49 protein-coding genes and 2 pseudogenes are annotated in these 57,671 nt (G+C 41.6%); 37 read left to right on the forward strand and 14 right to left on the reverse strand.

Going from position 1 to position 57,671, the window contains the following annotated elements; translation table 11 throughout:
• The 3 genes from F7734_RS60870 to F7734_RS27875 all read left to right on the forward strand — a co-directional run.
• On the forward strand, positions 1–640 hold a 640-nt coding region (locus F7734_RS60870), incomplete at its 5' end, for a hypothetical protein (RefSeq protein WP_166482199.1).
• A gap of 11 nt (positions 641–651) precedes the next feature.
• Entirely contained in the window at positions 652–1,158 is a 507-nt protein-coding gene (locus tag F7734_RS27870) for a hypothetical protein (protein WP_155747854.1), read from the forward strand.
• On the forward strand, positions 1,155–1,577 hold the full coding sequence (locus tag F7734_RS27875; RefSeq protein WP_155747855.1) for a DNA-binding protein: 423 nt from the start codon (positions 1,155–1,157) through the stop codon (positions 1,575–1,577). The genes F7734_RS27870 and F7734_RS27875 overlap by 4 nt, the downstream gene beginning before the upstream one ends.
• Before the next feature lie 351 nt (positions 1,578–1,928).
• Here F7734_RS27875 and F7734_RS27880 read toward each other — a convergent pair whose 3' ends face one another.
• Positions 1,929–2,792: an NAD(P)-dependent oxidoreductase gene (locus F7734_RS27880; RefSeq protein WP_155747856.1), complete on the reverse strand. Its 864-nt coding sequence runs from the start codon at positions 2,790–2,792 to the stop codon at positions 1,929–1,931.
• A 360-nt stretch (positions 2,793–3,152) separates the two neighbouring features.
• Complete coding sequence (locus F7734_RS27885; RefSeq protein WP_155747857.1) at positions 3,153–4,343, reverse strand: class I SAM-dependent methyltransferase; 1,191 nt, start codon at positions 4,341–4,343, stop codon at positions 3,153–3,155.
• A gap of 74 nt (positions 4,344–4,417) precedes the next feature.
• Between F7734_RS27885 and F7734_RS27890 the strand changes: the two genes are divergently transcribed.
• From F7734_RS27890 to F7734_RS27920, 7 genes are all read left to right on the forward strand, one after another.
• Positions 4,418–4,843: an EamA family transporter gene (locus F7734_RS27890; RefSeq protein ID WP_155747858.1), complete on the forward strand. Its 426-nt coding sequence runs from the start codon at positions 4,418–4,420 to the stop codon at positions 4,841–4,843.
• Positions 4,844–5,010: 167 nt separating this feature from the next.
• Positions 5,011–5,508: a hypothetical protein gene (locus F7734_RS27895; RefSeq protein WP_155747859.1), complete on the forward strand. Its 498-nt coding sequence runs from the start codon at positions 5,011–5,013 to the stop codon at positions 5,506–5,508.
• A gap of 315 nt (positions 5,509–5,823) precedes the next feature.
• Positions 5,824–6,771, forward strand: a complete 948-nt coding sequence (locus F7734_RS27900; RefSeq protein ID WP_155747860.1) for a 5'-methylthioadenosine/S-adenosylhomocysteine nucleosidase — start codon at positions 5,824–5,826, stop codon at positions 6,769–6,771.
• Between the two features lie 7 nt (positions 6,772–6,778).
• Positions 6,779–7,708, forward strand: coding sequence for a hypothetical protein (locus F7734_RS27905; protein ID WP_155747861.1), 930 nt, complete (start codon positions 6,779–6,781; stop codon positions 7,706–7,708).
• A complete protein-coding gene (locus tag F7734_RS27910; protein ID WP_155747862.1) occupies positions 7,705–8,709 on the forward strand; it encodes a MoxR family ATPase in 1,005 nt (334 codons plus the stop codon). Before F7734_RS27905 ends, F7734_RS27910 begins: the two co-directional genes overlap by 4 nt.
• The gene (locus F7734_RS27915) at positions 8,693–11,521 is read left to right on the forward strand and encodes an SUMF1/EgtB/PvdO family nonheme iron enzyme (protein WP_166482200.1); all 2,829 of its coding nucleotides are present in this window, start codon (positions 8,693–8,695) and stop codon (positions 11,519–11,521) included. Before F7734_RS27910 ends, F7734_RS27915 begins: the two co-directional genes overlap by 17 nt.
• A 343-nt stretch (positions 11,522–11,864) precedes the next feature.
• Complete coding sequence (locus tag F7734_RS27920) at positions 11,865–12,032, forward strand: hypothetical protein (RefSeq protein WP_155747863.1); 168 nt, start codon at positions 11,865–11,867, stop codon at positions 12,030–12,032.
• 152 nt (positions 12,033–12,184) lie between these two features.
• Here the strand turns inward: F7734_RS27920 and F7734_RS27925 are convergent, their stop codons facing one another.
• Positions 12,185–13,369: an NAD(P)H-quinone oxidoreductase subunit H gene (locus F7734_RS27925; RefSeq protein WP_155747864.1), complete on the reverse strand. Its 1,185-nt coding sequence runs from the start codon at positions 13,367–13,369 to the stop codon at positions 12,185–12,187.
• A gap of 296 nt (positions 13,370–13,665) precedes the next feature.
• On the opposite strand from F7734_RS27925, the gene rsmH reads away from it, so the two are divergent.
• Both rsmH and F7734_RS27935 read left to right on the forward strand, forming a co-directional pair.
• Positions 13,666–14,565, forward strand: coding sequence for a 16S rRNA (cytosine(1402)-N(4))-methyltransferase RsmH (rsmH, locus tag F7734_RS27930; protein ID WP_155747865.1), 900 nt, complete (start codon positions 13,666–13,668; stop codon positions 14,563–14,565).
• Positions 14,566–15,001: 436 nt separating this feature from the next.
• Positions 15,002–16,696 carry an IS200/IS605 family accessory protein TnpB-related protein gene (locus tag F7734_RS27935; protein WP_155747866.1) on the forward strand — a complete coding sequence of 565 codons (1,695 nt, stop codon included), beginning with the start codon at positions 15,002–15,004 and terminating at the stop codon, positions 16,694–16,696.
• 42 nt (positions 16,697–16,738) lie between these two features.
• Here the strand turns inward: F7734_RS27935 and F7734_RS27940 are convergent, their stop codons facing one another.
• The 3 genes from F7734_RS27940 to F7734_RS27950 all read right to left on the reverse strand — a co-directional run bounded on the left by F7734_RS27940 (position 16,739) and on the right by F7734_RS27950 (position 22,769).
• The gene (locus tag F7734_RS27940; protein WP_155747867.1) at positions 16,739–19,342 is read right to left on the reverse strand and encodes an S-layer family protein; all 2,604 of its coding nucleotides are present in this window, start codon (positions 19,340–19,342) and stop codon (positions 16,739–16,741) included.
• 36 nt (positions 19,343–19,378) lie between these two features.
• Positions 19,379–20,572, reverse strand: coding sequence for a calcium-binding protein (locus tag F7734_RS27945; RefSeq protein WP_166482201.1), 1,194 nt, complete (start codon positions 20,570–20,572; stop codon positions 19,379–19,381).
• Between the two features lie 361 nt (positions 20,573–20,933).
• Positions 20,934–22,769: an ABC transporter ATP-binding protein gene (locus F7734_RS27950; protein ID WP_155747869.1), complete on the reverse strand. Its 1,836-nt coding sequence runs from the start codon at positions 22,767–22,769 to the stop codon at positions 20,934–20,936.
• 137 nt (positions 22,770–22,906) lie between these two features.
• Between F7734_RS27950 and F7734_RS27955 the strand changes: the two genes are divergently transcribed.
• Positions 22,907–23,044, forward strand: coding sequence for a hypothetical protein (locus F7734_RS27955; protein WP_243147126.1), 138 nt, complete (start codon positions 22,907–22,909; stop codon positions 23,042–23,044).
• A gap of 61 nt (positions 23,045–23,105) precedes the next feature.
• Here the strand turns inward: F7734_RS27955 and F7734_RS27960 are convergent, their stop codons facing one another.
• The 3 genes from F7734_RS27960 to F7734_RS27970 all read right to left on the reverse strand — a co-directional run bounded on the left by F7734_RS27960 (position 23,106) and on the right by F7734_RS27970 (position 25,685).
• Entirely contained in the window at positions 23,106–24,617 is a 1,512-nt protein-coding gene (locus F7734_RS27960; protein WP_155747870.1) for an amidohydrolase family protein, read from the reverse strand.
• Positions 24,618–24,648: 31 nt separating this feature from the next.
• Entirely contained in the window at positions 24,649–24,825 is a 177-nt protein-coding gene (locus tag F7734_RS27965) for an SDR family oxidoreductase (RefSeq protein ID WP_207714230.1), read from the reverse strand.
• Positions 24,826–24,953: 128 nt separating this feature from the next.
• Entirely contained in the window at positions 24,954–25,685 is a 732-nt protein-coding gene (locus F7734_RS27970; RefSeq protein ID WP_155747872.1) for a hypothetical protein, read from the reverse strand.
• A gap of 301 nt (positions 25,686–25,986) precedes the next feature.
• Here F7734_RS27970 and F7734_RS27975 point away from each other — a divergent pair, with 301 nt between their 5' ends.
• From F7734_RS27975 to F7734_RS28030, 13 genes and pseudogenes are all read left to right on the forward strand, one after another.
• Complete coding sequence (locus tag F7734_RS27975) at positions 25,987–26,826, forward strand: alpha/beta hydrolase (protein WP_155747895.1); 840 nt, start codon at positions 25,987–25,989, stop codon at positions 26,824–26,826.
• A 155-nt stretch (positions 26,827–26,981) separates the two neighbouring features.
• The gene (locus F7734_RS27980) at positions 26,982–28,715 is read left to right on the forward strand and encodes a serine/threonine-protein kinase (protein WP_155747873.1); all 1,734 of its coding nucleotides are present in this window, start codon (positions 26,982–26,984) and stop codon (positions 28,713–28,715) included.
• A gap of 123 nt (positions 28,716–28,838) precedes the next feature.
• Positions 28,839–28,964, forward strand: coding sequence for a hypothetical protein (locus F7734_RS66295; protein ID WP_347566296.1), 126 nt, complete (start codon positions 28,839–28,841; stop codon positions 28,962–28,964).
• 51 nt (positions 28,965–29,015) lie between these two features.
• Positions 29,016–29,087, forward strand: coding sequence for a DUF4351 domain-containing protein (locus tag F7734_RS66300; protein WP_347566297.1), 72 nt, complete (start codon positions 29,016–29,018; stop codon positions 29,085–29,087).
• A gap of 200 nt (positions 29,088–29,287) precedes the next feature.
• Positions 29,288–30,184, forward strand: coding sequence for a DUF4351 domain-containing protein (locus F7734_RS27990; RefSeq protein WP_155747874.1), 897 nt, complete (start codon positions 29,288–29,290; stop codon positions 30,182–30,184).
• A 445-nt stretch (positions 30,185–30,629) separates the two neighbouring features.
• Complete coding sequence (locus tag F7734_RS28000; protein WP_155747876.1) at positions 30,630–31,514, forward strand: formylglycine-generating enzyme family protein; 885 nt, start codon at positions 30,630–30,632, stop codon at positions 31,512–31,514.
• 233 nt (positions 31,515–31,747) lie between these two features.
• The gene (locus F7734_RS65530) at positions 31,748–31,864 is read left to right on the forward strand and encodes a DUF4351 domain-containing protein (protein WP_347566298.1); all 117 of its coding nucleotides are present in this window, start codon (positions 31,748–31,750) and stop codon (positions 31,862–31,864) included.
• 254 nt (positions 31,865–32,118) lie between these two features.
• Positions 32,119–32,859, forward strand: coding sequence for a 5'-methylthioadenosine/S-adenosylhomocysteine nucleosidase (locus tag F7734_RS63950; RefSeq protein ID WP_243147127.1), 741 nt, complete (start codon positions 32,119–32,121; stop codon positions 32,857–32,859).
• Positions 32,847–33,689, forward strand: coding sequence for a hypothetical protein (locus F7734_RS63955; protein ID WP_243147128.1), 843 nt, complete (start codon positions 32,847–32,849; stop codon positions 33,687–33,689). Before F7734_RS63950 ends, F7734_RS63955 begins: the two co-directional genes overlap by 13 nt.
• 15 nt (positions 33,690–33,704) lie before the next feature.
• Positions 33,705–34,034 (forward strand): annotated as a pseudogene (locus F7734_RS28015) (AAA family ATPase); the annotation flags it as partial.
• A 216-nt stretch (positions 34,035–34,250) separates the two neighbouring features.
• A complete protein-coding gene (locus F7734_RS28020; RefSeq protein WP_155747878.1) occupies positions 34,251–36,317 on the forward strand; it encodes an SUMF1/EgtB/PvdO family nonheme iron enzyme in 2,067 nt (688 codons plus the stop codon).
• 369 nt (positions 36,318–36,686) lie between these two features.
• Complete coding sequence (locus F7734_RS28025; protein ID WP_243147129.1) at positions 36,687–37,046, forward strand: hypothetical protein; 360 nt, start codon at positions 36,687–36,689, stop codon at positions 37,044–37,046.
• Positions 37,047–37,056: 10 nt separating this feature from the next.
• A complete protein-coding gene (locus F7734_RS28030; RefSeq protein WP_155747879.1) occupies positions 37,057–37,599 on the forward strand; it encodes a PIN domain-containing protein in 543 nt (180 codons plus the stop codon).
• A 68-nt stretch (positions 37,600–37,667) separates the two neighbouring features.
• Here the strand turns inward: F7734_RS28030 and F7734_RS28035 are convergent.
• Positions 37,668–38,033, reverse strand: a pseudogene (locus F7734_RS28035) (flagellar assembly protein H); the annotation flags it as partial.
• Between the two features lie 297 nt (positions 38,034–38,330).
• Here F7734_RS28035 and F7734_RS28040 point away from each other — a divergent pair.
• Complete coding sequence (locus tag F7734_RS28040; protein WP_155747880.1) at positions 38,331–39,275, forward strand: DUF4351 domain-containing protein; 945 nt, start codon at positions 38,331–38,333, stop codon at positions 39,273–39,275.
• A 199-nt stretch (positions 39,276–39,474) separates the two neighbouring features.
• Complete coding sequence (locus F7734_RS28045) at positions 39,475–40,395, forward strand: DUF4351 domain-containing protein (RefSeq protein ID WP_155747881.1); 921 nt, start codon at positions 39,475–39,477, stop codon at positions 40,393–40,395.
• Between the two features lie 572 nt (positions 40,396–40,967).
• Here the strand turns inward: F7734_RS28045 and F7734_RS28050 are convergent.
• Both F7734_RS28050 and F7734_RS28055 read right to left on the reverse strand, forming a co-directional pair.
• Positions 40,968–41,444: an OsmC family protein gene (locus F7734_RS28050; RefSeq protein WP_155747882.1), complete on the reverse strand. Its 477-nt coding sequence runs from the start codon at positions 41,442–41,444 to the stop codon at positions 40,968–40,970.
• A 69-nt stretch (positions 41,445–41,513) separates the two neighbouring features.
• On the reverse strand, positions 41,514–41,723 hold the full coding sequence (locus tag F7734_RS28055) for a hypothetical protein (RefSeq protein WP_243147130.1): 210 nt from the start codon (positions 41,721–41,723) through the stop codon (positions 41,514–41,516).
• A 552-nt stretch (positions 41,724–42,275) separates the two neighbouring features.
• On the opposite strand from F7734_RS28055, the gene F7734_RS28060 reads away from it, so the two are divergent.
• The 9 genes from F7734_RS28060 (at position 42,276) to F7734_RS28100 (ending at position 56,280) form a co-directional block, all read left to right on the forward strand.
• Positions 42,276–45,515 carry a ferritin-like domain-containing protein gene (locus F7734_RS28060; protein WP_243147131.1) on the forward strand — a complete coding sequence of 1,080 codons (3,240 nt, stop codon included), beginning with the start codon at positions 42,276–42,278 and terminating at the stop codon, positions 45,513–45,515.
• 109 nt (positions 45,516–45,624) lie between these two features.
• On the forward strand, positions 45,625–47,214 hold the full coding sequence (locus F7734_RS28065; protein WP_155747883.1) for an FAD-dependent monooxygenase: 1,590 nt from the start codon (positions 45,625–45,627) through the stop codon (positions 47,212–47,214).
• 83 nt (positions 47,215–47,297) lie between these two features.
• A complete protein-coding gene (locus F7734_RS28070) occupies positions 47,298–47,975 on the forward strand; it encodes a glutathione S-transferase family protein (RefSeq protein ID WP_155747884.1) in 678 nt (225 codons plus the stop codon).
• 180 nt (positions 47,976–48,155) lie between these two features.
• Complete coding sequence (locus tag F7734_RS28075; RefSeq protein ID WP_155747885.1) at positions 48,156–49,406, forward strand: cytochrome P450; 1,251 nt, start codon at positions 48,156–48,158, stop codon at positions 49,404–49,406.
• Between the two features lie 334 nt (positions 49,407–49,740).
• Positions 49,741–50,112 carry a VOC family protein gene (locus F7734_RS28080; protein WP_155747886.1) on the forward strand — a complete coding sequence of 124 codons (372 nt, stop codon included), beginning with the start codon at positions 49,741–49,743 and terminating at the stop codon, positions 50,110–50,112.
• A 151-nt stretch (positions 50,113–50,263) separates the two neighbouring features.
• A complete protein-coding gene (locus F7734_RS28085; RefSeq protein WP_155747887.1) occupies positions 50,264–51,658 on the forward strand; it encodes a cytochrome P450 in 1,395 nt (464 codons plus the stop codon).
• Between the two features lie 298 nt (positions 51,659–51,956).
• Positions 51,957–53,597 (forward strand): MFS transporter, encoded by a 1,641-nt coding sequence (locus tag F7734_RS28090; protein ID WP_207714231.1) that lies wholly within the window; start codon positions 51,957–51,959, stop codon positions 53,595–53,597.
• A 359-nt stretch (positions 53,598–53,956) separates the two neighbouring features.
• Positions 53,957–55,198 carry an MFS transporter gene (locus F7734_RS28095; RefSeq protein ID WP_155747888.1) on the forward strand — a complete coding sequence of 414 codons (1,242 nt, stop codon included), beginning with the start codon at positions 53,957–53,959 and terminating at the stop codon, positions 55,196–55,198.
• Positions 55,199–55,320: 122 nt separating this feature from the next.
• Positions 55,321–56,280 (forward strand): DUF3365 domain-containing protein, encoded by a 960-nt coding sequence (locus F7734_RS28100; protein WP_155747889.1) that lies wholly within the window; start codon positions 55,321–55,323, stop codon positions 56,278–56,280.
• A 214-nt stretch (positions 56,281–56,494) separates the two neighbouring features.
• Here F7734_RS28100 and F7734_RS28105 read toward each other — a convergent pair whose 3' ends face one another.
• Positions 56,495–57,478: an NAD-dependent epimerase/dehydratase family protein gene (locus F7734_RS28105; RefSeq protein WP_155747890.1), complete on the reverse strand. Its 984-nt coding sequence runs from the start codon at positions 57,476–57,478 to the stop codon at positions 56,495–56,497.
• Positions 57,462–57,662 (reverse strand): hypothetical protein, encoded by a 201-nt coding sequence (locus tag F7734_RS28110; RefSeq protein ID WP_155747891.1) that lies wholly within the window; start codon positions 57,660–57,662, stop codon positions 57,462–57,464. The genes F7734_RS28105 and F7734_RS28110 overlap by 17 nt, the downstream gene beginning before the upstream one ends.
• Positions 57,663–57,671 lie beyond the last annotated feature (9 nt).

Genomic DNA, 57,671 nt, shown 5'->3' on the forward strand with positions numbered 1-57,671 from the left:
AATTGGAACAATTGATAATAGTAACTTCGATGCTATATTAGATTTTTTAAAAGAAGTTTTGCCTTTTTCCAGTGTTACAAAAATAGTATCAGAACTATCATCTAAAGTAAATAATGTTACGCTGAATGACTTGCAAGAAATTATAACAGCTATATTTTCTCTTTATTCTCTTCGCGATCGGGAGAATGTTTCTAAAGAAGAAATAGTAGAGGGTATTGTTAATGCTGCATTGTTTAGTGATGAAATTCCAGAATTTTCTGGTGAAGAAATATCTCAATTTCAGAAACGACTAACTAGCCTTTTAGAAATTGAAGGCTCAATTAGCATTACTAATAAGGCTGAAACCTTATTACAGGAATATGAGCGCGTATATTCAAATTCTCGTGTTATTACTGATGTAAGACCTGTATTTAATGGCGAACCAGAAAAAGGTGTACTCGGTGTACTTATTACTCACACTCTAAAAATAGAATACAAAGATATAAATGGAACAAAGGAGATTTACATAAGTTTGGATTCGGAGGATTTAAAAAATTTGAGTAAGCAATTATCCAAAGCAGAAGAAAAATCGGAAGCTCTTCAGTCTATGTTAAATAAAGCAAATATTATTTATTTAGACCCTTACTCTAATTTAGACTAAAGGTGATGTGAATGATAACTATAGAATTGATAGACTTTCAAGCTAAAAAACACCCAAAACTTAAATACTTTGAATCTAGTAAAAGTTCTCGGAAAAAGACGATTGTAGCCGAGTGGGTTTCCAAAGAAAGAGGGACTAGTCAAGCAAAGTATTTAATAGATGAGAAATCCCAAAAAAATGAGATAAATTTTGCTATATTGCAACGAATTTCAAAAATATTTACTCTAGAAAATCCTTTACAAATAGTTAAATTTATTAACAAAAAGCCGGAGACCCTCTCTTGGCTACTTGAGGCTTCTCAAGAAATTAGAAAATATTTTCCCATAGAGAAGCTACGTCTATCTTATTCTACCGATCCTGAAATTCCTCAATGGGAAAAGCTTGTGCTTTATATCTTGGTAAATCCAGAGTTCTCAGAAGACGCCTTCAAAAAATTAGATGCTTTTGACGAAAACTGGTGGCTTGATGCTTCATCCAAAGCCGATGTAAATTTGTGTATTGATGTGGATTTTGAATGAAATTTGACTGGTCTACTTATTTAGATATTGCACAGAATCTTTTGGATGAGGTGAATAATTCTTTAGACCAGTCATCTACTCTAATCAACACTGAAGCTAAAATAAGGTGCTCAATTAGCAGAGCATATTATTCTGTTTTTTGCCTTGCAAGAAACTACTTAAGGGATGTTGAAGGAGACGTAAGTTTAATAAATTGGAAAGCTTACAATATTAACGTTCATCAATATGTAATAGAGGAGTTTAAAAAGAGTAAAAACAAAGATCAACAATTCATAGGAACGTGTTTAGAACGAATGCGTCTTGATAGGAATCAAGCTGATTACGATGATTCTGTCGATGCTAGAATCCTTTTACCTAAAGCAAAAAAAGCTTTAAATTCAGCTAAAAAAGTAGTTGATTTGTTAAATAAACTCAGCTAAACCAGCTTTTATGCTTTGAAAAACATGATGTCTATCAATAGCATTCCAAAAAAAGAAGTACGAGCGCTTTGATATTTAACCCCAAGCGATCGCATAACAATATAACATCAAAATCTCTGTTTTAAATAACACTCATATTTTTAGTTTCACGTCAAGTACTTCTACTGGTAATATCCTATTCAGATGAACGCATACACTACGTTTGGAGTCGCGGTGCATGCGCTCTCAGCGCTACTACGAACGAATTATTTTATAAGTCATTAGCCAAACATGATATAGGAGGGCTAGGCTGGCATTCTTCACCATTCAATGTTGTGCGGCATAGCCCTACCTACTAATATCTACTATCTACTAACCATCAGAATTAATTGTCGAAAATAGCGCAGAGTAATCCGCATTAGAAAATGACATTTTCATTGCTCTTTCTATAACTTCCCGCACACCTTCAAGGCTGGCAACATTTAACCCAGCTGATTTTGCCTCTGAAAGAAAAAGCTCCGTGTCCTTCATCAAATGTTTTGTGGGAAAGTTTGGATTGTCATAATTTCCCTCAAGCATTCGTTGCAATTGTTTATCAAATATGGGTGCATAAAGGGCACTTTCCCGTAAAATTTCCATAAACAAATCAACGTTAACCCCTTGTGTTTGAACAAAACCAAGGCTGAGGGCAAAAGCAGTTGTTAGAGAAGCAATTAATTGGTTAAGTGCTAATTTAAGTGCAGCCGCACTTCCTACGGAACCAACAAGTACAGGTTCCGGACCAAAGTTTTTTAATAGATCTAAATGGCGATTGTACTGTTGTTGAAGTGCGCCCACCATAACAATGAGTTTGCCAGCTTTTGCCTCTGGAATACTACCAAGAACGGGTGCTTCTATATATTCGCCACCTGCAGCAACGACTGCATCTCTAATTTCTCTACTTTCTGCGGGAGTAATAGTTCCCATCTGGATAACAGTGCGTCCTGCTACAGTTCGCCAAGATCTATCTGAAAGTAAAACACTGTATATAGCTGCAGCGTTACTCAACATTAAAATGACACTATCGGCAGAATTAATTGCTTGATAGGAGTGCGTTACAACTTGAGCACCTGCTGCTTTGAGTGGTTCTAACTTTTCTGGGGTACGGTTATAGGCAATTACCTGTATTCCTGCGTCTAGAAGCTTTTGAGCCATAGGGAGTCCCATCAATCCAGTCCCCAGAAATGCTACCTTCATTTTTTACCGTCCGTTATTAGTTAATTTAGTCGTTAGTTGTTAGTTGTTAGTTGTTAGTTGTTAGTTGTTAGTTGTTAGTTGTTAGTTGTTTTCCACCAACCACTAACCACTAACCACTAACAATTATCTACTAACCTCCCGCAGCAAATGTCACCATAATCATGACTGAAAGTAAAATACCGGGGGTTAGCAGTACAACTAGCATTAATAAATCGTGGGCAGACATAAATATTACCCTCCTAATGTTTTCTGTTGCTTATGCAATCACTGCTATGTTAGACCAACTATCACCAATACAGTGTTAATACAGTGGAATCTTCAGATTTGTATTTTTTCTGGTCATTTGTCATTGGTGACTGGTCACTGATTTTCTGGTAGCATCAATCCTTTCAACGGTTGTGCGGCTTCTGCTTCAGTCAATCCTTTGCTTTGAACTAAAACTCCAAAGCCACCCAATCCCAATGGATCTAACAGTTGATGGAGTGCATCTCGACGCTGTAGCAATTGTGATAGTGGTAGTTTTGTGTAGGAAAGATTGGCAATTCGGTCTCCCAATCCCAATGCCATTAAAAACAATGCTTGCTCTCTAAATCCAATTGTATCGAGTCCGCACTGTTCGCCCCACCTTTCTAAAGCAGTAAAATCTATGTGAGCTGTAATGTCTTGTTGCCCAATGTTGATATAAGGATTGTTGTGGCGGTGATGTTGATAATAGCACTGTAGCGTTCCTTGCGATCGCCTTGGGTTGTAATAACGGTTAGCCGGATAGCCATAGTCAATTGTTAAGACATATCCGTGTTGTAAGCGAGTTGCTACTGCACTCAGCCAATCTAAAGCAGCTAAGTTAACTTCACTGCGATACCCATCAGGATAGCCATTTTTGATATTTATACCGATTAATTCAAAATATTCCACCAGTTGCTGGGTTGAAGGTGTATCGGCGACTTCAATAAAGGGGATTGGGGGATTGGGGGAAGTAGAAACAGAGAAATTAGGAGTTGTAACATATACTTCTAACAATTGACCCTGTTCTAAAACAAACTGATAGACTGGGAAAGCATCTACCAATTCGTTAGAAAAGAAGCAGCCAGCGATAGAGTTGCTGGGTATTTCTTCTAGATTGCACCAACGTACTGAAAATTCTTGCAGGCGTTGCTGTTGTTGTTGCTTCAGGGTTGAAGATTTTTCAACAATGACGTAATCCAGTGCTTTGAAAAAGTCTGGATATTCCTGTTGAATGTACTTGAGAATATCTACTGCTAGCAGTCCTTGACCCGCACCCATTTCTACTAAAGAAAATGATACTGGTTGCTGTAAAATTTCCCACATTTGAACAAATTGAACCGCAAGCAGTTCGCCAAAATCAGCCCCTAGGTGAACGTTGGTGAAAAAATCTCCTTGTTTTCCAATATCGATCGCCTTTTTTGTATAGTAGCCATGGGTGGGGTGATAGAGCGCTAAGTCCATATACTCAGCGAAAGTTATGCGGTTTTGAGGGCTTGTCGCGATTTGTTGTGCGATCGCATCACATAAAGCAGTATTAGAATGCATAAAATAATAAAATAATGTTTAATTCCAGTCACATTCGGTTGAAAATATCATAAATTTGTGCTATCCAATCACCCATGTTTCAAATAAATAGTTGGCTCATCTATACTTTACTTGCTCTTTTGTTATATGGTTTGTGGGGGTTTTTTAGTAAGTTAGCGACTAACTACATTGACCCAAAGAGCGCTCTCATTTATGAGGTTTTAGGTGCTCTTATAGTCAGTTTAGTATTGTTTGGCAATAATGGCTTCAGAGTCAGGGTAGATAGTCTCGGTATTTTTTATGCTGTTTTAGTTGGTGTTTCTGGAACCTTGGCAACATTTCTTTTCTTTATTGCTATTACTCAAGGAGCGAGTTCTATTATTTTACCTCTAACTTCGTTATATCCCGTCATTACGATTCTACTGTCGGTTTTTCTTCTTAAGGAATCTCTGTCTTTCAAGCAGAGTCTTGGTATTTTACTAGCTGTGGTTGCGATCGTACTGTGTTCTATGACAGATTAGGGGTGTAGCCTGAAGGCTATAATCCTATTTGAGATCCAAACAAGGGAGACAAGGAAGACAAGGAGGACACGGAAGAGGTGTTTGTAAATCATTTAGGACTGCTGTATAACAACAAAATTTTATTGAGATGCGATCGTAAACCTCTTGCATAAAGAATATTTTTTCTCATGCAAAGCCGCAAAGCCGCTAAGAAAAGAAAAAGTATGCGTAAAAATTTTTGGCTGGTTTTAGTATTGGTAATACTTTCTGCATTGTTTATTGGATGTTTTAACTTTGGCAATAACTACAATAATGAAGATGGGCAAAAGCCTCCATTAAAAGAAATAGGAAATTGGTTGGGTTTACCTCTACCTAATAATTATTCGGATTTAAAATATAAAATTATTGCCGATACTCCCGATCCAAATGTTGAAATTGCTGTAAAGGTTCCAGAAGATTTTTTCCAAAGTCTAATTAAGAGTCAGAATTTAGTGAATTATGACAAATTTAAAGATAAGCTGTCTTACGATATAAAACCAAGAGAGTTATCAAATACTGATGCTTCTCACTCTATCATCAAAAAACCTCAGCCAAATACAACAATATGGATAACGCAAAATCAATATTATCCTAGATATCTATGGTATCAAGATTCAACTCTATATCTTGTATATTTTTCACAATAGAGCAATCCAAATGTGAACTCAAAAAGTAACTATTTTCCCTTTGCTAAGTCAGCGTAAATCACAATCTCAACACCTAAGACAAGCAGAAGTAAAAGTTCTACCACGCCCAGAAGATTTACAGCTAAAGGAGGCTTTGACACAAGTAACCAAAAGGCTATTAATGCAAATATACCAGAGCCAACAAAAGTGATGAGGTCAACAATTAATTGTTCGACTTTTTTGACGCTAACACATTTTACAATAGATAATGGTTGCCAAATACTTATAAAAGCGGCAAAATATAAAGAAAATCAGTGAAATTTAGAGATTTAAGCTATGGCTTTGCCTTGCGCCGTTATACTCACTGCTATTCGTGTGGAGTATAGAGCTGTTCGCGCCTATTTAAGCAACCTTCAAAGAGAAACACATCCTGATGGAACCATATACGAACGAGGAAACTTTTCATCTGATGGTAGTATATCCTGGCAAGTAGGAATTGTCGAAACTGGAGCTGGGAATACTGATGCTGCGGTGGAAACCAAACGGGCGATCGATTACTTCAAGCCGAATGTTGTATTTTTTGTCGGAGTCGCTGGAGGAATCAAGGATGTTACCTTGGGCGATGTAGTCGCAGCAACAAAGGTTTATGGGTACGAATCAGGGAAAGCGATCGAAGAAACCTTTTTGACTAGACCTAACGTCAGCTCGGTAAGTTACCGTTTGGAACAGTTAGCTAAGGCTGAGGCGAGAGAAGATGATTGGGTAAAGCGCATTAAAGGAGACTCCCCCACAAAAATGCCATCAGCTTATATTGGAGCAATAGCTGCAGGCGATAAAGTTTTAGCTTCAAAAGATTCTGAAGTTTACAAACTTCTCCGCTCACATTACAATGATGCTTTAGCAGTAGAGATGGAAAGCCACGGTGTTCTCAAAGCAGTTCGTGCGAATCCAGAAATTGACGTATTGATCGTTCGTGGTATCTCTGATTTGATTAAGGATAAGGAAAAAGATGATGAGACCGGCTCTCAGGAAACTGCAGCACGCCACGCTAGTGCTTTTGCTTTTGAGATTTTGGCAAAGCTAGAACTAAATGAGTTGAATTCTTCACTCAGTAGCGACACTCGCCCCATTATTGTTGAAGATGACGCTACTCTCCAACTTTTACAAGAAAAACTGGCTAAATTTCAGCGCGAGTACATCATTACTGCCGACCATAAACGCAAGTTTGAACTCGAACACGATATTAAAGAAATTAAACGCCAAATTCAAGAATTAAACAATTAAGTTTATTGTGTCAAATTTTCATTCAGACCCACTTGACGTATTACAGGAAAAGCTAGCTAAATTCCAGCACCAGTACATCAAGACTGCCGACCATAAACGCAAATTTGAACTCGAACATGATATTAACGAAATTAAAGAGCAAATCACTGAATTATCAAAAATTTATGAAGCATTACTAACGCTAAACTACAGTCAACAAAATGCTACATACAATGATTTTTGTGATAATTATTCTTCAAAAAAAATAGGTTGTTTCTTGGTTCATGGAAAAAACAGAAGCCTACCAAGATGGTTAGTTCATCGATTAGTACATTGTGTGTTTCCTGCTGAAACTACTCATAAAAAACTTAAGGTTAGTCTTCCTAAAGAGGAAAGTTATATTGATACATTATGGAAAATACTTGCTCATCAATTACAGATAAACCCAGATGCGCGTTCTGACGAAATAGTGGAACAAGTCTATCACTATTGGTGTACAAGCACAGTTATATTATTATTTGAAAATTTACATAACTTGTATCAACAAGATTGTAAAAAGCTTATAGATGAATTTTGGAAACCTTTAACAGAAATGGGAAAGTCACGTCTAGAGCGAGAAGGGTCTTATTATCTGTTAATGTTTTTAGTAGATAATACAGGTTGTTCTTCTACATGGGACATTGAGTTTAAGGAATTGAAAGACTGCGATCGCGCTCTTCCTCTACTTGAACCCATAAAGTTGCCGAAAATTGAAGAATTTACTTTGGAAGCAATTAAAATTTGGGTGACTAAAAACCATAAACTTCCCAATTTCCCATCTGATAACAATTACGAGCTTGATAAGTTAGCTAAAAACTTTCATACAAAAAATAAGGGAATTCCTGAGGATGTAATGGAGGCTATTTGTGAAAAGTGTGATTATAACTGGTCAGATTTTATGAAACGTATAGACTTATGAATAATAATATTTCCTCCCCGTACAATCTTGAGTATACAGGTACAATTAACCCTAAACCCGATGATATAGACTATCAACCTTACCTTCCCAGTGAGGAATTAAAAAAAAGTGTGGATTTAGCCATCAAACTCGAACGCCCTTTATTACTTATGGGTGAACCGGGTTCTGGAAAAACACAGTTAGCAAAAGCGATCGCCTATGAATTTACTGTAAAGTATCAAAACCTTTTAAAGTCTTTAAAACTTGATAGTTATCCCTACGAAGCATGGTATGTCAAATCCACCAGTCGTGCTAGAGATGGACTATATATATATGATGCGATCGCACGCTTGCGGGATGCTCAACTTGCGGGAGTAAATCAACTGGATGAAGAAGGTCGAAAACGTCTTAATGACTCAGAACAAAAAGGTTACATCAAATTTGGAGCCTTAGGGAAAGCTTTTCAAAATTCCCTAAGAACTATTGTTTTAATTGATGAAATTGATAAAGCTGATATTGATTTTCCTAACGACCTTCTTTTAGAACTTGACGAAAAACGGTTTTTCATAGAAGAAACTCAAAAGTGGGTTCCCGATCGCAATCCTCAGAAAAAAGCACCATCCCCCATCATCATTATTACCAGCAATAATGAAAAAGACTTACCCGATGCTTTCTTGCGACGCTGTATTTTCTACTACCTAGAATTTCCTGACAAAGATAAATTAATTGACATTGTTAAAGCTCATTTCAGGAAAAAGCTACCAGAATTCCTAACTGAAGAGCTTTTAGAAAAGATGGTTGACAGCTTTTTAAACGTTCGCCCGTATACAGATAGCAGTGGCAAAAAGGTGAGCACCAGCGAACTGATTGACTGGGTTGCAGCACTGGTAGAATACTATAAGACACCAGAGCAAATTCGAGAACAACTCAAGCCAGGAGAGTTACCCTTCTTAGGGTTGCTGCTAAAGACCAGGGACGCCCAAATCCGCTATAAGGGACAGCGCCGTGAAACCACTCAATGACCATCACCTGCTAGAACTGTTTCAGGGACTGCGGAAAGCTAGGTTGTCCCTGAGAATAGAAGATTACCAGTTGCTTTGCCAAGCTTGGGAGAAAGGTTTTCGTCCAAACAACATTCAAGAATTAGGCGAATTATGTCGGCGCTTGTGGGTAAAGTCCTTGAAAGAGCAACAGCTTTTTGATGGGTATTTTAAGAAATATCGTGACCAATGTTTAGAGCAACTGATACAGTCGGTATTCCAACCAGAAACGAACTCGTCTTCCGATGAAACTAACCCTTCGTCTTCCGATGAATCTTCTGGGGAAGGAAGAAAACTAACCAAAGGCTCATCAAGAGTTGCTCAACCCGATATACTTCAAGAGAATCTCCAACACAAAGGAGACGAAACATCACCACAAACAACGTCAACTGAGTCACCTCTACTTGAGACGGTAATTACAGAAGCGGCGCGAGTAGGTCAAGCAGTTCCCATACCCCGCTCAACAGACTTTACCCTGACAAAAGAATATTTTCCCGTACACAGACGACAGATGCAACAAAGCTGGCGAAAACTGCGCCTTCCACTGCGAGAGGGTATGGGAACGGAATTAGATATTCCCGCCACCATCAAACGCGTAAGCCAAAAGGGATTATTTCTCGATCCCGTGCTTATCCCCAGGCGCACCAATCAAACTGAATTGTTGCTATTACTCGACCAAAGTAATTCCATGATGCCTTTTGCGCCTCTAGCAGAGCAATTAGTTCAAACAGCTCGGAAGGACGGACGTTTGGGGGAAACAAAAACTTACTATTTTCGCAACACTCCAAAAGACTCTCTCTTCAGCGATCTCGACTTACTACAAAAGCAACCCCTAACCGACATCATTCCCCATTTACACAAAAACCGTACCGTTGTCCTTATCTTCAGTGATGGTGGTGCAGCACGTGGCGGTTACAATCAAGAGCGAGTGAAATTAACTGAGAAATTTCTCAAGCAGCTCAAACCAGAGGTGCGACAAGTAGTATGGTTGAATCCAATACCAAAATACCGTTGGTTTGGAACTACTGCTAGTCAGCTGTCGGAAAAAGTCTTCATGTACCCCTTTAGCGAACAAGGGTGGCGGGTGATGATTGATGTCCTGCGGGGAAAACAGGAACCGCCACCAGCAGAAGATTATGAGTATCTCATCGACTGGTCAGAGTTAGTCGCAAATCAGGAATCAGTTGAGCAGCTCTATAAACGTCTTGTGCGTTTGCAACCAGCTAACATTAAAAACAACCCAGATGAGTTGTATCGCTACGAAAACGCTTCTCTTTACATTGCTGATTTTGCCAGACGAGGTCAAGCATACCTAGATTTAGCCTGTCACGCGGCTTTTCCGCTTGCTATCACCCCAGATTTAGTTTACTACTTGCGGGAGAACTTTTCCTTCTTTGACCAAAAAGGGAAAAAGTTAAATATCCCTTGGATTGCTGTTCCAGACCTCTTGCTATCGAATCTTTGCTATCCCATAGGATATCAGCTGTATGAAATGGATAGCGCCGTGCGGCATTTGTTGCTAAAACTATTACAACAAGAAGAACGATTTGGCAACAAAAGGCTTGATGAACTGTCTGACTGCTTGCTTTACTACCTGCAACAAGGATTAAACAATCCAAACTTAAAGAACCAAGATTTTGGCGAAAATCCACAATGGATTGCGTTGGCTTACACTAAACCCACCGAAGTCGCTCGTCAACTGGCTCTCATGCTACGCCAAACTTATTCAGGAGACAAAGCCGAAAAAATCAAAAGTGTATCCCTAACCGCAACATTTACAGAACCCCTCGCTGAAGCTAACTTTCAACCCCTTCTCACTTTTGCTCGTGGTTGGGGACGTTTGGCTAGGGGGTATGAAGAAGACGCGAAAGAAGTATTTGAGCAATTGCCTAAAAAATCACCCCAACTGAATGTAGAAGGTGTTAAGCTCTGGATTCCAGGACGCAAACTCCTGCAATTTTCCTTTGATGTTGTGACACTCAACGCTTCAGGAGAAGTCATCAAACGAGAAACTCACCAAGCTAAGTACTTTCGGGAAGACCTTGGAAATCGCGTAACTCTGGACATGGTCTATATTCCTGGTGGTCGCTTCCTCATGGGTTCGCCAGAAACTGAAGAGGGACGTGATGAAGATGAGGGTCCCCAGCATGAAGTGACCGTTCAACCTTTTTTTATGGGTAAGTACCCCGTTACTCAAAAGCAGTGGCGAGTTGTTGCTGCTTTTCCCCAAGTCAACCGCGAACTCGATCCCGACCCATCAAATTTTAAAGGAGTTAATCGACCAGTTGAGCAAGTTTCATGGTATGATGCAATAGAGTTTTGCGATCGACTATCAAAGTACACGGGAAAAAACTACCGACTTCCAAGTGAAGCGGAGTGGGAGTATGCTTGCCGTGCAGGCACGACGACACCTTTCCACTTTGGCGAAACTATTACGCCAGAGTTTGTCAATTATGACGGCAACTACACTTACGCTTCTAGTACCAAGGGAAAGTCTCATGAAAAGACAACAACAGTAGGCAGCTTTAAAGTAGCCAACAAATTTGGCTTGTTTGATATGCATGGCAACATCCGGGAATGGTGTACCGATTGTTGGCATGAAAATTATGAAAGCGCACCTTCTGACGGCAGTCCTTGGTTTGATGAAAATGATAATCTTCGGCTGCTGCGTGGCGGTTCGTGGAACTACAATCCGAGGCATTGCCGTTCGGCGTATCGTAACTGCGACGACCCGGACAACGTGTACGACATCTTCGGTTTTCGAGTTGTAGTCTCCGGTGCGAGGACTCAATAATCCTTTACACTCTCCTCTCTAACCCTTTTCCTTCTTTCTTTTTTTGCTGCCTCTGGCAGCTCGATTTTTTTGAGATTTGCACGACTACCTATATTATCTATAAGCTCTCTAATCTTGTCAAGATCTGGCTTGAAGAATTAAGGAATTCTAGGAAATAGAATGTCCCATAGCATGGCACAGGCGGGGACTTCCGCACGACAAGAATTTTTCTATACTTTATCACAAGAAGTACGCGATCGCTTCACATAGAATCTATATTTTCTATAGAACCTAAATATTTTAAGGAAAATAAAATGGTCAAGACGCCCACGTTCTTGAAGCGGCGATCGCTGGTGGAGCAAAAGTGTTAGTCACAGGTAACTTTAAGGACTTTATATCAAACAACGATACTCAGATTGTTGAGACGGGTAGGCACGCCATTCATAGTACACCAACTCATATTCTTCATATTGCACATCCAGAAAAGATGATGAATTGGCTACGGGTGGGAGAAATTCCCGACACAAATTAGATCTACCCCCCTTAATCCCCCCTTATAAAGGGGGGAAACAAGAAATTCAGTGGCTTACCCCCCTTAATCCCCCCTTATAAAGGGGGGAAACAAGAAATCCAGTTCCCTCCCCTTTCCAAGGGGAGGGTTAGGGTGGGGTTAGTTGAAATATCTTAGCGGTCTACTGACCCCATAATGATATCAATACTACCCAGAATAACTACAACGTCTGCTACTTTCATACCTCTGAGCAAAGAAGGCAGAATTTGCAGGTTGTTGAAATCAGCAGCGCGAATCTTCCAGCGCCACGGGAAGACGTTATCATCTCCAATGAGGTAAATTCCCAATTCACCTTTTCCGCTTTCTACACGGCTGTAGATTTCGCCTTTGGGAATTTTGAAGGTGGGGGCGATTTTCTTACTAATGTATTGATAATCAAAGCCATCCCACTCTGATTTCTTACCAGCCGCCAAGCGTTTGGCTTCTAAATTCTCGTAGGGACCGCCAGGAAGTCCTTTGATAGCTTGCCTGAGAATTTTGACAGATTCGCGCATTTCTCGCATCCGTACCATGTAACGGGCTAAGCAATCACCTGCTGTTTCCCACTGTACGTCCCAGTCAAAGTCGTCGTAACACTCGTAGTGGTCAACTTTCCGCAAGTCCCACTTCACTCCTGAAGCGCGTAACATTGGACCGGAAAGTCCCCAGTTGATTGCTTCTTCACGAGTAATAGTGCCAATACCTTCAACACGACGGCGGAAAATGGGGTTATTGGTTACCAATCGCTCGTACTCATCAATTTTAGGTGTGAAGTAGTCGCAGAAGTCCAAGCACTTGTCTACCCAACCGTAAGGTAAATCTACAGCGACGCCACCAATCCGGAAGTAGTTGTTGTTGACCATCCGGTAACCAGTAGCAGCTTCCCACAAGTCGTAAATCAATTCTCGTTCCCGGAACTGGTAGAAGAAAGGAGTTTGAGCACCTACGTCAGCTAGGAAGGGACCGAACCACAGCAAGTGATTGGCAATGCGGTTCAACTCTAGCATGATAACGCGGATGTAGCTAGCGCGTTTGGGAACGGGAATATCTGCCAGTTTTTCTGGGGCGTTCACAGTAACGGCTTCGTTAAACATTCCCGCCGCATAGTCCCACCGACTGACATAGGGGACGTACATAATATTGGTGCGGTTCTCCGCAATTTTTTCCATTCCCCGGTGCAAGTAGCCAATGACTGGTTCACAATCAACGACGTCCTCGCCATCTAGAGTCACAATCAGTCGTAGTACCCCGTGCATTGAGGGGTGGTGGGGACCCATGTTTAGCACCATTGGTTCGGTGCGGGTTTCGATTCTTGCCATAGATTTGGTGTGTTCTCCGGTCTTGGAAAAATTTTAAAGAGAAGTCCGAGCAAGGATTTTAGCCTTTAGGGCGGAACTCAGAACTTTAGTTGAGCGCTCCACAAAGCTCGGTAGTTGGGGAGAGGTTGGCAGTAGGGGTTTTTACTTGATGTTTTATTTTGTTGCACTTCTTCATTAATTATATAAAGATGGGGCAAAAGGACGGGTTGTTGCAGGAATTTCTTTATCCATAAAATTGTGAATTTGTAGCATAGATAAAAATAATCCAATCTATATAATTAAGGGAAAATGTTATCATGAAAGACTGCGAACTACCGCTTGACATGGAAGAAAGTACATTCTCACACATTCCCGTCCTGAGTCGGGAAGTGGTTGAGGGTTTAGCAGTGCTTCCCAACGGTCATTATTTGGATGCGACTGTTGGCGGCGGAGGTCACAGTCGGCTCATTTTGGAATCTGCTCCTGATGTAAGATTAACAGCTCTTGACCAAGATGAAGATGCGCTAGCTGCAGCGAAAAAGGAATTAGCCGTGTTTGAGGGAAGGGTACAATTTATACACGGCAACTTTGCTGTCTGCGAATTTACTCAAAGCACTTTTCATGGTATACTTGCTGACTTGGGTGTTAGTTCTCACCATTTGGATACTCCAGAACGCGGTTTTAGTTTTCGTCGGGAGGCGCGTTTGGATATGCGAATGGATAGGAGACAATCTCTCACGGCGGCTGATGTGATTAACGATTGGGATGAAGCCGAATTAGCAAATATTTTCTTTAAGTATGGAGAGGAACGTCTATCGCGACGTATCGCCAGACGTATTGTTGAAAAACGACCCTTTCAAACGACGACAGAATTAGCTTCTGCGATCGCATCTTCTGTACCTGCTAAATACCGACATGGTAGAATTCACCCTGCAACCCGTGTATTTCAAGCTTTGCGAATTGCAGTGAATGATGAGTTAAGAGCCTTAGAAACTTTCTTAACAAAAGCGCCGAATGCTCTTGTACCTGGTGGTAGAATTGCCATTATTAGTTTTCACAGTTTGGAAGACCGGATAGTCAAGCACGGTTTGAGAGGGTCACCTTTGTTGCAGGTCTTAACGAAGAAGCCTATATTAGCACAAGAGAAGGAAATTAGCAATAACCCCCGTGCGCGATCGGCAAAATTAAGAATAGCAGAACGGAAAACAGGTGTATGAATCAGTTGTTCACACCAGCACCATGACTCGTTCAAACTACTCTCTATTTAAGAAATGAAATTGAAAATATCAGTTCTCTCTTTCTACCCTCTGTGTTCTCTGCGTCCTCTGCGGTTTAAAAAGAGGATTTACATTATAGAAAACAACATACGTAGATATAGCGATCGGGTGAGCACTGCACAAATAAAACTTAGGTTATTCTATGTATAATTAGGGAATTTTGAACTATGCCGAAAATTTCTAGACGGGAAGCGAGTCACATAAGTGGGAGTCTATGCAGACACGTTAAGACTAGGGTGAAGTCGGGTAAAATCGTTGCAGAACGGTGAGTCACTGGATAAAAGTGCGCTCAAAAATCTCGTCAACTTACGGAATTCACTCTCGAAAATAGCTGTATAATAACAGTAAGCTTAACAAGAAAGGAGGTAATTTAAGCTTGTCTATAATAACTATTCAAACCATAGCTCCCAATTCTCCTGACAATACAATAGCATTAGATTACTTGCGAGACTATGCTTTAGTTTTTGGACAAGCTACTCGCACAGCTTTTTCAAAACGGAATCGGATTGGTCAAAACAAGACTAAAGAATCGGAGATAGAGAAACAAATCTGTAAAGAGCTAGAAACACGCTTTGGTTTATCCAATTCGGAAGCGAAGAATGTTTACAATAAAGCATCTGCCGCTTATGCTTCTCAAGCCGAGTTAGTAGACACTTATATAGATGAAGCGTTTGACCGGATTAAGGGGATTAGCAAGACAATAAAGAAGTTAGAATTCAAGCTGAGTAAAGCTGTTGCCTCTGGACAAACTTCAACAGTTAAGAAATTTAAGAAGAAGATTCACTACAAACAGCAAAAAATCAACCAGCTTGAGGCCAAGATAGCACGTCTAAAAAAATCAAAATCTGATGGTACATTTAGCGTAACTTTTGGGTCATCCCAACTATTTGAAAAGCAGTACTCTTTAGAAAGAAACGGGTACAAATCTCATGAAGAATGGCTGGAAGATTGGCGTAATGCCCGTTCTAATCGTTCATTTTTCATAGGTTCAAAGAACTTTCTTTCTGGCAACCAGTTAGTTAGGTATGATGCTCTTCAACATACGTTAACTATCACTTGTACTCCCGGACTACGGGCAAAGTATGGTGATAGTGTTACCCTGCATGATATCAGCTTTGCTCGTGGTGAAGAGTGGTTATTAGCAGCAATAGAACCAGTACGTCGCACCTCTACTCGTAATGGGAAAAATGGCGAGAAGATTGAAACTTATAGGAATGGCAGTAACCTACCATGTACCTGGGAGATAGTCAACAGAGATGGCAAGTTTTATATTAATGCAACACTAGAAAGTCCCGACCCTCAGCTAAAGTCTTCGTTAGAAAATGGTGCATTAGGCATAGACTTTAATCCTGGTAGCATTGATTGGACATTAATAGACCGTCATGGCAATTTAAAACGCCACGGCTCTCTCAAGATAAATGTTCAGGATAAACGTTCCTTGCAGACTAAAGATATAATAGGTAAAGCTGTCGCATTACTAGTAAGAATTGCACTTGAGTATGGCGTTCCTATAGTTATTGAAGATTTAGATTTTGCCAAAACGAAAGCATCTATGAAAGAAAAGGGCGCTAAATACGCTCGGATGCTTTCTAATATGGCTTACTCTCAGTTCACCCAGATGATTAAGTCTAGATGCCTTAAAGAAGGTGTAGAATTGATAAAAGTTGATGCTGTCTATACTTCGGTAATTGGTACTACGAAATACATGGCAGTCTATGGGTTAAACTCTGGTTGCGCTGCTGCTTTGGTAATAGCTCGACGCGGTCAGGGTAGAACTGAAAAGCTTCCTAACTCTTTGCATACTTATTTCAAGAAACCAGAGGATTTCTCGAAATCAGGAGCATGGAAGAAGGTTGCTAGGAAGATAAACATTTGTGGAGGTTATAACCGCCATAAATTTTATCATCCTAGTCACAAAAAACAGGTAAAGACTAACAGTCTTTTGTACGGCAAGCTACGGCAAACAAAAGTCTCTAGTAGGCGTGATACTGTACAGGTTTTAGTAACCCCTTATATCCATCAAAAACCCCGCGCTGTCGGTTGTCCTGACCTTAAGGGCGTGAATCCTTAAGTTTGCCCAGGTTTTAATCAGCGCCAACAATAGCAGAAAGAATCAGCGAGGACAAGACACAGGGATGAACGAGGAGTTGTGAGCAGTGGATGCAGTCGCCACTAAGACAAGATCGCCCTGAGCATCTACCACCCAGTTGGAGGCTTCCACAATCTGAGTTGGCTGACTTGGCGTGGTAGTGCTCCAACTTTTCAACTCTCCACCTTTCAAGGAGCCGATTTCGGATGGAAGTACTACCCACTGAGCTAACACCGCATCATTCATTAATGGTTCAATGGGACTCTGAGCAACTCCTCCGCGTCCGATAGTCGTGAATGAACTACTTACTGAATTGCTGTTAGAATTGCAATCAGTAGCGATTTGCCCTGAAGCATCAATTGGATTGGCTGGCAGTTCTACCAACGCATTGTTGGGATCTACGTCTAACTCCCTCACTATGACTTCGCCATTAATTCCAAATTCCGAACTGGCTGTGATATCACTGCGTACCGTCTCGCGCAATTGAGGCTGAATGCCAAAAATCCCTTTGGTTGTAATGTCAACTCTACCTCCAGAACCCGTGAAAGCATTGGCGCTGATATTGCTATCTTCATGAAGTACACCAATGATAAAGGGAGAGTTTATAGTGATGTTGCCACCGTCTCCTCCTGCTTGTGCAGTACCAGCACTAGAGGAGATTTGACTGCCATAACGCATCAGTAGGAGGTCTGTGATTGATAGAGTGATGTCTCCCCCATTACCTGATGTTGTTTGCGAGGTGATATATCCTCGATTGAGACGGAGAGAACCTGCTAGCACTTTCACATCTCCTGCTCTTCCACCTCCGGTGCTGCTGCTGGTTATCTCTGCACCATCTTTAACGGTTAGCTGCCCGGTTTCAACTATCAAATTCCCACCGTCTCCTACCCCTGTAGTTTCCGTTGTCAAGACACTAGGCTTACCGTCCGGTGAGAAACCTGCAATCTCTGTAAAGTTAGAGGCATTGACCACAATGCTTCCTCCCTGTCCCTTGCCATCAGTACGGGCAGATACAATTGCTCCATCCAAGACTTGGAACTTTTGAGTTCTAACTGTCAATTCTCCGGCAGATCCAACACCTGCTGTTCCCACAAGCAAACTACTTCTAAAACCATCTGCCGATGTTCCTATCAATTGGACTGAATCAGTTGCATTTACGGTCAATGTCCCTCCCAAAGGTGCCTCACCTACATTGGAAGCTGTGATTCTTGCCCCATCCCTAACAGTTAACTGCTTTGTTTCAATCGTTAAGTCTCCAGGTTTGCCAGAGCTTTGAGACAAAGCAAACAGACCACTTGGTTTGGTTCCACCCACTGGTGTTGAGGTTCCAATCAGTTCCACGGAATCAGAGGCTTTGACTAACAAAGTACCTCCTTGTCCCGAACTAGTTGTAGAGGTTGAGATGCGTGCGCCACCTCGAACAATCAGTTTTCCCGTTTCAATCTTCACCGAGCCAGCATTTCCAGCGCCATCAGTCTGAGTAATTATACTACTGGGATTTTGACCATCGGCTGAGGTACCACTCAGTTCTACAAAATCAGAGGCTCGTACTGTCACGCTTCCTGCTTGACCGTTGTTAAAAGCACCAGCTGCTATGAGCGCACCATCTCGGACAATCAGTTTTCCTGTTTCAATAATTAAGTCGCCACCAGCGTTGGTACTGTAATTCTCAGCTAACAAACTACTTCCAATGACTTCTACTGACTCGGAAGCAGTCACGGTCAATGTCCCTGGTTTCAATCCTCGGGTATCAGCTACAACCTTAGAACCGTCGGTAAATGTGACACGCCTACCTGAAATCTGGATATTGCCACTGCCTTGTTGATAATTAACATCAACTGTAGCTCCATCAGTTAGGGATACCAAAGCTTGTTGCTCGTTCTGGGGAAAAGTTAGATTCAAGCTGTTTTCATTCATACTTAACGCCACTGTTCCAGATCCTGCCAATCCCCCCAACTCGATTCGACCACCAGGAACCAACAATCGCCCACCTTGTAAACTGATATCACCGCCTACTAACAGCAAACTCTGATTGGCAGGAAGTCGCAAACCAAGTGTAGATTGATTAATAATCGGCTGACTGGCAATTTGATTGAATAGAAATGCTGTGGGATTAACCGTTAGGAGCGTGGGAGAATTAGGAGTCGAAGCACTCCAAAAACCTCGATCGCCAAACTTGATGGCATTAGCTGTTGTTGCTACAAACGAACCTGCTATATTAAGTTGTGCATTTGGGCCAAAAACAATCCCATTGGGATTTAGGAAAAACAGGTTGGCAGTTCCTAAAACACCAAGCGTACCGAGAATTTCGGAGCGGCTGCTTCCCGTTACCCGACTGATAATGTTCTTAATACCAGGAGGGTTTATGAAAAAGGCTCGTTGTTGTGCGCTAACGTTGAACTTTTCAAAACTATGAAATAGATTGGCACCCTGTTGTAATCCGCCTTCTATCCTGTCAATAGGCGAGCGGGGAGAAGATAGGATAACAGAATTTTTATCACCAAGGGTATTGTCTGGTACGATCTGGGCGAGAGCACAATTGTTAGCTGAGGCGATCGCTCCAACAAAAACCAACAAGCCAGCCAACTCCAACCGCCACCACTGATAAAGTAAGTTTTGAAGGAACATGGAAAAAGTCGCCTCCTGAGTCGATATCAATATGCTTTAGACAAGATCGATGTGAAAATCGGGTATGAAATTAGGTTTGTTCTCAAGAGTTGCAAATTGAATCCCCTGGAAAAACAATGCACCAGTGAGATTGCTGTAGGAGAACTGATTGGTGGAAGTCGTACCAAACCCAGTTTTGGATATCTGAATTTTGTCATTCTCTTTAGGGTTGAAGTCCTTGATGGTGTCATTCCCATCAAATAGGAATTTGAAGACAAACAGATCGGCACCAGCACCGCCTGCAAGTATATCTTTACCAAATCCCCCATTTAAAACGTCGTTACCAGAGCCTCCTTCTAGAAAGTCATTATCCGTACCACCTTCGAGAGTATCGTTACCAGCCTCACCAGCCAAAATATCTTGGTTTCCATAGCCGTGCAAATGGTCGTTACCATTGCCACCAACCAAAAAGTTCTGACCGACATTACCCTCAATTCGATTGTCCAAGTCGTTGCCCAAACCATTGATATTCTTGCTACCAGTAAGAAGCAAGTTTTCTAGATTGTTACCCAGTTTGTGACTTACAGGAGACTGAACTGTATCTGTTCCTTGATTGAAGCCCTCAACAATGCGATCGCCTACAATGCCCTCAATGATAACAGCAAACTCATCCACAATATAAATATCGTTGCCAGTCCCACCGATGAGAAGATCGCTAAAGAACCCACTACCATCTAGGATGTCATCGCCTGCGTCGCCATACAGTTGGTTCGTTCCATCTCCTCCATGAAGATAATCATTGCCAAGACCACCATCAAGTATATCTCTGCCAAGACCGCCGTAAAGTTTGTCATTGCCTTCACCACCATACAACCTGTCGTTACTACCTTGACCGAAGACTACATCATTACCAGAAAAAACATACACGATATCATTTGCTGAAGTCCCAAGGATGATGTCAGAATCTGTAGTACCAAAAGTGTACTTAGTTATGTCTGAATCCGGTGAGTTTTCATTTGGGGAATTTTTACTTACGTATATCTCTATATGCGTAGAAGTTTGGAGTTGTGGGTCAATACTAATAATGCGGTCTTCTTGCAGATGGTAGTTTTTAATAATGTCAAAACCATCAGTACTGTAAACATATACTTCAATATATGAATCACTCGCAGTAGGGAAATAGAGAGGATTGCCAATTACGTTGTTGAAAACAAAGTCATCGTTACCCGGAGTACCATAGATAGTTGCCACGTCCAAAACTCCTTATCAAACTATAATTGAGTGCATGAATTCAGTTAAGAAAAAGTAAATCTAAACTCAGCACCAAGTAGAGCCAAGAGTGCTATTAGATACACGCATATTTCGCATGAAAGCGAACGAGCTCCGCTTAACTTATCCACAAGGAGCAAAAGCTTTACGCCAAAAAATATTTATTTTTTACAAAAGTTATTGTTGTTATTCTTCAAGTAATAAGTAAGTCGTTGCAAATATTAGAGATGCATGGGAAGACTATAGATTTATCCGCGATCGTCCGCTACAGGCTGCGGTTCCATAACTTTTTTATGTATTGCACCCAATTGAAAAGTTGGGTTTCGTTCCTCAACCCAACCTACTATTGATACCCCGCAGCCTGTAAAGAAAACAGAGTTGCGTAACGCCCGCCTAATTTTAACAACTCCTCGTGAGTTCCCTGTTCTACAATTTCCCCTGCTTCAACAACCATAATTTTGTCTGCCATCCGCACTGTCGAAAAACGGTGAGATATAAGAAAGACCATCTGATGAAGAGTGAGAGTGCGAAAGCGATTGAAAATCTCAAATTCGGCTTGAGGGTCTATGGCTGATGTTGGTTCATCTAAAACCAAAATATCCGCTTGAGTTCGCATAAAAGCACGAGAAAGGGCAATTTTTTGCCACTGACCTCCTGAAAGTTCGTATCCCTTCCTGAACCATTTACCCAGTTGAGTCTGAAAATTGTCAGGCAAATGTTCAATAAAAGGGAGTGACATACCTTTGTCTGCAGCCGTTATCCAGCGATCGCTATCTTCTATATTGTCCACATCTCCCACGCCAATATTCTCACCCACTGTAAACTGGTAGCGAACAAAGTTCTGAAAAATGACTCCAATCCGCCGCCGCAATACATCCACATTCCACTCTTGCAAATCCAAACCATCTAACAAAATGCGCCCGGAATTGGGAGTATAAAGTCGGGTAAGCAGTTTGATAAGTGTTGTCTTACCAGAACCATTTTCACCAACAATGGCTAGTTTTTCTCCTGGCTTGAGGTGAAAGGAAATATTTTTCAGCGTCGGTTGCAAATTTCCAGGATATGTAAACGATACGTTCTCAAAACGAATACCATCTTTAGATTTCAGCCCTTTGGTTGCTTTGCCATTGGATTCTGGTATTCCCTCTTCTAAAAATTCATAGAGATTGGAAAGATATAAGTTATCTTCGTACATTCCTCCGATAGAGGTGAGCGCACTAGAAAATGTTGATTGTCCTTGACGAAAAACGGTGAGATACATTGTCATATCTCCTAGAGAAATTCTGCCTACAACCGTTTCCACCACAATCCAGGCATAAGCTATATAAAAAGCAGAAGTACTCAACAAACTGAGCAGGTAACCCCACAATCCTCGCCGCAGTGTTAAGTCCCGATCTTCTCCAAAGAGTCGATTGAAGACACTGTGGTAACGTTCGAGCAACATATCTCCTAGTTGGTAAAGCTTCACCTCTTTGGCAAAGTCTTCCCTAGCAAGAAGTGTTTCTAAATAATGTTGCTGGCGAGCTTCTGGCGCACGCCAGCTAAAGAGGCGAAAGGCTTCTCCTGCAAATTTGGTTTCTGCAAAAAATGCTGGCATTGCGGCTACAACTAGCATTAGCAATGCCCAAACTGAGAATTTGATTAACAAAAGACCGTAAGTGACGAGTGATAGCGCACTTTGTACCAAGCCAAAGGTGCGAGTGACAAGAGAGAGGGGACGAACGGATGCTTCTCGTCTTGCATTGGTCATTTTGTCGTAGAATTCTGAATCCTCAAATTGAGTAAGTTCCAGTGAAAGTGCTTTTTCCAGGATAAGAACGTTTACTCGTTGACCGAGAAGCATTCTGAGTAGGGACTGGCAAACTGTTAGACCTCGTTGGCTTGCTGCTAGCAAAGCAACTGCAATTGCCTCCAGTCCCACATACATTAATGGATAATAAATGTTGACAAAATCGTTATTATGTGTATTTGCATAAGTGCGTGTTTCTATGACAGCATCGACAATTAACTTGCCGATATAGGCGACAGCAGCTGGTAAAAGACCTGCGATTAAAGTTAAACTCGCAAGAATAATGGTAAGAGAGCGGCTAGTCGTCCAGACTAAGCTTACTGCTCGCCCACTGTACCGAAAGACTGCAAGGGATTGGCGCAGAGCGTTGCGTTTTTTACGTATCTTCATTATTTCTTTATAGCGTAAAATTAGCTACGCCGACTGTACTTTGCAATCGCTTCTTTATCGCACCTAAACAATTGGTTACAGTCAGACCTTGACTTTAGTTCTGCAACGTTAAACTTCGCGAAGGAACTTTTGAGTGTTTGGAGTTACCAGGAGGCTCAGATGCCTTGTTAGGTGTTATTCCTTTAGAAGCTTTGGGATTGGAAATTGACTTGCAAAATCAAACTTTGAAGGTATTACCCATAAGCCCCTCAGAAACTTACCTAACAATTTTGTAAAACGCAAGCTGCACAACAAATGAAGATTAAACGAATACGATATCACACTTAAGCGTTTTGGCTAATCCCATGTCGCATAAAAATCCCTAAGATAATTCGACAAAGCCCAAGCAGTTGTCGATCGTGTTGTTGAAAATTCTTGATTTTGCTGTAGTGCCAATTCTTCTTGTATTGCCTTGACTATTGCTCGAACATCTAGCGTTTGGCTTTGAGCGTTCCATACAACCCAACGTCCGTTAACCATTACGTGTTTGACTTGACGGTATGTGGCTTGTCTCAGAACAACTTCAATTTTTGGTAAATTATCCCAATAAAAAGTAGGTAGAAAAGCTGAACAGTCAATCACAACCAAGTCCGCTAAATAACCAACTGCTAACTGACCAAGCGGTACATCCTTACGAAGCGTTATTGCTACTCCTGTTGTTGTTCCCATCTGCCAAATGGTTTGAGCGGTGATACTTGGAGAACTTGCGCCCGGTTGGTTGCCTAAAGTCCAAGCCAATCTCATCTCTCGCAGGAAATCTTGGTCATCTTCTAGGGAGTGACCGTCTAAACCAATGCCTACATTAACACCAGCTGCTAACATCTTAGCTGTAGGAGCAATACCACTACGCAAGCGCAAGTTACTGCTAGGGTTGTGGGCAATACCGACTCCTTTTTCTGCTAGCAAATATAAATCTGTTTCATCTACCCATACCATGTGAGCGCAGGTGAGCCATTCTCCCAATGCTCCTATTTCCTCTAAATGTCGTACAAAGCTTTTACCCCACTTTCTGTAAGCATACTGTTGTTGATACCGGGTTTCTAGTAGGTGCATTTGTACCTTAGTATTGTGACGACAGGCAAAATCTACAGCCTCAAGAATCAACTCATCGCTGCACCACTGACCGCCTGCAGGACTGACTTGGATGTGGCTGGTGAATTGTTTGGTATCGTGGTATTTACTTAATAAATCAGTACACAATCCAAAATAATCTTTCCTATCTAAAGGCACGGGTGTCATGAGTTCTCGTGCTGTGGATTGAAGGTCATTGGGTAAGATAGCAAACAGGCGATCGCGATCGTCATAGACGAGTGGGTTCTGGTCTACAATAGGTGGACTAAAGGCAACGCGGATACCAGCATCGCGATATCCGCGTATGGTGGCTGCCGTTTCACCCTCCATATTTTTCCAAGACCGGGGATTGTGGCTGTGAGCAACTGTCCCCACCCCAGAACGCAATAAATGCAGCCCATCACAAGCAGCTGCTAGATAGGGGTCAATGTTTGGTAAAGATGATAGTTGCAAAAGCCAAATTTCTAGAAGGTTATCAGGTACGCCAAGAGAAGCCGTACCCAAACCGCGTCCGTGGTCGTGACTGTTAACAAAAGCGGGCGTCAGTAGAAATTGTTCGCTGCCAACAACTCGAGCATTGGGATAGCAAAACTGCAACTCATCACGCGTACCCGTTGCAATAATGCGGTTGCCTTCTACACAAACACCAAAGTTGGATTTTGGTTTGATGTCAGTACTGACAATCGTGGTACCTGCCCAAATTATTTGTTTTGTATTGTTTGTGTTTTGGCAGTCCATATTTTGAACCTTTAGTCATAAAAATCTCAAATCAATACAGACCAGCCTGCTGACCGCCGTCTATGGTAAAGATTTGTCCGGTAATCATTTTGGCGGAATCAGAAGCCAAGTATACTGCCAAAGCTGCCACTTCTTCTGCTTGGATGACCCCAATACCAGAGCCACCACCTGTGATAACTGCTACTTTATCTTTGAGAGATAAATACACTTTTTTGCTTTCATACAACAACTCTACAAGGTTTTATCTTCTCAGAATATACTTCAGTTTGTCATTGCTAACTAGCTCTGTCTGGGTGGCAAAAAGTCGGGCAGTAGTGGTAATGCGATCGCTAGCTCTTATCGGTCTGGATTATCTTGGCTATTACCTTCAGGAGAAAGGCTGCTACTTGGTACTACAGTTTCATTTTCTACAGATGAAGTAGGTGTATTGGTATCGCTATTTGTTTCTGCTTCAGAAGTACTTGTGTTTGAGTTTGAGGGTGATGTGGGTGCAGTTTCTGTTGTGGGAGGAGCTTGTTTGGTTACACCTTCTTGAGGTGGAACAGTTATGTTGACATTAGGTGTAGTCTTGGGTGATGGCTTTTGTTCGGGTATAAAAACTGGAACTGGAACTTCCTTGGTTCTTTCAATCACTGTTGGAACTTCTCTGGTTCTTTCAATAATCGTTGTTCGGGTTTGAGTATTTTGAGTTCCTACAGGAGATGGACTTGGAGATGCACTGTTCGTTGTCGGAACTTCTGATGGTGTTGTAGTCTTCTCCACAGAAGAATCGCGTTGATTGAAATACCAAACAGCGCCTACTGTTAGCCCTGTTAGTAGGGTTAGTAATAAGCCTAAGATGATTCCACGTGCAGTATTATCATTGTCCCGTTGTGTCATCTGGTCTTGATAAATGCGTTCTGATGATTGACCTTGGAGATAACCATTTTGATAAGACTCAACATCTGTCCTACCGTTATTGACTGTTTCAGTAGTTCGTGTCACGTTCGTGTGAGTCTTTCCATTCCCATCGGTATAAATATCTTTGCGAATTTCCTCAGAGTTTTTGCGATCGTTTGAGTCGTTCATATGTGCTGTTTTTATTATGTTAATAAGTTGAAATGTGAAAAATTATTAGAGATTGACAAATAATTTTCTGAACGCTAATCCCTATTTTTTAATTGGAAACTTTATTGGTAGACTTACCTAATTTTACTGAAAAACTTTATTGAATGTAGTATTTAGAATACCCTGGAATCTTACAAAAAGATTTCTATCGAAAGAAGTGATATAAGCTTCTATCAAAGGAGTGATTATTTCCCTTTTACCAGATATAACAGAATATGAAGAAATGAAGAGAAATGCTGTCTCAAAGTGTGGTGAATTTGCCATGAAACCTGTACGTCAAACTTTGTCAACGCGAGATATCCAACTTTCTTACTTGGAATGGAACCAAGGTCAAGAACCATTACTGCTGTTACACGGTTTAGCCGACCATGCCTTAGTTTGGTCTAGCTTGGGGGATGACCTAGCAGCAGATTACCATATCATCGCGCCAGATATGCGCGGTCATGGGGAAAGTAGCAAACCAGAACTTGACTACAGTTTTGAGAGTGCGATCGCGGACTTAGAAGCACTCATGGATAAACTAGGATGGTCATCTGCTCATATTGTAGGTCATTCTTGGTCGGGAAAACTGGCTGTTATTTGGGCAAGACTGAATCCCCAACGTGTACGAAGCATAGTTTTAATAGACCCAATTTTTATTTGGAAAATCCCCAGTATTTTCAAAGTTACTTTCCCGCTTCTGTACAATTCTTTATCTTTCCTTAAAGGTATGGGACCGTTTGCGAGTTACGAAGAAGCAGAACAGAAAGCGCGTCAGTTGTATGAATTCCAAGGATGGAGTTCATTACAACAGCTGGTTTTTAAAGAAGGTATAGAACAAAAACCTGATGGTAGCTGGGGTAGTAAATTTACCATCGCCGCCCGTAATGGAATTTTTGAAGAAGTGATGCGAGTTCCTGGTTTTACAATGCCAATTCACACTCCTACCTTGTTTATACAACCAGAAAAAGGAGTTAACCGCAAAGATTGGCAGCTCAAACCCTACAAAACTTACCTGAAAAATTTACAGATAAGCACGGTTCCTGGCAATCATTGGCCTTTCTTGAGTCAGCCTGAGATATTTAATCAAACTGTAAAAGCGTTTTTACAGGGAGTTAGATAATTATCTCACGCAAAGGCGCTAAGACGCTAAGAAACACTTTGCGACTTTGCGCCTTTGCGTGAGACATTGCAACTTTAATTCCGTATATCTGTCATTAGTATTAGTAACTCCCAGTCGCTAGTATAAAGTACTGGTACGCTTATTCATTGTTTGCCATGAGCCTGTGCATAAATCCCACCTGTCCGAAACCAAACCATCCAGATAATGATGAAAACCGTTTTTGTCAAAGCTGTGGTTCCCTCATGGAATTGCAGGGACGCTATCGGGTGATGCGGCTTTTAAGCGATAAAACTGGTTTTGGGAAAATTTATGAGGCTTATGAACGGGATACGCCTAAAATTCTGAAGGTTCTTAAAGAGGAGTTATCAGGGGACGCTAAAGCAGTGGAACTTTTCCAGCAAGAGGTGTCTGTATTGGGACAACTGGAGCATTCTGGCATTCCCAATGAAGATAGCTACTTTCAGTATCAAACCAGACACGGTTTGAATTTACACTGTATTGTCATGGAAAAGATTGAGGGTCCTAACTTAGAACAGTGGTTGAGACAACAGCAAAATAGACCCATCTCTCAAGAGCAAGCTATTGCTTGGTTGAAACAATTGGCAGAAATTTTGGAACTCGTGCATGGAAAGCAGTATTTGCACCGAGATATTAAGCCATCTAATATTATGATTCGACCGGATGGGCAATTGGTACTCATCGATTTTGGCACTGCTAGGGAGGTGACGAGAACTTACTTAGCAAAACTACATGGTAGTGCGGGTGGTGTCACGGCAATTATGTCTTCCGGTTATAGCCCCCCAGAACAATTGCATGGATTGGCTGTACCTCAATCCGATTTTTTTGCTTTGGGACGTACTTTTGTATTTTTGCTGACAGGACAAAACCCAATAACATTGTGTGACGCTCATGACAATGTCTTGCACTGGCGCGATCGCACGGTTGGCATTTCACCACTCCTGTTAAATTGTATTGACTGGTTAATGGCAAGAGAAGTTGGTCAACGTCCAGCCAATGCTGAAGAAATCTTAAAACGCCTTGCTGCGATCGAACAACAGTTGGGTGGAAGCGCTGTAGCTACCGTCAATGCTGTGGGAAGTTTAGATACCCAACGCTTGTCACCACCAGATACGACAACGCTACCGCCACAACCCAATTACGTCCCACCACCACAAAAGCCATCCGAAAAAGTCCCATTACTTTCTTTGTTTGCAGCCCTGCTAGTGGTTTTGGGCTTTCTTGGTATAGTTGCATTAGCAACACGGTCTCCACAATTTGCTTCGATTCCCAATTACGGACAAGCACCAGAAAGAAAAGGAAAAGTTGACTATTTTCCTTATGAAGAAGGTAGAGATAGCCAAGGCAGAATTGCAGAATTTAACGTAGCAGTTCTTTCAGTAGAATATAAATGGCTGTTGGGAAGCGATTTCCAAGTCAAATACAATGACCAAATCATCAATCTAGATGCTTTAAAATCCAATTTAGAGCAAGAAGGTATACAGAGGATTATGGAAAATCCTACAGAGATTATTTCTGTAGGAACAGCTTCATGTGAAGGAGTCGTAGCAGTTGAAGAACGTAGAGCGCTTGAGCGTTCAAAGCAGATACAACTCTTAGCAAAAAAAATATTTAGTAACACAAATAGCGTCAAAGGATACCGCTTACTAAATTTAGGGCAATTTCGTCGAAACGACTGTCAGGCAAGCCAGGATCTAACTGCTTATCAAAGAAGTATTATTATCATTGGAGTCAGAAAACAATCAGAAGGCGTTATTTTAGATGAAGCCCTTAGAAATAGGTTAGAGAAAAAACCATTTGCTGACTTCAAATTAGAAGATTATTCTCTAGGTTCTCCAGACAAATTTAAAACAACACCCAGCAATTTATAGCTATACTCTTAAGCATAAAAAGTACGAAAACACGTAGGTTGGGTTGAGGAACGAAACCCAACATTTACTGCAAGAAAATTTGAGAGCGATCGAGATATCAGTAAAGACAACCGGGAGTTAATTATGCGATTAGAGCCACTTTATCAGCGCAATAGAGAACAAGCTAAAGAAGAAGGACGACTTGAAGGGCGACTTGAAGGAGAGCAACGTTTGATTATGCGTCTGCTAAATCGCCTGCTTTTAGTCTAAACTCCAGTAACTCAACAAATTAGAGAATTATCCCCCGAACAACTTGAAGCATTGGGAGAAGTTTTATTAGACTTTTCTGAAGTAGCTGATTTACAAGCTTGGTTAAATCAAACTCAAGCATAGAAACCCTCAGATACCCGCCTTCTTTAAAAAGTCGGGTATCTTTTTGTTCAATTAACTGCACCTGTAATCAATGTAGGCAGATAAAAGTAACTTATGTCATAAGTTTATTATCTTGAGAGTTTTCATTCTCAACTTTCTCTTGAAATAAAGTCTGATACAATAACCACTTAACAAATGCCAAAATCCCTGATTTAAATTCAATGACCCGCTTTATACATGATAAGTTTGCCAAAGATTACCTCGAAGAATTACTCAAAAACTATGGGGAGGTCAAAACCTCAGAAAAAGTTTCAGGAGAAATAAAAGAAATCGATGTTTTATTCATCCCCACTCAACCCCAAACTGTCAATCTACAAACATTAGGGTTGCTGGGGAGATTCGCCGAATTTCCGATGATATTAGAACCATTCCGTAATGCAGCATCCGAAGATGAAATCTGCGACTGCTTGCTAAAATTATTGGAAGTCAGAGCGGATATGAGACGAGAAGCAAAAGCCAACAAAACTAAACTTTCAAAAGCGAAAATTCCCAAACTGTGGATTCTCACACCCACCGCCTCTGTCAATAGATTATCGAGTTTTAACATTAACCAAAGACTGGGATGGTTACCAGGAATTTACTTTTTGGGAGGTGCATTGAGAGCAGCAATTGTTGTCATACATCAGCTACCACCAACACCAGAGACGTTATGGTTAAGACTGTTGGGTAGGGGAAGAGTGCAACAGCAAGCAATTGCTGAACTCCTAGACTTACCAGAGAATCACCCATATCAGAAAGCAACGCTAGAATTAGTGTACAATCTGCAAGAAAATTTGAGAATCAATCAAGATATTAGTAAAGATGACCGGGAGTTAATTATGCGATTAGAACCACTTTATCAGCGTAATAGAGAACAAGCTAAAGAAGAAGGACGGCTCGAAGGAGAGCAACGTCTGATTATGCGTCTGCTAAATCGTCTCTTTGGTGAAATCGATGCATCATTAGCTCAGCAAATTAGAGCATTATCCACCGAACAACTTGAAGCATTGGGAGAAGTTTTATTAGACTTTTCTGAGGTAGCTGATTTACAAGCTTGGTTAAATCAAACTCAAGCATAGAAAACTTAAGAAGGCCGACTGCTTCAAGAAGTCAGCCTTCTTTTTGTTCAATTAACCGCACCTGTAATCAATGTAGGTAGATAAAATAAACTTATGACATAAGTTGATTATCTTGAGAGTTTTCATGTTCAAGTTTCTCTTTAAATACAATCTGATCTAATGACCGTTTAACAAATGCCAAAATTCATGCTTCAAATTCAATGACCCGCTTTATATATGATAAGTTTGCTAAAGATTACCTCGAAGAATTACTCAAAAACTACGGGGTGGTCAAAACCTCAGAAAAAGTTTCAGGAGAGATTAAAGAAATCTATGCGATTAGTCAGTTTTTGATAACGTGTATAAACCTCTAGAACAATTGAAGGATTAGCTGTAGCTAAAGGAGGCTTTGATACAAGCAATTGCCTAAAAAATTACTATAACTTAATGTAGAAGGGGTTAAACTATGGATTCCAGGGCGCTCCCGCAATTTTCCTTTGATGTTGTGACACTCAACGTTACAGGAGAAGTCATCAAACGAGAAACCCACCAAGCTAAGTACTTTAAGGAAGACCTTGGCAATAGCGTGACTCTGGACATGGTCTCTATTCCTGGTGGTCGCTTCCTCATGGGTTCACCAGAAACTGAAGAGGGACGTGATGAAAATGAGGGTCCCCAGCACGAAGTTACCGTTCAACCTTTTTTTATGGGTAAGTACCCGGTCACTCAAAAGCAGTGGCGGGTTGTTGCTGCTTTGCCGCGAGTCAACCGCGAACTCAAACCCGATCCATCTTATTTTAAAGGTGACAATCGACCAGTTGAGCAAGTTTCATGGTATGAATGTCTAGAGTTTTGCGATCGACTATCAACCTACACAAAAAAAAACTACCGACTTCCAAGTGAAGCAGAGTGGGAGTATGCTTGCCGTGCAGGCACGAAGACACCTTTCCACTTTGGCAAGACTATCACGCCAGAGTTGGCAAATTATAACGGCGACGAAATTTACGCTTCTGGCTTCCAGGGAGAGTTTCGGGGCGAGACAACAACTGTAGGTAGCTTCAAAGTAGCTAATGCCTTCGGTTTATTTGATATGCACGGTAATGTCTGGGAATGGTGTGCAGATAGCTTGCATGGAAACTATGAGGTCGCACCTTCTGACGGTAGTGCTTGGATAAACATATCTCTTGGTAAAAAAGATAATGACAATCAACGCCTGTTTCGTTACCGTTTGTTTCGTGGCGGTTCTTGGCACGACAGTCCGAGCGGTTGCCGTTCGGCGTATCGTAACGGCATCCGTCCGGTCTCCAGGGACGGTCACCTCGGGTATCGGGTTGTGGTTTCCGGGACGTGAATTAATAATTCTTCACACTTTTCTCTCTAACCCTTTTCCCTCTTCCTTTTTTTCGCTACCTCTAGCAAGGTTTGCTAAGTAGAGTTGCGGAATTTCCGATGATAGTGGAACCATTTTGCAATGCAGCATCGGAAGATGAAATCTGTGACTGCTTGCTAAAATGATTGGAAGTTAGACGAGAAGCAAAAGCCAACAAAACTAAACTTCCAAAATAGAAAATTCCCAAACTTTGGATTCTTACTCCTGATGCATCATTAACTCAACAAATTAGAGAATTATCTACCGAACAACTTGAAGCATTGGGAGAAGTTTTATTAGACTTTTCTGAAGTAGCTGATTTGCAAACTTAGTTAAATCTAACTCAAGCATAGAAAGGCTCATAACTCCGACTTCTTTGAAAAGTCGGGCTTCTTTTTGTTTATAGGTATCTTAACTTTTTACGATCGCAACTTACTTCAAAAGTAATTTTTGCTCTAGTGGCATTTTTTTCAAGATATTTTTTCTCTAATTTGACGCTAACACATTCTACAATAAACACTGGTTGCCAAATACTCATAAAAGCGGCAAAATATAAAGAAAATCGGTGAAATGAAAGATTTAACCTATGAATTTGCCTTGCGCCGTTATACTCACTGCTATTCCTTTAGAATACAAGGCAGTTCGCGCCTATTTGAGTGAGCTTAAAGAAGAGGTGCATCCCCAAGGGACAGTTTATGAACGAGGACAATTTACCGATAATGGCAAATCATGGGAAGTCGGAATTGTTGAGATAGATACAGGAAATAAGGGCGCGGCTATGGAAACAGAACGAGCGATCGCCCACTTTCAACCCAACGTGATACTTTTTGTTGGAGTAGCAGGTGGAATCAAGGATGTCGCTAAGGGTGATGTGGTAGTCGCAACAGAAGTTTATGGTTATGAGTCGGGAAAGATAAAGCCTTCCTCCTTTGAACCCAGACCTGATGTTGGACAATCTGCATACAAACTGATTCAACGAGCTAGGGCTGAAGCAAGGAAAAAAGACTGGTTGCAAAGACTGAACCCCGCTCCCAATTCCTCACCCAAGGTCTTACTTAAACCCATTGCTGCAGGAGAAAAAGTCATTGCGTCAAAGCAGTCTAGTGTTTTTAAATTTCTCCAATCTCAATATAGTGATGCAGTCGCCGTGGAAATGGAGGGACGTGGTTTTCTCGAAGCCGCCCATGCTAATCAGGAAGTATTAGCGCTCATCATCCGTGGTATTTTAACCTCATTAGTGACAAAAGTCAAGCTGATAAAGCTGGTTTTCAGGAAATTGCTGCACGTCATGCGAGTGCTTTTGCTTTTGAAGTTTTGGCAAAGCTAGATTTTGCCGATTCAAACACTATAACTTTCTCAGAGAAAGATGAAAAAAAAGAAACTCAAATTTATCAAGCTTTGCTTTCTTTAAACTATCACCAACAGGTTCAAAAATTTGAGAATTTTTGGCGTTCTTCTCGAATTGGTTCTTTTGTAGTTCATGGCAAGGGAGGAAGATGTCAACGTTGGTTAGTAAATCGATTGATTCACAAAGAAAGTGAGTACTTCCCTGATGCGTCAAGAGCAAAAAAAATATCGATTGTTCTTCCTGAGGAGGGGGAAATTTTTATTAGCGAATTATGGCTGAAATTAAGTACAGTGCTTGGATTAAAATATGAAGCTTCACCTGAAGAACTAGCAAAGAAGATATTTGAAGAGTGGCGAACATCAACGGTCATTATGGTTTTTTATAACCTAAACGTAATGTATAAAAATGAACCCAAGAAGTTAATCGATTATTTCTGGCATCCTCTTATAAAAATGGTGGAGAATTGTGAGAAAAATGATGAATATAATTATCTTTTGATGATTTTAGTAGACAATGCTGGTGATGCTTATAATTGGGAGATCGCTTATTGCAGAAATTTAGAAGAATGGGAAAATCGAATTCCTTTTGATTTACAAGAAATTCAAACATTAAGTTTGATTGACATTAAGAGATGGATGGAGATTAAACGTCGCCAACTCCATTTTCCAGAAGATAATATGCAGCTTGCAAGATTAGCTGAAAACTGGTGGAGACAAAGCGATCGCGGAATACCTGAATTGGTGGTCAATCAAATTTGTAAGTATTGTAAATCTAGTTGGCCAAAAATTGAAAAGCTCCTAGACTATTAAGCAAGAACTAGACCTATGAATAATAGCAATTTTACATACAATCTAGAATATACAGGTCAAAATTTCCATCGAGAATCGCCATACATTCCGACTGAGGAATTAAAAGAGTCTGTGAGATTAGCGATCGCCCTCGAACGTCCCTTATTACTGATGGGCGCACCGGGATGTGGTAAAACTCGGCTAGCGAGTGCGATCGCCTATGAATTCACTGAAAAGAATCGTGAGATATTAAAAGGCGAGAGCTATCCTTACCAAACCTGGTACGTCAAATCCACCAGTCGCGCGAGAGATGGACTTTATATCTATGATGCTGTAGGTCGTTTGCGGGATGCACAACTAGCAGCAGCCAAGCAGTTGGACTCGCGAGGACTTGAAAATCTGGCTCTTGCGTACTTAGCGTGCTAAAATTGTAGAAAAATAAGCTTAAAACTATTGCTGGGCTTAGCTTACAGCTATTATTAGTTTCAAAATGTTACTCCTTGTTAAAATTGAAATTATAAGTGCCTGTAAGCCTTGTAAATACAAGCATACTTGTAGATTTTAATGAAAATTTAGCACGCTATGTACGAAAGAACCACAAAAACTTACTACTTTCGCAACGCCCCAGGAGATTTTCTCTTTTCCGACTTAGACTTGCTGCAAAAGCAACCTCTGACTGAGATTATCCCCCATCTCCATAAAAATCGAACGGTTGTTTTGATTTTCAGTGATGGAGGAGCGGCGCGTGGCGGTTTTAATCAAGGGCGAGTTGATTTTACCGCCCAATTTCTCAGTCAAATTAGACCTGTAGTCAAAAACATAGCATGGCTGAATCCGCTACCAGCAAACCGATGGCGCGGTACCACTGCAGCTGAGGTCGCAAAACACGTCTCCATGTACCCTTTTAGTAAACCGGATTGGCGGAGAATGATGAACGAACTGCGGGGACGCCAAATACCGCCAGCCGTGTTTGACTACTCAACAGATAATTCAGAGGTAGCTGTCGATTGGGAGTTTGTTGAAGAAGTGCAAGAGCGTCTCAATCGGCTACAACCCGTACACACGTTTTCAGATGACGATGAGTTTAGCCGCTATGAAAGTGCAGCCGATCGCATTGTTGATTTTGCTATGTATGGTCGGGTATACCTGGAATTTGCTTGTCATGCTGCCTTCCCCCTCGCCCTGACTCCCAATTTATTGTACTATCTACGAGAAAACTTTCCCTTTTTCAATCAGCAAGGCAAACGATTGGATTTAGATTGGCTTGTTGTTCCAGATCTCTTGCTGTCTAATCTTTGCCATCCTGCGGGGTATCAGCTATACGAAATGCCAAGTGCTGTGCGTCACCTGTTACTGAAACTGTTGCAATCTGACGAACGATTTGGCGATCGACAACTAGAAAAGCTGTCTGAGTGCTTGCTCTTTTACTTACAGCAGAAATTCAGAAATACACACTTAGATATCAAAGATTTTGGCGAAAACCCAGAATGGATTGCCCTTGCTTACACTAAACCCACCGAAGTCGCTCGTCAACTGGCTCTCATGCTACTTCAAACTTATTCAGGAGATAAAGCCGAAAAAATCAAAAGTGTATCCCTAATCGCAACATTTACAGAACCCCTCGCTGAAGCTAAATTTCAACCCCTTCTCACTTTTGCTCGTGGTTGGGGTCGTTTGGCTAGGGGGTATAACGAAGACGCGAAAGAAGTATTTGAGCAATTGCCTAAAAAATCACCCCAACTGAATGTAGAAGGAGTTAAACTCTGGATTCCAGGTCGCAAACTCCCGCAATTTTCCTTTAGTGTTGTAACTGTCAACGCTACAGGAGAAATCATCAAACGAGAAACTCACCAAGCTAAGTACTTTCGGGAAGACCTTGGCGATGGCGTGACTTTGGACATGGTCTATATTCCTGGTGGTAGCTTCCTCATGGGTTCGCCGGAAACTGAAGAGGGACGTTACAAAGATGAGAGTCCCCAACACGAAGTGACCGTTCAACCTTTTTTTATGGGTAAGTACCCTGTCACTCAAAAGCAGTGGCGAGTTGTTGCTGCTTTAGCGCCAGTCAACCGCGAACTCGATCCCAACCCATCCCATTTTAAAGGAGTCAATCGACCAGTAGAGTCAATATCATGGTATGATGCAGTAGAGTTTTGTGATAAACTATCAACATACACTGGAAAAAACTACCGACTTCCAAGTGAAGCGGAGTGGGAGTATGCTTGCCGCGCACGCACGACTACACCTTTCCACTTTGGCGAAACTATTACGTCAGAGTTGGCAAATTATGACAGCGACGAAACTTACGCTTCTGGTTCTCAAGGAAAGTCTCGTGGAAAGACAACAACGGTAGGTAGCTTTAAAATAGCTAATGCCTTTGGTCTATTTGATATGCATGGCAACATCTGGGAATGGTGTGCCGATAGTTTGCATGAAAACTATGAAAACGCACCTTCTGACGGCAATGCTTGGTTAAACAAATATTTAAAAGATAATGATAGTCGGATGCTTCGCGGCGGTTCCTGGAGCGCCTATCGGAGGCATTGCCGTTCGGCACGTCGCGACGACTTCCATCCGGACCTCAGGCTTAGCACTCTCGGGTTTCGGGTTGTGCTTTCCGGCGCGAGAATTGTACACTCTTCCCTCTAACCCTTTTCTTTTCTTCTATATTTTGCTGCCTCTGGCAACTCGTTTTTTTTTGAGATTTGCACGACTCACTATATTATCTCTATCCTTTTTAATCTTGTCAAGACCCGTTCTAATAAATGTAAATGGAGCGATCGCCGCCTTAAGTACAAAGAAGTTTGGGAAAAATATATGGTATACCACTATATATTAGCACGAATTCCAGAAAATTGGGCAACAAAGCAATTTGAGACTCAGTCTCATCTTGTTCAGACCTGAGTTTGAGAATTAGTAATCCACCACACGTGTTTATTGTATGCAGCAAAACACTTTATGTTTTCTTGCAGATACTCTTTATAGAATCTATAATTTCTATAGAACCTAAATGTTTTAATGAAAATTAAAGTTCATATGGCTGGAAAAACGATTTCTGCCTACATTGATGCGAAGACGGCTAGTCGCGTTGATTATATCTCCAAGCTCGAGCAGCGCCCTACCTCCCAAGTGGCTGGTATGGCATTGAAGTTTTTTGTTGGGCTTCCTTCAGAAGCACGAGCTGCTTTGCTGCAAATTGAGGCGCTTGGTTCTCCTGAGGATATGGAGGAAGTTAACCGAGAAATTACGCGTACTCTATTGCACATTCAATATAAAGTTGTACACCGACAAGTTATAGACCACATGAAGGTTGAAAATCTAGAACAGCTAGAAACTGAAGAGGATATCTTGTCTGCAGCCGTCGATCTAACTTGCTAAGGTTGCTTTTATGACTCCAGTGCTGCGGTTGTGTCTTGACCTTAATATTTGGTGTGCTGCTCTGCTTGCTGATAAGAAAGGTAGGCAGAATACAGCATCTCAATGTCTGGTTGAGATCGCCCGCCAAGGTAATTGTGTGCTTAGTCCGGTGCAACTTGTGATATCTTGGGGTATGCTGAACCGTCTCCATTTAGTTTTAGAAAGAAGTTTTCATATTCCTCAATTAGTTGCTGATGGCTACATTGATACGATTAGAAAATATGCTGAGCTTGGTCCATCTGGTGTGGGACCTCATTTGACTTTGGGCGGAACTGGTCTAGTTACGCTACGCGATGGTGAAGACGCCCACGTTCTTGAAGCTGCGATCGCTGGTCGAGCAAAAGTTTTAGTTACAGGTAACTTTAAAGACTTTATATCAAACAACGATACTCAGATTGTTGAGATGGGTAGGCACGCCATTCATACTACAGCAACCCATACTCTTCATATTGCACACCCAGAAAAGATGATGAATTGGCTGCGGATAAGAGAAATTCCCGATTTGCTTTTATAATTCAAAACTAATGGTATCAACCACGAGTTAGCAACTGCAACAGTTTCAGCAGAGTTGTCCATATTATCAAGCTCACGCTGAAAAACCTGCTCTTCTGACGCATTCAACTCTAAGTAAGTATCCACAAATCCAGAAATTAACTTTGTTCGAGCCGGATCGAGCCGTAAAGTTGCCAGTAATCGCAAACACTCTGCTTTCACCTTCGCCCTATCTTCAGGTGCAATTCGCATTTTTGCCATTAACGCTGCGGCTACCGGATTTTTGTGTTGTAAGAAATCTCGCCAATTCAGCTGATTCAGTTGGATTGCTGTAAAGTTAAACTCCAGTACCTTTAAATTTGGAAACTCGACTTGATACTGTTTCCGTTCTTGCCGTTTTGGTTCATCAAAAGAAAATACAACAACTGGATAAATAGGAAGCAAGTATTCTTGATGTCGCCAAGATTATCAGTCCAAGCGATCGCCACAGAATCACTGTAGACTTTTGTGAAGTCGCTGATTTACAAGCTTGGTTAAATCAAACTCAAGCATAGAAAACTCCAGACACCCGATTTTTTCAGAAGTCGGGTGTCTGTTTGTTCAATTCACTTTATCTGTAATAAATCTCAGCAAAGAAAATTGACTTGTGCAAATAGTCACCGCTCTCGATAGTTCTCAATCGCCAATTTCTCTTGCTAGAAAATCTGATACAATGACCGCTTAACAAATGCCCAAATTCACTCTTCAAATTTCATGACCCGCTTTCTACATGACCAGTTTGCCAAAGATTACCTCAAAGAATTACTGAAAAACTATGGTTCGGTCAACACCTCAGAAAAAGTCTCAACAGAGATTAAAGAAATCGATGTCTTATTCATTCCCACTCAACCTCCTCAGGCTGAGATACAAGTCTTAGGTTTATTGAGCAGATTCGCCGAATTCCCGATGATATTGGAACCCTTCCGCAATCCTGCATCCGAAGATGAAATCTGCGACTGCTTGCTAAAATTATTAGAAGTCAGAGCATCCATGCGCCGAGAAGCGAAAGCCAAGAAAAGGAAATTGCCAAAACATCAAATCCCGAAACTGTGGATTCTCACTCCCACCGCATCTTCTGACAAACTATCGAGTTTTAACATCAATCAAAAACCGGGATGGTTACCAAGAATTTACTTTTTAGGCGGTGCGTTGAGAGCCGCAATTGTCGTCATACACCAACTCCCAGCGACACCAGAGACATTATGGTTGAGACTTTTAGGTAGGGGACAAGTACAAGAGCAAGCAATTCTGGAGTTGGCTGGGTTACCCTCCGACCATCCCTATCAGCAAGCAACGCTAGAATTAGTTTACGACCTGCGGGAAAATTTGAGAGTCAATCGCGATATCAATAAAGACGACCGGGAGTTAATTATGCGATTAGAGCCACTGTATCAGCGTCATCGAGAACAAGCCAAAGAAGAGGGACGAATTGAAGGACGACAAGAGGGACGAATTGAAGGACGACAAGAGGGACGAATTGAAGGCGAGCAACGTCTGGTGATGCGTCAGCTTAATCGACTTTTTGGTGAAATCGATGCATCATTAACTCAGCAAATTCGAGAATTATCCCCCGAACAACTCGAAGCTTTGGGAGAAGTTTTATTAGACTTTTGTGAAGTCGCTGATTTACAAGCTTGGTTAAATCAAACTCAAGCATAGAAAACTCCAGACACCCGATTTTTTCAGAAGTCGGGTGTCTGTTTGTTCAATTCACTTTATCTGTAATAAATCTCAGCAAAGAAAATTGACTTGTGCAAATAGTCACCGCTCTCGATAGTTCTCAATCGCCAATTTCTCTTGCTAGAAAATCTGATACAATGACCGCTTAACAAATGCCCAAATTCACTCTTCAAATTTCATGACCCGCTTTCTACATGACCAGTTTGCCAAAGATTACCTCAAAGAATTACTGAAAAACTATGGTTCGGTCAACACCTCAGAAAAAGTCTCAACAGAGATTAAAGAAATCGATGTCTTATTCATTCCCACTCAACCTCCTCAGGCTGAGATACAAGTCTTAGGTTTATTGAGCAGATTCGCCGAATTCCCGATGATATTGGAACCCTTCCGCAATCCTGCATCCGAAGATGAAATCTGCGACTGCTTGCTAAAATTATTAGAAGTCAGAGCATCCATGCGCCGAGAAGCGAAAGCCAAGAAAAGGAAATTGCCAAAACATCAAATCCCGAAACTGTGGATTCTCACTCCCACCGCATCTTCTGACAAACTATCGAGTTTTAACATCAATCAAAAACCGGGATGGTTACCAAGAATTTACTTTTTAGGCGGTGCGTTGAGAGCCGCAATTGTCGTCATACACCAACTCCCAGCGACACCAGAGACATTATGGTTGAGACTTTTAGGTAGGGGACAAGTACAAGAGCAAGCAATTCTGGAGTTGGCTGGGTTACCCTCCGACCATCCCTATCAGCAAGCAACGCTAGAATTAGTTTACGACCTGCGGGAAAATTTGAGAGTCAATCGCGATATCAATAAAGACGACCGGGAGTTAATTATGCGATTAGAGCCACTGTATCAGCGTCATCGAGAACAAGCCAAAGAAGAGGGACGAATTGAAGGACGACAAGAGGGACGACTTGAAGGCGAGCAACGTCTGGTGATGCGTCAGCTTAATCGACTTTTTGGTGAAATCGATGCATCATTAACTCAGCAAATTCGAGAATTATCCCCCGAACAACTCGAAGCTTTGGGAGAAGTTTTATTAGACTTTTGTGAAGTCGCTGATTTACAAACTTGGTTAAATCAAACTCAAGCATAGAACACCTCAGCGGTCCGACAACTTCTGCGAAGTCGGGGATCTAACTAGCACAACGCTGTATGTTTTCTTGTCAATACACTTTATAGAATCCATAATTTCTCTATAATCTAGAGATTTTACAGCAGTTTTCACCTAAATGAACCACACCGTTTGTAGGGGCGCAATGCCTTGCGCCCCTACGATTGTGGTCTATTTACCTGAAAATGGCTGTAAGAAAAATCAAAGTTCATATGCTTGGAAAAACAATTTTTGCCTACACCGATGCGAAGACGGCTAGTCGCGATAAAAAACCACAGAGGCGCAGAGGGCGCAGAGGAAGAGAAAGAGAGAATGAGTATTTCCATAACTTGTTTCTCCTGCGACCCATACTATCAAGCTCACGCTGAAAAACCTTCTCTTCTGACGCATTCAACTCTATAGATAGTCATCCTAAATCATTTGTAAAATTCTCTCTTCTCTCTTTTCTCCCTTGCTCTTTGCGACGCCCGGAGCTTCAAGCTAGGAAACCCGTCCAACGCACTGACTCCAAAATGCGGTTAATAATTTTAGTTCTTCAGTACTCGATATGAAGACTAGTTAGCAACTGCAACAGTTTCAGCAGAGTGACGAATTGGGAAATTGACAGAGTTAGCAATAAAACACATTTTGTGAGCTTCCTCATGCAAACGGGTTGCTCTTTCGATATCTGCACTATTAGCGATCGCCACACGAGGTTTGAGTGTTACCTCAGTAAATCGTCCGCTTCCGTCACTTGTCTCTTCCATGACACCAACGGGATTATCGACGTAATCCGTCACGACAATTTTTGCACTTGCACACAGATGAAGATACCAGAGCATATGACAAGCAGAAATTGATCCTACCAGTAGTTCCTCAGGATTATACCGTGTTGGGTCACCACGAAAAGAGGGGTCGGACGAGCAATAAATAATGGGCTTGTCTTGACTTTGAATCTCGTGGTTCCGACTGTATGCTCGGTAATTTGCTGTTCCTTCCCCAAGATTACCAGTCCAAGCGATCGCAACAGAGTAAGTGTGAGATTTTACCATAAAGATTAAGTGTAAACAGAATTCATTCTTCCTTGAGTCAGTACTTCTTTACATTAACACGAGAGTTTTTTAGGCATGATTTTTTCTAGTCTCCAATTCTGCAATCTTTGCTCTTAGTATTTGTTCTGTTTTTTCGATACTTGCTAACTTATCCTGGAGTTCTTGCTTTTGCTTTAATACCTTAGCGAGATACTTCGCAAAGCAGCTACCATCAATAACAGATTGAAGTTGATGTTCATATTCTTCATCTGACATGGGTGTACCACACATTGCGGTCACTGGTCACTGGTCACTGGTCACTGGTCAGAAAAAGTCAGAAAAGGTGTGAAATAGTCTTAATCTCCTTGTAGTTGCTGCAACATTTACGGAATATGAGAAACAACGATTGATGACAAGTACAGAGACACAACGGTAACCAATTGACTGTAAGCAAACAGTAAATAATACCTTATCTAACAAAAGGAAATATTAATTTATGTTAATCAGTCAACACCACCTATTTTTCAAATCTAATTTTAAAATGACTAAAGCGATTAAAAACAAAATTTCTATAAAGAATACAACAAATAGTAACAATCTTGATGATTATATTAATAATTTGCCAAAATTTATCAAAATTCAAAATCTTTTAAATTTCAGCTTGAGCGGATTGGTAAGACAAACCAGGACATAAATATATTTCTTCCCTACCCCCTACCCCTTACCCCTAACCCCTTCAAAGAATATGAGCATCTTAGACTTTCCACGCCTGCACTTTCAAGGTTTGCTCGCACCCACGCCCCCACGGGACATAAAAACGGTTTGGTCGATCTAAGTACCAACACAGTTTATATGGAGGGCGAACGTTTTGACCACAGTCGTCCTTTATCGGAATACCACGAATATCTCCAAACCTTGGGACCTCGGTTTAATGCTCAAGGACAATGGGACGAAAGCGGTTCTTTCAGTATGGCAAAGGGTTGGGACTTTGGCGGAAACGGTCACTTTGCGATCGAAGCAAAAATTGTCAGTACTCAACGCGAACCAGGACAAGTTGACCAGCAAGACCCAGCAGTCGGACGCAGTATTGATATGTGGGGTCACTTCAATGATTACTTAGCCACAACTTTCAATCGCGCCCGTATCTTTGAGTGCGATCCTGCTTCCAATTGGACAACCACAATTATGGTCGGTCAACTGACTTTTGGAAGACAGGGTGTATCCCATGAAGTTCCATATATGCTCTCAGCTCCTGTTGAAGGGATGCAACCTGCTCGTTGGCAAAACTTTAACTACATCCGAGAATTACCAGAACATGCCCTCAACAATGAGTTCAAACGTGCAGCAGTCTATCAATTCGTCATACCTAAACACGCTAAAGATTTGCTCTGGGGCGAAGAGACAGCACTTTCACCAACCGTTTCTCTACTGCGTTCTGCAATGGAACGGGAAGATGTGTTGGGCGTGGTTGTACAGTTCAGTTTAAGCAATATGTCGGCTCCGTTACAACCGGACTCACCAGTGTTTTGGCATTTACATGGAACTATCGGTTTGTGGTGTGAAGGTGAACTGACGACTTACCCACAAGGTCGGTTGTTAACTCCCCGCCACGTCTTCCAAAATCCCGAAGACAGAACACTGTCTAACCTGACAGTTGAAATTACCCCTCAAGGTGCTAGCTTGAATATGGTAACAGCAGTTCCTTGCAAGGGACGCGCTACTCAAGCAGGACCGGGACCGACTCATGCGATCGCTTCCAAGCTTGACTTGGGTGACTTGGAACTGCGTACAGTTAACAGTCAGCGATTGGTAGCGCGAATTCCCAAGGAAGCATACCAACAACAAGCACATCAACTTACAAGTGGTATTGTAGACGTACCTTTGGCAGAACCTTTTGAGCATCTGTCTCATGAGATCGAACAACAGGGTTTGTGCATTGTTGGAACACTTAACGGTCAGCGACAGATTTTAGTTCGGGAAGAGGAAATTAACCTCCAAGTTAACGACGCCTGTTTGTTTGTAGAATTTCCAGATGAAAAGCGTGGGTTAGACTATGCCATAGAATTAGAGGTGCGGTCTTTTGTTCGAGGTCGTCCCGCACCAGTTGAAATCTACTTGCGCCAATTTTACAATCCCAAAGGTTTGCCCCAGTTGCGTTATGACTTCGATCGCAATCCAGAAAATGCCGATAAAACTTTCTACTTTCCCCATAGTATAGATATCGTACATTTCAAACCCGGTAAGCAGTACGAGATGGGTGATTTTACGGCTACAACTGCGATCGCAACTGACAACCAAGGACGCGGTTGGGTAACTGTACGTGGAGTTCAATCGGGGACTGCACGAGTCCTCCTATCAACACGGGCTGACGAAATACCGGGGGATGCTTCTCATCCCGACCAAGCCCTCATTAGCTACGATAACGAAGATCGCCTTGGCTTCTGGTCTGGGGCTGGTTCTTTCGCCGTTCGAGTTCTCCCCAACAATTGGCACTTAGAAGACATTCCAGATGAGTCAGTAGACTTTAACCTCATTTACGAGCATATCCTCGCTTTCTACGAACTTTCTTTTTCCTTTATGAAAGCCGAGGTCTTCAGTTTAGCGGACAAATGCAAGGTAGAAACTTATGCTCGCCTCATGTGGCAAATGTGCGACCCTTGCAACAAAAACAAAACCTACTATATGCCACCTACACGAGATATGTCCCAACCTCAAGCCATGCTTCTACGTAAATATTTGCAAAACCAACAGCGAGTGGGCTATGTTCCTGAAACCAAGCCAACGCCAAAGAGCACTCAGCGCACCATTCAAACTCGTGATGAACTGGTAGCTGCCCTGCGACACGCTGCAGAACTTGAGGTTGCAGTTATGTTGCAGTATGTTTACGCTGCATACTCCATTCCCAACTATGTCACAGGTGAAGAGTACGTGCGCCGGGGCTTGTGGACTCCCGAACAACTGCGTCTGGCTTGCGGTGACAATCAGGAAGGACACGACTATGGAATGCGGGGTGTGTTGTTGGATATCTCTCGCGAAGAGATGGTTCATTTCTTGATGGTCAATAATATCTTAATGGCGATCGGCGAACCTTTCTATCCAGCTATACCCAATTGGAATGAAGCGAATCGACGCTTCCCTATCGAAGTCGATTTTGCTCTAGAACCCTTTGGTGCATCTAGCTTGCAGCGATTTTTACAATTTGAATTGCCTGACTTTTTGGTGGAAGATTTGGCTCATGAAACTGAACCAAACGACCCAAGTGTTGATAAGCTGCACGGTTATGGTTCCTTAAGCGAACTGTATCGTCAAATCCGGGCTGCGATCGAAAATATTCCAGATTTAATTGTTGTTAAAAAGGGTTGCGTGGGTGGCGAACACCACTTATTCTTGCGTAAGGATACTAATAAATCTCACCCTGATTATCAGTTCCAAGTAGATGACGTGAAAAGCGCTCTCTTTGCCATTGACTTAATTGTCGAGCAGGGCGAAGGTTGTGAGGCAGAGTCATCTAAATTTGAAGAATCTCATTATCAAAAATTCCGGCGTGTTGCAGATGCATTGGCTCGGGAGCAAACGATTGATGCGACTACCGGGCATAATTTACCTTGGAATCCAGCATATCCTGCACTGCGTAACCCCACGCTCTATCACAAAGATTACAACTCTACTGTTGTTACTGTTCCCCAAACTAGGGCTGTCATGCAGATTTTTAATGAGTCTTACTATTTAATGATGCAACTGATGGTGCAGCATTTTGGGTTAATGCCTCATGGTAGTATGCGGCGATCGAAACTGATGAATGCAGCTATTGATGTGATGACGGGTATGATGCGTCCTTTGGGTGAGTTGCTGATGACTATGCCTTCTGGGAAACGCGGGAAAACGGCTGGTCCTTCTTTTGAGATTGCTAACCCACCTGCGTATATTCCAGCACCAGAAATTGCGTATCGGGCGATCGCAAGTCGATTTGAACGGTTGAGTCATGAGGCTAGAGAGTGTGAAGTTATTCCTAGCATGGTTTACGAAATGTTTGATTTCTACGCGAGATATTTCGAGGATTTTGCAAAGAATCCCCAGCACATTTTGGGTTAATCGACTTCTTGCGTAAATATTTTTTGTCTCACGCAAAGCCGCAAAGGCGCAAAGGAAAAGTACGCAAAAATTGACTTTGCAAGCACTTTAATAAAGTTAGGGGGAAGTTATGAAACTGGAAACAGATGTTCTCATTGTTGGTGGCGGACCGGTTGGTTTATCGACAGCACTAGAATTGCGTTACCAAGGTATTAATTGTATCCTGATAGAGCAATCGGATGGTGTGGTGACTGACCCCAAAGTCAGTACGGTTGGACCCCGCTCGATGGAGCTTTACCGCCGTTGGGGTATTTCTCAGCAAATACGCAATGCTGGATGGCCTGTTGACCATACTTTAGATGTTGCATGGGTAACGGCTGTTGGTGGTTATGAAATATACCGCATTCATTTTCCGTCTTATGCAGAGAGAACCTTACCTGAATATACGCCAGAACCAGAGCAAGTTTGCCCTCAAAATTGGGTTGCGCCCGTTCTAATGGATGCTTTGGGAGAATATCCATCAGGAGTTATTAAGCTTCTTTGTCGTTTGGACAGCTTTGAACAAACGGAGGAAGAAGTTGTCGCTAAGGTGACGAATATTGAATCGGGAAACACGGAATTTATCCACGCCAAGTACTTGGTGGCTTGTGATGGTGCTCGCAGTACAGTCCGTAAAGCTTGTAACGTTGAGACTCCATCATTCCATCCCACTCAACTGTTTCAAAGCGTTGTGTTTAATGCACCAGAGTTACCAAGCCAGTTGGGATCGCGCAATGCTATGGTTTTCTTCCTGGTTAACCCTACGTTACAAGAACCGCTCCGGGCTGTGGATGGACGGGGATCGTACCGCTTGATTCTTAAACCAAAAGCAGATGGTGAGTTGCGTGACCCGGAAGAAGCTGTTCGAGAAGCGATCGCAATAGATACCCCTATTGAAATTGTTTCCAATCTTAAATGGTACCTTACCCATCGTGTTGCTGACCAATTCCGTCAAGGGCGCGTGTTCTTTGCAGGCGATTCTGCTCATACCCTCTCACCTTCTGGTGGTTTTGGTATGAATACGGGGATATGTGATGCACTCGATCTGGGTTGGAAACTGGCGGCAACCCTCAAAGGTTGGGGCGGAGAAAAATTGCTCGATACTTATGAAATGGAAAGGCGTCCTATTGCAGTCAGAAACCTTGAAGAAGCGAATGCTAACCTCCAACGCGGTCAAAAACGTGCTGTCCCTCCAGAAATTATGAGCGATTCTCCTGAAGGCGAAGCAATCCGAAATTCTATGGCTGAAGGTTTGGAGCGTAGTGGCGTTAAGCGTGAGTTCGACGCACCAGGAGTTCATTTTGGATTCCGTTATGAGTCAGCGATCGTTATCCCTGATGGTACGCCTCCTAACAGCGATCCTTTCCAATGGACTCAGAATAGTTATCCCGGATCGCGAGCACCCCATGCATGGTTAGAACCTGACAAATCTATATTGGATCTCTTTAGTCAAGGGTATGTGCTGCTGTGCTTTCAAGGACAACAAGGAACTGAAAATTTTGCCAAAGCTTGCTACGACAGACACGTTCCACTGACAATCAGCTTTATCGAAAAACCGGAGATTGCGAAACTTTATGAACGAGCATATGTACTTGTGCGTCCAGACGGACACGTTGCTTGGAGAGGCGATGCTTTACCTAGCGATCTAGGTACTCTTATCGATCGCGTGCGAGGTTGCTAATTGTCATTAATTCAGTAAGTCAGTAGTTAGCAATTCACCGACTAACTCACCACTAACCACTAACCACTAACTACTAACCACTTATGAAACTTTATTACGCCCCAGCCTCATCCTACTCCCAGCGAGTTCTCATCGCTCTTTATGAAAAAGACGCAGCTTTTACACCAATAGAAGTTAATCTTTTTGATAAAGAAGAGCGATCGCTCTATACAAAAATTAATCCTTTTGCCAAAATTCCCACCCTAGAAACCGAATCCGGTAAAATACTTTTCGAGGCTTGCATCATTATTGAATATCTCGATCAAAGGTTTCAAAACAAACCTCACTTAATCCCACAAGATCCAAAGCTAGCTTTAGAAGTCCGAATGCTTGAACGGATCGTTGACGTGTACATTAACCGAGGACGTGAAGCGTTATTTTCAGACTCTCAGCGCCCGGTGGAAGAACAAGGGAGTAGTGAGGTAAAGAAAGCACATCGGTTACTAGAGACAGCGTGCTTGCAAATGGAAGAAAGATTGTCAGGTAGAACTTGGCTGGTTGGGGAAGAGTTCTCCCTTGCAGACTGTGCTGCTGCACCCACCTTAAGTTACCTACGTATGGTTTACAGCTACAAGCATTTCCCTCAATTAACAGATTATGTTCGGCGTTTGGAATCCAGACCATCTGTGGCAAAAGTTCAAAACTTCGGACGCGAGCAAATGATACAAATGCTGTCTGCGTTGAAAAACCCACTTGAATTAGTGTCGTTGGATAATTGTTAATGGCTAATTGCTCAATAATATCAAATCCGTTTGTATCAGAATTATTTCTCTTTTCTCTTTCTCTACGCTCTCAGCGCCTCTGCGGTTTTTTAATCGTTCAGATGCTACCGGATTTGATATAACATCTTTTCAATCCAAAATCCAAAATCTAAAATCCAAAATAATCATAACGGAGTAAAAATGACCGTTTCTACAATTGAAAGACTCAACCCATTTATACCGGAAGTCATCGCAGATCCCTATACAGTGTATCGTCGCTATAGAGAAGAAGACCCCGTGCATTGGGGGATTTCTGCAAATCCCCAACTACCTGGTGCTTGGTATATCTTCCGTTATAATGATGTCATGCAAGTGATGGAAGACCGTAGATTTGGTCGCGAAACCTTGAACGAACGAGAGGATGTTGAAACTACGCCAGTACCAACAGCATATAATGCGTTCCTGTCTCTGGTAAGTAACTGGATAGTTTTCCGGGAACCACCCAATCATACACGGCTAAAATCGCTGGCTAGCAAGGCATTTACCCCAAAAATTGTCGAAAACATTCGTCCAGCCATCTACGAAATCGCAGACAGTCTGTTGGATAAAGTCCAGAACCGTGGAGAATTGGACTTAGTTGAGGATTTCGCTTTCCCTCTGCCAACCAAGGTAGTTGCTATTATGCTAGGTGCTGACCCAGAAGACCTTCCATTGTTTCGTCAATGGGCATTAGCCATGCAGCATGCCAGTGCTTCCCGTTTGAAACCACCACCAGAAGTTTACGAAAAGGCAAACCAGGGTGCTCAGTCATTTATCGACTATTTTACTCCTCTGATTACAGAGCGACGTGCCAATCCACGAGAAGACTTAATCTCAGCTTTAGTTAAGGCGGCTGATGAAGGCGACAAATTGAGCGACTTTGAAATCGTGGCTACTTGTACTCACCTGTTGACAGCAGGACATGAGACCACAATCAATTTGATTGCGAAGGGAACTCTGGCGTTACTCTACCATCCAGAAGCACTCAAAAAGTTACGCTCCCATCCTGAACTTATTCCTTCAGCCGTAGAAGAGTTCGTCCGCTACGACACCCCAATCCAGATGGTAACGCGGTGGGCTTATGCAGATGTTGAAGTTGGTGGCAAGTTAATCCGGCGTGGAGATAGCGTAGGTATCATGCTTGGCTCAGCGAACCGAGATCCCGCTCAATTTAAAAATCCTGATGTTTTGGATATACAACGTCAAGAAAACAAACATAGTGCCTATGGCGGTGGTATCCATTACTGTCTTGGTTCGTCCTTAGCTCGTGCTGAGGGACAGATTGCAATCAATGTGTTGCTAAACCGTTTACCCGAACTTCGTTTGCTAGACGAGAAGATTGAGTGGGCAAATAACATCGTGTTTCACGGTCCCAATCATCTAAGGGTTGCTTTTAATAAACCTGTAGTTTAAAGATTTCCAAGAAATAAATTATCCATCTTGTGGTGTTAGCGTCCTCGCCCGTACCTTATTCATAGCGGGCAAGATGTCCGCACCATAAGAGTGATAAAATACACATAGCCCACCACTAAGGCTTTTGGTGGGCTTTAGCCCTACCTACTACAGTCATAAAAAGACAGAAAAGGTCAGAAAAGGTCTGTACTCAAGCTACAGAGCTATTCGGTTTCCGAAAATGCCTCAGTTCTTGATGGTAACTAGATATAGATGACATTCACTGAAGATGTTACCTTCCCACCACTGGTCACTGGTTCTCAAAGGCAGTCTAACTAATGAGGTAAAAAATAACATGAGTATTATACAAGGGTTGACAAAAGCGATTCTTTATGTAAGAGACATAGACACACAAATAAAGTTTTACCGCGACCAATTGGGGCTTGAGGTCAAGTCGTTTATGAGTATAGATGGACGCAGCGACAAACAGTGGGTGGAGTTTGCAACTGGTGAATGCACTTTGGTTCTGCACGGTAATATGGATAAGGACTTCGGTAAGGATAGACCTAAACTGGCATTTCGCGTTGATGATTTTGAAACAGCTTACAATACGTTAATTGAGCGTGGTGTTAAACTCGGTCCCGTTCGTTCACCTTCACCTGGTTTAAAAGTGGCTGAAGGTCTCGATCCAGAAGACAACCCGTTTACCATTGATTGCCAAAAATAATGGTTTGTTGCACTAATTTTGATAAATTGAAAAAACCTTACTAGGCGCTGAAATCGCAGAGAAAAAGAAGGAGAGAATCAATCGAACAACGTTTTTATTTATCAAAATTAGTTAAATCAATTGATGGAAAAATTTAATCATAGAAAAAGTCATGTTAAAGTCAGATATAAACAAATCGAATAATCCAACTTCTACAATTCCAGATGTCTTCTCTTTACCTGGTCCTAAAGGCAAGTTTTTACTGGGAAATTTGGTTGAATTTGAACAAAGTCCCCTTGGATTTCTGACCCAATGCGCTCAACAATATGGTGGGATTGTTCCTTTCCGTTTGGGAGCGAATCCAACGATTTTGATAACTGAGCCTGAGTATATTGAGCAAGTCTTTAAAAACCGGGAGTTGTTTGGTACTCCAAAAATATTGAAAGTCCTTTTTCGCACTTTATTGGGACAGGGGCTTTTAACGAGTGATGGAGATACTTGGCTTCGCCAGCGCCGTTTATCTCAACCTGTCTTTCACCAAAAACGTATTGCTGGTTATGGTGAGGTGATGGTTGCCTATACTGAAAAAATGCTTGCTTCTTGGCAAAATGGGGAAACAAAAGATATTCAAGCTGAGATGATGCATCTCACCTTTAACATTGTAATGAAGACTCTTTTTAGTCGGGATGCGACTGACAAAGAGGCTGAAGATGTAGCTTTAGCAATGGGTTTGGCGGCTCCTTGGTTTGTGGACAACCGTAAATCTCCTTTCCCTGCTTTGTCTAAGAGGCTCCCAACTCCGTCCAATCGTCGCTATAGATCTGCTGTCCGCCAATTGGATAAGTATATTTACAGTATTATCGAACAACGGCGCTCTAGTGGAGAAGATCCTGGGGATTTGCTGTCGATGATGATGCAAGCACGGGATGAAAATGATGGCTCTCAAATGAGTGACAAGCAATTGCGCGATGCGATCGCCACTCTCATTTTCGCCGGACATGAAACGACTGCAAATAGTTTGGCTTGGACGTGGATGCTTTTATCTCAGCATCCTGAGGTGCAAACCAAGTTACAACAAGAACTCCAAGAAGTTTTGGGCGATCGCTCTCCGACTCTTGCAGACCTTGTTTCTTTACAATACACCAATATGGTGGTGAAAGAATCAATGCGGCTGTATCCAGTTGTGTGGAATAGAGTCAGTGAAGCTAGCCAGGACTGCGAACTTGGCGGTTATCGAGTCCCCGCAGGTTGTACGGTGATTATTAGCCAATGGGTTATGCATCGCTGCGATCGCTATTTTAACAATCCAGAAGCATTTTATCCAGAGCGTTGGGCTAACGACTTAGAAAAACAACTTCCTAGAGGTGTTTATGCACCCTTTGGCGATGGACCCCGTACTTGCATTGGTAGAAGCTTTGCATTGATGGAAGCCGTTTTATTATTAGCAACCATTGCCCAAAAATTTGAACTTAATCTTATTCCCAATCAGACAATTATTCCCGAACCAACTATGACTTTACAACCTAAAAATGGGATTAAAGTTGTAGTCAGTAAACGAGACAATTGAGATGCTGATAACAAGGAAAATAGACTTATATGCTATTTTAAGTAAGTCGGCAAAATCCTTAATAGTTCGTAGTTGCTCTATTTTCGCCTGCATCGCAACTACGAACAGATAAATAAGATTTTACATGATTAATAAATTTTCAATTACGAATTATACTAATTTCAACAAAGAATGCGACACATAGTTGCTTCAAATCCAGCATATACATGGTTTTCTCAATCCAAAATCTAAAATCTAAAATCCAAAATGGTATTATTTCGTCACTGTTACCGATAATTCTTAATAAGGAAACAATAATATGAGTCCCTCTACTATGAAAGCTAAACCAACGAGTCCCGGCAATCTATCCCAGGATAAAAATTTTTACATCATTAATGCTTTAACACTTATAGCAATTTTAGGGGGGACAGTTTTTAACCCAGCGCTACCAACTATCTCGCAAGTTTTTAACGTTTCCAGCGAACAAGTAGCACTAGTAGCAACACTCTTTCAGTTACCTGGTGCAATTGTCACTCCAATATTCGGAGTTTTAGCTGACACTTTTGGTAGAAAGCAAATCCTAGTTCCTTCGCTGCTGCTATTTGCTCTAGGGGGAATGTTAAGCGGCTTTGCTCAAAACTTCCGCAGTCTTTTAGAGTGGAGAGTTGTGCAGGGTATTGGGACTGCAAGCCTAGAATCGTTGCAGCTGACTATCATTGGTGACCTCTATAGGGGAAGACAACTCGGCGCTGTAATGGCATTTAATGCTGGCTTGATTGGTATGAGTTCAGCACTCTTTCCTCTCATTGGCGGATTATTAACTGGATTTAGTTGGCGATTGCCGTTTATGATATCCTTTGTTGCTGTTCCGGTCGCATTATTGGTCTTATTCACCCTCAAGCTACCAAAGCAACAGACTAACCCCCAAAATTTTAAACTAAAACCATATCTGCAAAATACTTGGAGCAGCATTAACAATCGTCAGGTTTTAGGGTTGATGTTTGCGGTGATGATTCAATTCATGCTGCAAGTTGGAACCTGTTTAGTTTACATTCCACTCCTAGCAGGAGAACTAGGTGCATCTGCTGGTTTTAATGGCTTTCTACTTGCTAGCATATCGATATCTGTTGCCATAGTTGCTTCTCAACTAGGACGAATTACACAGAAATTTTCTGAAATTAAACTCATCAAATTTTCTTTCATTTTAGCTGCTTTGGCATTCGCTATTATCCCGATAATTCATAACGTTTGGCTGCTTTTTATCCCTATCTTGTTAATTGGTGCATCTCAAGGTCTGGCGTTTCCATCTACCCAAGCACTGCTAGCAGGACTTGCCGCACAAGAATCTCGCGCTGGCTTTATGGCGGTCAATTCAACAGTTCAATCGTGGGGACAAACACTTGGTCCATTTCTAGGAAGTCTCATTGATATAATATGGGGAACCCGAATTGTCTTTGCAAGCAGTGCTATTATTTCCCTCATCTCATTGGTCATTTTCCATGCTCTGCTCACAACTAAAAAACCAAGCCCCAGCCCCTCCCCAGATCATCCCTCAGTTGCTCTCAACTTTGTTAATGCAGAACAAGTCAATCTCGGAGAAAGCTTTGTTGAAGTTCCCACAGTTGCAGAAAAACCCATTGCTAGATTATTCCATATTCAGAGCAATAAAGTTATTGAACTACCGGAAAACTTCTCTCTCCTTCGGATAGGAAAACCTAACAGACGCAGTTTTCCTGATATCGATTTGTCTGCATTACCCAATTCCGATATCGTTTCTCGGATTCATGCGGAAATTAAGTTTGAAGGAGGAGAGTACTACATTCAAGATATGGGTAGTTCTAATGGAACTTATATTAACAAATATCCTCTCTTACCTGGAATTTGGTATAAATTGAAGCCCGGTTTAACCTTCAGCATCGGTAGACGAGATGCAGTTTCTTTCAAATTTCAAATTGCTTAATTAGTTAGTGGATAGTGGTTAGTGGATAGTTGTTAGTTGTTAGTTGGCGATTACTAATGAAGTCAGACTGATAATGAATAATTAGCATTCCTTGCACTGTGTAGATTCCTGCAAGATTCCCGACTTCTTAGAGAAGTCGGGAATCTTGTAGAAAGTAACTTGATACCAAGAGTCATAAAAACTAGTAAAAAGATGGAAAAGGTCAGAAAAAGTCTGTACTCAAACTACAGAGCTATTTGGTTTCCGAAAATGCCTCAATTCTAGATGATAGTTAAATATAGAAGACATTCACTTAAAACCACTAACAACCAACCACTATCCACTAACAACTAACCACTATCCACTAACAACTAACCACTATGAAACTTCAACAAGATAAATCAAATCTTACATACAAAGATAACAATCTCAATATCATCATCAGTGTAACACTCACATCCGTGATGGGTGTGATGGCTATCAACCCTGCACTACCAGCCATTGGGGAAGCCTTTAAGGTTCCAAATGAACAAATTGGATTGGTTATGGCAAGCTTTTTGATACCAATTGCAATTGGAACTCCAATCTTTGGGGTTTTGGCTGACCGTATTGGCAGAAAGAAAATTCTCATTCCTTCTTTACTACTGTTTGCACTTGGCGGAATTTTAAGTGCTTTTGCAAGGGATTTTCGCAGTTTATTAGAGTGGAGATTTTTGCAAGGCGTTGGCGCTGCTAGTTTAGAGTCTTTGTCTCTTACTGTAATTGCTGATGTTTACTCCGGGAAGATGTTGACTGCAGCTATGGCATTTAACGCCAGTATGATTGGTTTGAGTGCAACAGTTTATCCTCTTGTTGGCGGTGGATTGGCACAACTCAGCTGGCAATACCCATTTTTCCTCTCAGTTTTTGCTCTTCCAATTGCATTATTAGTGTTGACACAGCTAAAACTACCAAAGACTCAAAGCCAAAGGTCTGTTGATGAGTTCAAGCTCAAAGCCTACTTGAGAAGTACTTGGAAGAGTATTAACAACCGCTCTGTATTGGCGCTGTTGTTTGCGGTGTTGTCTTTATTTATCTTAGAATTTGGTTCTTGCTTTATCTGCATTCCACTTCTAGCGGCAAATAATCTTGGTGCATCTGGTGCAGTCATTGGTATTATCCTTGCCAGTATGGAAATAACTCTTGCTTTGTTTGCTTCTCAATTGGGATGGTTTGCTCAGAAGTTCTCTGAAGTTACACTTATCAAAATCTCTTTCGTTGTTTGTGCGGTATCATTATTGATTGCTCCCTTAATGAGCAATGTGTGGCAGCTTTTTATCCCTGTTCTCATATTTGGTGCAGGTCTTGGTATTGCGCTACCATCCATCCAAACAGTATTTGCACGCCTTGCACCAGAGGACAATCGCGCTGGATTTATGGCTATGAATGTGACTCTCCAATCTTTGGGGAGAGCGCTAGGTCCCGCTTTAGTAGGCATTGCTTTTGGATTTGTAGGAATTCAAGGAGCCTTATATGCTAGCGCTATTTTCGCCCTTGTCACATTCATAGTGCTGAATTCTTTCCTAGTAAGAACAACACAAAAACCTGAGTTTGTTGGGAAAAGTGAGCATTACATTGGGTAAATCATTCTGTAGGGTGGGCTAAAGCCCACCAAAAGGCGAATATAGTGAACAATACCTACCCTACTTAACAAACAACAAATGACAAATGACAAATGACAAATGACAAATGACAAATAACCCTTATGAATAGCTTAAAAAGAAGCTTATTAATTTTTAATAATTTAACTTTAGCTAAAAAACTGACTGCACTCCTGTTACTTATATTTATTGAAGGAATTGCTCTAAGCGGAATAGCTTTAGCTAGTGTTTTAAATTACAAAACACAATATGAAATTAGCTCAAGTGCATGGTTATTGCTTCAGACTCTAAACTCCGTCCGCTCTTACACGACAACTGAAGTTGTTCCTCAATTACAATCTCGTTTAGATAATAATGAGTTTATACAGCAGGCTATACCAGCATATTCTTCACGAAAAGTCTTGGAAGATTTCCAAAAGAAAAATGATAAGTTTAAAGACTTTCTTTATAAGGAAGCAATGCTGAACCCTACTAATCTTCGAGATAAAGCAGATACTTTTGAAACGACAATTGTTAAAGAATTTCAAAAGCAAAAAAGTCTCAATAGCTTATCAGGATTTCGTTCTATTTTTGGAAAAAACTTTTTTTACATTGCTCTCCCTCTATCTATAACTGAATCTAGTTGCTTGCAGTGTCACAGCACACCTGATGTCGCTCCTAAAACTATGATTGATATATATGGTGATCGCAATGGTTTTGGCTGGAAATTAAATATGATTAATGGTGCTCAAATTGTTTCTATTCCCGCTCATGAAGTTTTGCAAAAAGCCAGACAATTCCTAGTTTTAGTTATGGGGGTTGTCACTCTAATTTTTGCCAGTGCTATATATATAGCTAATTTTTGGCTCAAACGTTATGTTGTTAAGCCTATTAAACAAGTTGTTCGGGTAACAGAAGCAGTAAGTACTGGTAATTTTGATGTTGAGTTTGAGAAGGTATCGAATGATGAAATAGGGAGCTTGATAGAAGCTTTTACACGTATGAAGTTGAGTTTGATTATGGCAATTAGAAGATACGAGCGTTACCGAATGGTAAATCGAGAAACTCATGATAAAAAAGCATGATAGTAGAGCTTCTTAAATCAGCCGCCCGTCTTCCATATTAATTATCCGATGGCAAAGCTACAAGGGATAAGAATTTTTGTAGGTTGGGTTGAGGAACGAAACCCAACATTTACAGACATTTGTTGGGTTTCCCCACAGGTTTACCCAACCTGCAATTTGCTCAGCCCTTGTAGTATTGAAGGTGGATTCATTTTCTGTCTCTATCTCCTTTTCATCAAACAATGGTCAAAAGATTATTTTTTATCAACCACTCTCGTACTTGCGCCATACCCTCACTCAAATTAATTCGCGGTTCGTAGCCCAGAACGCATCGTGCTTTTTCAATAGAGTAGCTATGAGTTCTGGTGATGAAATCAATCGTTTCGGGTAACACGTCAGCATTTTTCCCCTGCTGTCGCAAACGAGCTTTTGCCAACACAGCTGGTACTGAAAACATAGGTGGAGGGCAATCGCTAATTTTAGCCAGTTGCGTGTAATATTCTTTCCATGTAGTTTTACAACCATCGGTGATATTAAAAGCTTCACCATATGTCTCTTTCTCAATAGCTAGGAAAACCCCGTCTATAAGATTGTCCACAAATACATGGTTGCAAATACCCCGCCCTCCATTAATTAAAACAAACTTTTTCTTTTGCATCATTTTTAAAGGACGCAATATCCAAACATCCGCACCAGGACCATAAATATCCCCTGCTCGAATTAAAATCACCCCAAAATCCCTTGGATTGTTAAACTTTAATATTTCCTGTTCGCTTTCTATTTTTGTTTGGCAGAAAGGATTGTTCTCACCACACAAAGAACCTTCTTCCGTTACATTATCTGGAAAACGAAAACCGTAAACCAGAACGCTAGAGAGGTGAACAAAAGTTTTTGCACCTACTTTCTTAGCGACTGTAGCTGTCTTCACCGTTCCATCCACATTCACTGTCCGAAAAGCGTCTATACAACCGCCCGCCTCGTTCATAGATGCTGTGTGAAAAACAATATCTGCACCCTCACAAGCTTTTTCCAATACCTCCTCATCGTTAGTACTACCTATAAAAACAGATACTCCAAGTTCTTGTGCCTTCTGAGCTTTTAAGGGTGAAGCTTCCAATCCGCGTACCTTCATCCCGTTCGCTATCGCTACTTGTGCTGCTCGCAGTGCTATAAAATTGCCGATTCCCGTAATGAAAAGAGTTTTATTGTTGAGGTTCATTGTTTGCGCTTCCTACCATTGTTAGACTGTCAAGACCAAACTCCAGTTCTATATACTGAAAAACTTTTGGTTCACCAGGATGCACGAACCAGTCAGAGATTCGATTGATTGACAGATTGTGCTTGGCAAGAAATGGGTCAATAAACGGTAGGTGTTCGCGTATTTCTGTTACGGCAACAAACACTATATTGAC

Source organism: Scytonema sp. UIC 10036, assembly GCF_009725235.1.

Bases quoted from the DNA above. Each gene is read 5' to 3' on its own strand.
- F7734_RS28095 (WP_155747888.1), top strand. From the start codon at position 53,957: ATGAAACTTCAACAAGATAAATCAAATCTTACATACAAAGATAACAAT.
- F7734_RS28105 (WP_155747890.1), bottom strand. From the start codon at position 57,478: ATGAACCTCAACAATAAAACTCTTTTCATTACGGGAATCGGCAATTTT.
- F7734_RS28075 (WP_155747885.1), top strand. From the start codon at position 48,156: ATGACCGTTTCTACAATTGAAAGACTCAACCCATTTATACCGGAAGTC.
- F7734_RS27980 (WP_155747873.1), top strand. From the start codon at position 26,982: ATGAGCCTGTGCATAAATCCCACCTGTCCGAAACCAAACCATCCAGAT.
- F7734_RS27975 (WP_155747895.1), top strand. From the start codon at position 25,987: ATGAAACCTGTACGTCAAACTTTGTCAACGCGAGATATCCAACTTTCT.
- F7734_RS27895 (WP_155747859.1), top strand. From the start codon at position 5,011: ATGCAAAGCCGCAAAGCCGCTAAGAAAAGAAAAAGTATGCGTAAAAAT.
- F7734_RS27875 (WP_155747855.1), top strand. From the start codon at position 1,155: ATGAAATTTGACTGGTCTACTTATTTAGATATTGCACAGAATCTTTTG.
- F7734_RS28030 (WP_155747879.1), top strand. From the start codon at position 37,057: ATGACTCCAGTGCTGCGGTTGTGTCTTGACCTTAATATTTGGTGTGCT.
- F7734_RS28000 (WP_155747876.1), top strand. From the start codon at position 30,630: ATGGATTCCAGGGCGCTCCCGCAATTTTCCTTTGATGTTGTGACACTC.
- F7734_RS27885 (WP_155747857.1), bottom strand. From the start codon at position 4,343: ATGCATTCTAATACTGCTTTATGTGATGCGATCGCACAACAAATCGCG.
- F7734_RS28020 (WP_155747878.1), top strand. From the start codon at position 34,251: ATGTACGAAAGAACCACAAAAACTTACTACTTTCGCAACGCCCCAGGA.
- F7734_RS27890 (WP_155747858.1), top strand. From the start codon at position 4,418: ATGTTTCAAATAAATAGTTGGCTCATCTATACTTTACTTGCTCTTTTG.
- F7734_RS28060 (WP_243147131.1), top strand. From the start codon at position 42,276: ATGGAGGGCGAACGTTTTGACCACAGTCGTCCTTTATCGGAATACCAC.
- F7734_RS27910 (WP_155747862.1), top strand. From the start codon at position 7,705: ATGAATAATAATATTTCCTCCCCGTACAATCTTGAGTATACAGGTACA.
- F7734_RS28100 (WP_155747889.1), top strand. From the start codon at position 55,321: ATGAATAGCTTAAAAAGAAGCTTATTAATTTTTAATAATTTAACTTTA.
- F7734_RS28025 (WP_243147129.1), top strand. From the start codon at position 36,687: ATGAAAATTAAAGTTCATATGGCTGGAAAAACGATTTCTGCCTACATT.
- F7734_RS28050 (WP_155747882.1), bottom strand. From the start codon at position 41,444: ATGGTAAAATCTCACACTTACTCTGTTGCGATCGCTTGGACTGGTAAT.
- F7734_RS63950 (WP_243147127.1), top strand. From the start codon at position 32,119: ATGAATTTGCCTTGCGCCGTTATACTCACTGCTATTCCTTTAGAATAC.
- rsmH (WP_155747865.1), top strand. From the start codon at position 13,666: ATGAAAGACTGCGAACTACCGCTTGACATGGAAGAAAGTACATTCTCA.
- F7734_RS27900 (WP_155747860.1), top strand. From the start codon at position 5,824: ATGGCTTTGCCTTGCGCCGTTATACTCACTGCTATTCGTGTGGAGTAT.
- F7734_RS28045 (WP_155747881.1), top strand. From the start codon at position 39,475: ATGACCCGCTTTCTACATGACCAGTTTGCCAAAGATTACCTCAAAGAA.
- F7734_RS27960 (WP_155747870.1), bottom strand. From the start codon at position 24,617: ATGGACTGCCAAAACACAAACAATACAAAACAAATAATTTGGGCAGGT.
- F7734_RS27870 (WP_155747854.1), top strand. From the start codon at position 652: ATGATAACTATAGAATTGATAGACTTTCAAGCTAAAAAACACCCAAAA.
- F7734_RS66295 (WP_347566296.1), top strand. From the start codon at position 28,839: ATGCGATTAGAGCCACTTTATCAGCGCAATAGAGAACAAGCTAAAGAA.
- F7734_RS27940 (WP_155747867.1), bottom strand. From the start codon at position 19,342: ATGTTCCTTCAAAACTTACTTTATCAGTGGTGGCGGTTGGAGTTGGCT.
- F7734_RS27880 (WP_155747856.1), bottom strand. From the start codon at position 2,792: ATGAAGGTAGCATTTCTGGGGACTGGATTGATGGGACTCCCTATGGCT.
- F7734_RS28065 (WP_155747883.1), top strand. From the start codon at position 45,625: ATGAAACTGGAAACAGATGTTCTCATTGTTGGTGGCGGACCGGTTGGT.
- F7734_RS28070 (WP_155747884.1), top strand. From the start codon at position 47,298: ATGAAACTTTATTACGCCCCAGCCTCATCCTACTCCCAGCGAGTTCTC.
- F7734_RS28085 (WP_155747887.1), top strand. From the start codon at position 50,264: ATGTTAAAGTCAGATATAAACAAATCGAATAATCCAACTTCTACAATT.
- F7734_RS27990 (WP_155747874.1), top strand. From the start codon at position 29,288: ATGACCCGCTTTATACATGATAAGTTTGCCAAAGATTACCTCGAAGAA.
- F7734_RS27950 (WP_155747869.1), bottom strand. From the start codon at position 22,769: ATGAAGATACGTAAAAAACGCAACGCTCTGCGCCAATCCCTTGCAGTC.
- F7734_RS27970 (WP_155747872.1), bottom strand. From the start codon at position 25,685: ATGAACGACTCAAACGATCGCAAAAACTCTGAGGAAATTCGCAAAGAT.
- F7734_RS28090 (WP_207714231.1), top strand. From the start codon at position 51,957: ATGAGTCCCTCTACTATGAAAGCTAAACCAACGAGTCCCGGCAATCTA.
- F7734_RS28080 (WP_155747886.1), top strand. From the start codon at position 49,741: ATGAGTATTATACAAGGGTTGACAAAAGCGATTCTTTATGTAAGAGAC.
- F7734_RS28040 (WP_155747880.1), top strand. From the start codon at position 38,331: ATGACCCGCTTTCTACATGACCAGTTTGCCAAAGATTACCTCAAAGAA.
- F7734_RS27925 (WP_155747864.1), bottom strand. From the start codon at position 13,369: ATGGCAAGAATCGAAACCCGCACCGAACCAATGGTGCTAAACATGGGT.